General features: G+C 68.3%; 36 protein-coding genes. 25 read left to right on the top strand and 11 right to left on the bottom strand.

What is annotated here, in order from left to right:
• Positions 1 to 286: 286 nt before the first annotated feature.
• Both E1288_RS37595 and mdo read right to left on the bottom strand, forming a co-directional pair.
• Positions 287 to 1468 (bottom strand): AAA family ATPase, encoded by a 1182-nt coding sequence (locus E1288_RS37595; RefSeq protein WP_235884088.1) that lies wholly within the window; start codon positions 1466 to 1468, stop codon positions 287 to 289.
• 53 nt (positions 1469 to 1521) lie between these two features.
• Entirely contained in the window at positions 1522 to 2814 is a 1293-nt protein-coding gene (gene mdo, locus E1288_RS37590; protein WP_132493451.1) for an NDMA-dependent methanol dehydrogenase, read from the bottom strand.
• 544 nt (positions 2815 to 3358) lie between these two features.
• Here mdo and mftA point away from each other — a divergent pair.
• From mftA to E1288_RS37520, 14 genes are all read left to right on the top strand, one after another.
• Positions 3359 to 3466 (top strand): mycofactocin precursor MftA, encoded by a 108-nt coding sequence (gene mftA / locus E1288_RS37585; protein ID WP_093278581.1) that lies wholly within the window; start codon positions 3359 to 3361, stop codon positions 3464 to 3466.
• Positions 3456 to 3782: a mycofactocin biosynthesis chaperone MftB gene (gene mftB / locus E1288_RS37580; RefSeq protein WP_165968466.1), complete on the top strand. Its 327-nt coding sequence runs from the start codon at positions 3456 to 3458 to the stop codon at positions 3780 to 3782. Before mftA ends, mftB begins: the two co-directional genes overlap by 11 nt.
• 14 nt (positions 3783 to 3796) lie before the next feature.
• Positions 3797 to 4990: a mycofactocin radical SAM maturase gene (gene mftC, locus E1288_RS37575; RefSeq protein WP_093278573.1), complete on the top strand. Its 1194-nt coding sequence runs from the start codon at positions 3797 to 3799 to the stop codon at positions 4988 to 4990.
• Complete coding sequence (locus E1288_RS37570) at positions 4987 to 6951, top strand: mycofactocin system FadH/OYE family oxidoreductase 1 (protein WP_132493449.1); 1965 nt, start codon at positions 4987 to 4989, stop codon at positions 6949 to 6951. The genes mftC and E1288_RS37570 overlap by 4 nt, the downstream gene beginning before the upstream one ends.
• Positions 6948 to 8912: a mycofactocin system FadH/OYE family oxidoreductase 2 gene (locus E1288_RS37565; protein ID WP_132493448.1), complete on the top strand. Its 1965-nt coding sequence runs from the start codon at positions 6948 to 6950 to the stop codon at positions 8910 to 8912. Before E1288_RS37570 ends, E1288_RS37565 begins: the two co-directional genes overlap by 4 nt.
• Positions 8909 to 9862, top strand: a complete 954-nt coding sequence (locus E1288_RS37560; protein WP_132493447.1) for a mycofactocin-associated electron transfer flavoprotein alpha subunit — start codon at positions 8909 to 8911, stop codon at positions 9860 to 9862. Before E1288_RS37565 ends, E1288_RS37560 begins: the two co-directional genes overlap by 4 nt.
• Entirely contained in the window at positions 9852 to 11165 is a 1314-nt protein-coding gene (locus tag E1288_RS37555) for an FAD-dependent oxidoreductase (RefSeq protein WP_132493446.1), read from the top strand. The genes E1288_RS37560 and E1288_RS37555 overlap by 11 nt, the downstream gene beginning before the upstream one ends.
• A gap of 12 nt (positions 11166 to 11177) precedes the next feature.
• Complete coding sequence (locus E1288_RS37550; RefSeq protein ID WP_132493445.1) at positions 11178 to 11480, top strand: ferredoxin family protein; 303 nt, start codon at positions 11178 to 11180, stop codon at positions 11478 to 11480.
• A gap of 107 nt (positions 11481 to 11587) precedes the next feature.
• The gene (locus E1288_RS37545) at positions 11588 to 12487 is read left to right on the top strand and encodes a mycofactocin-associated electron transfer flavoprotein beta subunit (RefSeq protein WP_132493444.1); all 900 of its coding nucleotides are present in this window, start codon (positions 11588 to 11590) and stop codon (positions 12485 to 12487) included.
• Entirely contained in the window at positions 12484 to 13212 is a 729-nt protein-coding gene (mftE, locus tag E1288_RS37540; RefSeq protein ID WP_132493443.1) for a mycofactocin biosynthesis peptidyl-dipeptidase MftE, read from the top strand. The genes E1288_RS37545 and mftE overlap by 4 nt, the downstream gene beginning before the upstream one ends.
• On the top strand, positions 13209 to 13988 hold the full coding sequence (locus tag E1288_RS37535) for a mycofactocin-coupled SDR family oxidoreductase (protein WP_132493442.1): 780 nt from the start codon (positions 13209 to 13211) through the stop codon (positions 13986 to 13988). The genes mftE and E1288_RS37535 overlap by 4 nt, the downstream gene beginning before the upstream one ends.
• A complete protein-coding gene (mftF, locus tag E1288_RS37530) occupies positions 13985 to 15451 on the top strand; it encodes a mycofactocin biosynthesis glycosyltransferase MftF (protein WP_132493441.1) in 1467 nt (488 codons plus the stop codon). Before E1288_RS37535 ends, mftF begins: the two co-directional genes overlap by 4 nt.
• A gap of 82 nt (positions 15452 to 15533) precedes the next feature.
• Positions 15534 to 16808, top strand: coding sequence for an ATP-binding protein (locus E1288_RS37525; protein WP_132493440.1), 1275 nt, complete (start codon positions 15534 to 15536; stop codon positions 16806 to 16808).
• Positions 16809 to 17281: 473 nt separating this feature from the next.
• Positions 17282 to 18820: a discoidin domain-containing protein gene (locus tag E1288_RS37520; protein WP_132493439.1), complete on the top strand. Its 1539-nt coding sequence runs from the start codon at positions 17282 to 17284 to the stop codon at positions 18818 to 18820.
• Between the two features lie 170 nt (positions 18821 to 18990).
• Here E1288_RS37520 and E1288_RS37515 read toward each other — a convergent pair whose 3' ends face one another.
• Both E1288_RS37515 and E1288_RS37510 read right to left on the bottom strand, forming a co-directional pair.
• Positions 18991 to 20154 carry a sensor histidine kinase gene (locus tag E1288_RS37515; RefSeq protein WP_132493438.1) on the bottom strand — a complete coding sequence of 388 codons (1164 nt, stop codon included), beginning with the start codon at positions 20152 to 20154 and terminating at the stop codon, positions 18991 to 18993.
• Complete coding sequence (locus tag E1288_RS37510; protein WP_132493437.1) at positions 20151 to 20807, bottom strand: response regulator transcription factor; 657 nt, start codon at positions 20805 to 20807, stop codon at positions 20151 to 20153. Before E1288_RS37510 ends, E1288_RS37515 begins: the two co-directional genes overlap by 4 nt.
• Positions 20808 to 20996: 189 nt before the next feature.
• Between E1288_RS37510 and E1288_RS47475 the strand changes: the two genes are divergently transcribed.
• The 7 genes from E1288_RS47475 (at position 20997) to E1288_RS37475 (ending at position 30229) form a co-directional block, all read left to right on the top strand.
• Positions 20997 to 21395 (top strand): hypothetical protein, encoded by a 399-nt coding sequence (locus E1288_RS47475; protein ID WP_165968470.1) that lies wholly within the window; start codon positions 20997 to 20999, stop codon positions 21393 to 21395.
• A 761-nt stretch (positions 21396 to 22156) separates the two neighbouring features.
• On the top strand, positions 22157 to 23224 hold the full coding sequence (locus E1288_RS37500) for a LacI family DNA-binding transcriptional regulator (protein ID WP_132493435.1): 1068 nt from the start codon (positions 22157 to 22159) through the stop codon (positions 23222 to 23224).
• Between the two features lie 49 nt (positions 23225 to 23273).
• Positions 23274 to 24902, top strand: coding sequence for an FAD-dependent oxidoreductase (locus tag E1288_RS37495; protein ID WP_132493434.1), 1629 nt, complete (start codon positions 23274 to 23276; stop codon positions 24900 to 24902).
• An 88-nt stretch (positions 24903 to 24990) separates the two neighbouring features.
• A complete protein-coding gene (locus tag E1288_RS37490; protein ID WP_132493433.1) occupies positions 24991 to 27120 on the top strand; it encodes a hydantoinase/oxoprolinase family protein in 2130 nt (709 codons plus the stop codon).
• Positions 27121 to 27262: 142 nt separating this feature from the next.
• Positions 27263 to 27919, top strand: a complete 657-nt coding sequence (locus E1288_RS37485) for a hypothetical protein (protein WP_235884087.1) — start codon at positions 27263 to 27265, stop codon at positions 27917 to 27919.
• 30 nt (positions 27920 to 27949) lie between these two features.
• Positions 27950 to 29218, top strand: coding sequence for a TRAP transporter large permease subunit (locus tag E1288_RS37480; protein ID WP_235884086.1), 1269 nt, complete (start codon positions 27950 to 27952; stop codon positions 29216 to 29218).
• Between the two features lie 27 nt (positions 29219 to 29245).
• Positions 29246 to 30229 carry a twin-arginine translocation signal domain-containing protein gene (locus tag E1288_RS37475; protein WP_132493431.1) on the top strand — a complete coding sequence of 328 codons (984 nt, stop codon included), beginning with the start codon at positions 29246 to 29248 and terminating at the stop codon, positions 30227 to 30229.
• Positions 30230 to 30304: 75 nt separating this feature from the next.
• Here E1288_RS37475 and E1288_RS37470 read toward each other — a convergent pair whose 3' ends face one another.
• The 3 genes from E1288_RS37470 to E1288_RS37460 all read right to left on the bottom strand — a co-directional run bounded on the left by E1288_RS37470 (position 30305) and on the right by E1288_RS37460 (position 33689).
• Complete coding sequence (locus tag E1288_RS37470; protein ID WP_132493430.1) at positions 30305 to 31033, bottom strand: alpha/beta hydrolase; 729 nt, start codon at positions 31031 to 31033, stop codon at positions 30305 to 30307.
• 475 nt (positions 31034 to 31508) lie between these two features.
• Positions 31509 to 32033, bottom strand: a complete 525-nt coding sequence (locus tag E1288_RS37465; protein ID WP_132493429.1) for a DUF4232 domain-containing protein — start codon at positions 32031 to 32033, stop codon at positions 31509 to 31511.
• A 234-nt stretch (positions 32034 to 32267) separates the two neighbouring features.
• Positions 32268 to 33689 (bottom strand): MFS transporter, encoded by a 1422-nt coding sequence (locus E1288_RS37460; RefSeq protein WP_132493428.1) that lies wholly within the window; start codon positions 33687 to 33689, stop codon positions 32268 to 32270.
• 311 nt (positions 33690 to 34000) lie between these two features.
• Between E1288_RS37460 and E1288_RS37455 the strand changes: the two genes are divergently transcribed.
• From E1288_RS37455 to E1288_RS37445, 3 genes are all read left to right on the top strand, one after another.
• Positions 34001 to 35134 carry a glycosyltransferase family 4 protein gene (locus E1288_RS37455; RefSeq protein ID WP_165968469.1) on the top strand — a complete coding sequence of 378 codons (1134 nt, stop codon included), beginning with the start codon at positions 34001 to 34003 and terminating at the stop codon, positions 35132 to 35134.
• Positions 35135 to 35217: 83 nt separating this feature from the next.
• Complete coding sequence (locus tag E1288_RS37450; RefSeq protein WP_235884085.1) at positions 35218 to 36243, top strand: NAD-dependent epimerase/dehydratase family protein; 1026 nt, start codon at positions 35218 to 35220, stop codon at positions 36241 to 36243.
• Entirely contained in the window at positions 36240 to 37568 is a 1329-nt protein-coding gene (locus E1288_RS37445; RefSeq protein ID WP_132493426.1) for a D-arabinono-1,4-lactone oxidase, read from the top strand. Before E1288_RS37450 ends, E1288_RS37445 begins: the two co-directional genes overlap by 4 nt.
• Positions 37569 to 37665: 97 nt before the next feature.
• Here the strand turns inward: E1288_RS37445 and E1288_RS37440 are convergent, their stop codons facing one another.
• On the bottom strand, positions 37666 to 38373 hold the full coding sequence (locus E1288_RS37440; RefSeq protein WP_165968468.1) for a DUF4232 domain-containing protein: 708 nt from the start codon (positions 38371 to 38373) through the stop codon (positions 37666 to 37668).
• Between the two features lie 410 nt (positions 38374 to 38783).
• Positions 38784 to 39620 (bottom strand): LysR family transcriptional regulator, encoded by an 837-nt coding sequence (locus tag E1288_RS37435; protein ID WP_132493424.1) that lies wholly within the window; start codon positions 39618 to 39620, stop codon positions 38784 to 38786.
• A 95-nt stretch (positions 39621 to 39715) separates the two neighbouring features.
• Here E1288_RS37435 and E1288_RS37430 point away from each other — a divergent pair, with 95 nt between their 5' ends.
• The gene (locus E1288_RS37430) at positions 39716 to 40441 is read left to right on the top strand and encodes an SDR family NAD(P)-dependent oxidoreductase (protein WP_132493423.1); all 726 of its coding nucleotides are present in this window, start codon (positions 39716 to 39718) and stop codon (positions 40439 to 40441) included.
• A 173-nt stretch (positions 40442 to 40614) separates the two neighbouring features.
• Here the strand turns inward: E1288_RS37430 and E1288_RS37425 are convergent, their stop codons facing one another.
• Both E1288_RS37425 and E1288_RS37415 read right to left on the bottom strand, forming a co-directional pair.
• Positions 40615 to 40842, bottom strand: a complete 228-nt coding sequence (locus E1288_RS37425) for a hypothetical protein (protein WP_132493422.1) — start codon at positions 40840 to 40842, stop codon at positions 40615 to 40617.
• Between the two features lie 541 nt (positions 40843 to 41383).
• A partial coding sequence (locus tag E1288_RS37415; RefSeq protein ID WP_207954769.1) for an IS4 family transposase occupies positions 41384 to 42343 on the bottom strand: 960 nt, incomplete at its 5' end.

The raw sequence follows: 42343 nt of genomic DNA, 5'->3' as shown, positions 1-42343 counted from the left end.
CAGCGCTGTTCAAGCGCAAGATTCGTCAAGTCTCCGGCAAGCCTGACGTGATAGTCGTACTCACGTGGCGAATGCATGGTCGGAAACTCCGTCGGGATATGAGGCGTATGACGAGGTCGGAGAATTCACAACGTTGTCCCAGGAATACCGCACCACTTCCTCCTCGATTACGGGTTTCTCGTAACGACTCGAAGGCTTCTCTCCGGAATCTCGATTACCCACGCGGGGACGCTGCCGCACACCCAAAACCGGAAACACCGCCACTTGACTTCGCCCCATAGGCTGCTCAGAAGGGAAGCTTGCGCGCGTCGGACGAACGGTTCGCACCGGAGCGCTGCAACGGGCCGCTGGTCCTCGCGCCGTAGTAGCCGTCGTCGTGCCTGCCCGGCTGGTCCATGGCGGCCCGGACCCGCTTGCCTTCGTCGTACTGGTCCACCTCCGCGCCGTCGTGCCCATGCCCATGCCCGTGGCCGTGCCCGTGGCCGTGGCCGTGGCCGTGGCCATGACCGTGGCCGTGCAGGTGCTCGGGCACATCGCGATTCGGGTCCCGCAGCTGGGGAATCAGTTCCCGCGCACGGTCGAGATCCCGCTCGTACTTGAGAACGACGTTCGCCGTGTCCGCCAGCAGGGCGGGCCTCAGTTCGTCGACGCCGAGCACGGCCAGCGTGCGCGCCCAGTCGATCGTCTCCGAGATGCTGGGGGCCTTCCGCAGCGGCAGTCCGCGGATGTCGCGCACGATCTCGGCGAGTTGGGCGGCCAGGGCGTCGGGCAGCCCGGTGTTCTTGGAGCGGATGATCTCCAGCTCCCGCTGGACATCCGGGTAGTCCAGGAAGAGGTGCAGGCACCTGCGTTTGAGTGCCGCCGACAGATCGCGGGTGTTGTTGGACGTCAGCACGACGTACGGGGGCGTCGCGGCGCGGTAGGTGCCGATCTCGGGCACCGAGACCTGGTACTCGCCGAGGCATTCCAGCAGAACGGCTTCGAGCGCCTCGTCTGCCCGGTCGACCTCGTCGATGAGCAGCACGGCGGGCTGCTCGCCGCGCACCGCGTCCAGCAGCGGCCGGCTGGCCAGGAACCGCTCGGAGAAGAAGGCGCTGTCCTGGTCGCCGATCGCGTCGACCGCGGTGTGCAGGTCGGGAGCCTCGGCGACGAGCTCACCGATCTTGTCCCGCAGCATCTGGGTGTAGAGCAGCTGCTTCCCGTAGTCCCATTCGTAGAGGGCCTTGGTCTCGTCCTGCCCCTCGTAGCACTGGAGCCGGAGCAGCCGCCTGCCGGTCGCGGTCGCCAGCGCCTTGGCCAGTTCGGTCTTGCCGACGCCGGCGGGTCCTTCGAGCAGCAGTGGTTTCTCCAGCCGGGTGCTGAGGAAAACGGTGGTCGCCAGGCGCTGGTCGGCGAGGTAGCCGCCCTCGGCGAACCGGTCCAGGACCTCCTGCACCGACTCGAACGGGGCTTCGGTGGTGTCGTGCACGGTTCCTCCGATTCTGGGTGGGGCGGCGGGCCCGCCCGCCACCCCACGCCGGGTCAGCTGAGCAGGTCGTCCAGGTCGCCGGTCATGCAGTGCTCGACGACCGGGCGGACCGTGTCGAACGTGCATTCCTTGGCGTTGCCCGGAGTGCAGGCGTCACCGAGCACGTGCCGGGTGATGGCGTCGACGTCTTCGGCGTCGCCCTTGATCTCCTTGCGTCGCTCGTAGTACTTCGTCGGCCCCTCGCCGAGCCGGTTCTTGGAGTAGGTGTCCTTCTTGACGTCGACGAAGCGCTCCGCGATGCCGACGTCGCGCAGCAGCCGGATCGCCGCAGCCAGCGCCGCGTCCGCGGCCTGCACATCGGTCATCCCATGGGTGTCGATGCCCATGGCCCTGGCGATGTCGGCGAAGCGTTTGTAGGCGACCGGCATGTTGAAGGCCCACACGCGGGGCAGCGCGATCGCGTTGTTGAGCCCGTGGTGGGTGTCGTAGAACGCGCTCACGGCGTGCGAGATCGAGTGGATGATCCCGAGACCACCGGAGTTGAACGCCTGCGCGGCGATGTACTGCGCGTACATCATGCCCTCGCGCCCGGCCAGGTCCTGGCCGTTCCACGTCGCCTCGCGCAGGTGCTGCGCGGTGAGCTTGATCGCGTGCAGCGCGTTGCCCAGCGATGGCTGGAAGTTCAGCCGCGAGACGTAGGGCTCCGAGGCGTGCGCGAGGACGTCGAAACCGCACTGCGCCGTGTAGTCGACGGGGCAGTCGTAGTACAGCACTGGATCGTCGATGGCGAGGCTCGTGACCGAGGCGTCGTCGAAGGCGACGTACTTGTGCGGGTTCTCCGGGTCGGTGGTGGTGTCGGTGATGACGTAGGCCCAGGATGTCTCCGAGCCGGTGCCCGCGGTCGTGGACACCGCGATGTGCGGCGGGTTGTTCGGGTTCTCCGACTTGTTGAAGCCCTCGAAGTCGTTGACGTTGCGGCCGTCGTGGGCCACTGACACCCGGGCTCCCTTGCAGGCGTCGTGCGAGGAACCGCCGCCGATGGAGATGAAGCTGTCGCAGCGGTTCTCCTGGTACAGCGTCACCGAGTCCATGACGTTGTAGTCCTTGGGGTTGGACTCGACCTGGTCGTAGAGCACCGGCTCCAGGCCGTGGTACTTCAGCGACTCGACGATGTTGTGCACGATGTCGGTGCCGCGCAGGCCGGAGGTCATCACCAGCGGCTTGGTGAAGCCGAGCTTGATCGCCTCCGGGCCGATCATCTCGTGCGCCCCGGGGCCCATCAGGGCCCGCGGGAACGGGTGGAACTCCTTGAGCGGGAACGGCTTGAGCAGCTCCTCGACCTTCATGCGGCGTCTCCTCTCCAGCTGACTTCCGCTCGTGACGTGGGTCACGGCGCGGATTGGTGGGGACGCTAGGGCGTCGCGCCGGCCGGCGGGTAGGCGCAGGACTGCAAACCCCCGATGTGGACACCCAAGACCGGCCGTCCAAGCAGTGCGGCACCTGTCCGATCGGACAGGTGCGGGTCAGGACAGGCGTTCGACGAAGTCGGTGGCCGCGTTACCACCTCCGTCGGATCGCCGGTGCTACCACCGCGTCGCATTGCTCGGTGAAGTCCTCACATCCCGCACGACGCCCGCTGGCCGTTAGCGCCGCGGTTCCGGGTGGTCCAGCCAATCTGGTGTACCCGGGCCGCCGAGGCTCCGCCAGCTTCTCTCTCCGCCCGGCGCCTGCCTGGTGCACCGAGCACAGCACCACCGTCCCGGAGTCCAGTCCGCACCTGTCCGACCGGACGGGTCGGGAAGGACCGTCAGCACGGCGAACCCGCTGGGAACCGGGGGCTAGCTTCGGTTCGACCACGGCGAGAGCGCCTGGCAGAGAGGGGAAGTCGCCATGTCCGACCAGACCGCCGAGCTGCCCGAGCACGACCTCGACTCCGATGAGGTCGAGGAACTCCTCGTCGAAGAGGTGTCGATCGACGGGATGTGCGGTGTCTACTGAGCGCCGCGTCTCCGGGGGCCGATCACTGCCCCCGGAGACGCGGGACCACCCCGCCTTCGAACCGGATGGCCCCTACGCGCTGAGCCCGAACGTGGCGCTACGCCCGGAGCCCTTCGGCGCGCTGGCCTACCACTTCGGCAACCGCCGGTTGTCGTTCCTCAAGACGCCGCTGCTGGTGACCGTGGTCCAAGGCCTGCACAAGCACCGGTCCGCGCGGGCGGCACTGTCCGCCCACGGCGTCGCCCGGCACGAGGAGCGCGGATACCTCAGCGCGCTCGCGTCGCTGGCCCGCGCGGACATGATCGTCCGCGCCTGACCCGGGAGTTGCCCATGCCCACTGCCGCAGTCCCACCACTGGTCGAACAGTTCAAGCACGGACTCGACTCGCCGATCTGCCTGACCTGGGAGTGGACCTACGCCTGCAACCTGTCCTGCGCGCACTGCTTGTCGTCATCGGGGCGCCGCGACCCCGACGAGCTGAGCACCGACGAGATCAAGCGCGTCATCGACGAGTTGGAGCGGATGCAGGTCTTCTACGTCAACGTCGGCGGCGGCGAACCGACCGTGCGCCCGGACTTCTGGGAACTGGTCGACTACGCCGTTGCCCACCACGTCGGGATCAAGTTCTCCACCAACGGTTTCCGGATCACCCCCGAGCGCGCGAGGCAGCTCGCCGCGACCGACTACGTCGACGTGCAGATCTCACTGGACGGCGCCACCGCCGAGGTCAACGACGCGGTGCGCGGGCCAGGGTCCTACGACACCGCGATGCGGGCGATGCAGAACCTCGCCGCAGCCGGAATGCGCGGCTTCAAGATCTCCGTGGTGATGACGCGGCAGAACGTCGACCAACTCGACGAGTTCGAGCGGATCGCCGACTTCTTCGACGCGCAGCTGCGGATCACCAGGCTGCGGCCGTCCGGGCGCGGGGCCGACGTGTGGGACGAACTGCACCCGACCGCCGAGCAGCAGATGCAGATCTACCGGTGGCTGCTCGACCACGGCGAGCGGGTGCTGACCGGGGACTCGTTCTTCCACCTCAACGCGCTGGGTTCGGATCCCCTGCCGGGCCTGAACCTGTGCGGAGCGGGCCGGGTGGTCTGCCTGATCGACCCGGTCGGCGACGTCTACGCCTGCCCTTTCGCCATCCACGACGCTTTCCTCGCCGGCAACATCCGCGAGGCCGGGTTCGGCGCGGTGTGGCGCGATTCCGCGTTGTTCCAGGATTTGCGCCGGCCGCAAACGGGCGGCGCGTGCACGTCATGTGCCGCGTACGACGCCTGCCAGGGCGGGTGCATGGCGGCGAAGTTCTTCACCGGGTTGCCGCTGGACGGCCCGGATCCGGAGTGCGTCAAGGGTCACGGCGAGGCCGCGCTGGCGGCGGTCGAGCCGGGCGCCTCACCGCGGCCGGCGCAGGACCACTCCCGGCCCAGCGCGCGTCAGCAGCAGGTCATGCTCGGGCTGCCGTCGGCCCGCCGACCCGACCGTGCCTGCGATACGAGCCCGCTGGCGGGGTTGACATGAGCCGGTCGCTGGTCATGCCCGTCGAACTGGGCCGCCATCGGGCACCGAGCCGGGTCCTGTTCGGGCCGCACGAGACCAACCTCGGTCGCAAGCGGGCGATCTCGGACCGGCACGCGGCTTACTACGAGCGGCGTGCGCGCGGCGGCGCCGGTGTGATCGTCACCGAGATCGCCAGCGTGCACCCGTCCGACTGGCCTTACGAGCGCGCGCCGCTGGCCGCCGAGTGCGCCGAGGGGTGGGCGCGGGTGGCGCAATCCTGCCACCCGCACGGCTCCCTGGTCCTCGCCGGGCTCGGGCACGCGGGTCTGCAGGGGTCGTCGGCGTTCTCCCAGGCGCCGCTGTGGGCCCCTTCCCGGTTCCCCGACCCGGCCAGCCGTGAGATGCCGATGGAGGTTGAAGAGCGCGAGATCGAAGCCCTCGTGGCCGGTTTCGGCGATGCCGCGGCGCTCGGGGTGCGCAGCGGCCTGGACGGGGTGGAGGTCAACGCCGGGCAGCATTCGCTGCTGCGGCAGTTCCACTCGGGCCTGACCAACCACCGGACCGACCGCTACGGCGAGGACGGGCTGCTGCTGACCGAAGAGGTGCTGCGCGCCGTTCGGGAACGGATCGGTGACGCGCTGCTCGGTCTCCGGTTGAGCTGCGACGAGCTGGCGCCCTGGGCGGGGGTGACACCCGAGATCGCCGCCGAGCAGGCGACGCGGTTGGCGCCGCTGGTGGATTACCTCGTCGTGGTGCGTGGATCTGTGTTCTCGGCGTCGGCGACCCGGCCCGACGGGCACACCGAACCGGGGTTCAACGTCGAACTTTGCCGCCAAGTCCGGCCGCACGGCACGCCAACGGTGCTGCAAGGCTCCATTGTGGATCCGGATCGCGCCCAGCGGGCCCTCGATGACGGTGTGGCCGACCTGGTCGAGATGACGCGCGCGCAGATCGCCGATCCCGATCTGGTGCGCAAGGTTCGTGCGGGGGTGCCCGAGCGGGTGCGCCCGTGCGTGCTGTGCAACCAGGCGTGCATGGTGCGGGACAACCGGAATCCGGTGATCTCCTCGGTAGTCGAACCGGGGAGCGGGCACGAACACGTCGACCTTCCACCGCCGGGCACCGATCCGGCGCCCAAGCGCGTGCTCGTCGTCGGCGGTGGGCCCGCCGGGATGGAGGCGGCGCGGATTCTGGCCGAGCGCGGCCACGCCGTGGAGTTGGCCGAGCGCCAGCAGCGCCTGGGCGGCGCCGCAAGGCTGGCGGCGATGCTTCCCGGCAGGCACCGGTTCACCGACGCGATCCGGTGGTGGGAAGGGGAACTCGACCGGCTCGGCATCGCGGTCCGCCTTGGCGCTGAGGTGGACCAGGCGCACCTCTGGAGTGCGCAGGCAGAGGGCATCGAGGTGGTGCTGACCACCGGATCGGTGCCAGGGCCGAGGAACTACGACATCCGGCCGGGCACCACCGTGCTCGACGCAGCCGATGCGCTGCTCCGCATCGACGACCTCCCGGCCGGACCAGTGCTGGTCTTGGACCCGATCGGCGACGCGGTAGGGGTGGGGCTGGCCGAGCTGCTCGCCGAACGCGGCCGGACGACCTCCCTGGTCACCCAGGACCAGGTTGCGGGCACGAAGCTGGCGATCACCGGGGACCTGGCCGACGCGAACGCGCGTCTCCAGCGCGTCGGCGTCCACCGGGAACTGCGCAGCCTGCTGCGGGAGGTCGGCGATGGTCGCGCCGTGCTGGAGGACTGCTGGACCGCCGAGCGGCGCACCGTCGAGTGCGCCGTGATGATCCATTGTGGACATAGATTGCCAGAGGAGTCGCTGTACCGGCAGGGCATGCCCCGGGCCGGCGACTGCGTTGCGCCGCGCACTGTCCTCGAAGCGGTGCTGGAAGGCCGTCGGACAGCCGTGCGCGTCGGCAGCATGCCCGTCATCACCGAAGCCGGACCGCCGGCGCCCGCGAGGAGCGGCCCATGAGTGGTCAAGGACGCTACCGTTACCTGTTCTCGCCGCTGCGGATCGGTCCTGTGGTCGCGCGCAACCGCGTCGTGTTCTCAGCGCACCTGACCAACTACGCCGAAGATGGGCATCCGACTGAGCAGCACGCTGCCTACTACGCGGCGCGGGCGGCGGGCGGCGCCGGGCTGGTGATCACCGAGGAGCACTCGACCCACCCGACGGACTGGCCGTACGAGAAGCTCATCCACGGTTTCCACCGGTCGGTCATCCCCGGCTACCGACGCATCACCGAGGCCGTGCACGCGCACGGGACGCCGATCTTCGCGCAAATCAACCACAACGGCGGTCAAGCCTCGTCGATGTACTCACGCCTGCCGGTGTGGGCACCGTCGGCGGTACCCGACCCGATGTTCCGCGAGGTGCCCAAGGCGCTGGAGAAGCACGAGATCAACGAGGTCGTCGCCGGGTACGGCACGGTCGCCGCGCACTGCGCTGAAGGCGGCTTCGACGGCGTCGAGCTCCAGTGCTCGCACTCGTCGATCGTGCGCGGATTCCTGTCCCCGGCGACGAACAAGCGCACCGACGCCTACGGCGGCAGCCTGCCCAACCGAATGAGGCTGCTGCGCGAGATCATCCACGCGGTACGCGAGTCGATCGGCCCCGACCGGGCACTGGGGGTGCGCATCTGCGGGGACGAGCTGATCGAGGGCGGCACGACCATCGACGAAGCGGTGGAGATCGCCGCCGCAGTCGAGGCGACCGGGAAGGTCGACTACATCAACACCTCGATCGGCGTCGCCACCTCGACGCTGTACATGATCGAGGCATCGATGCACGTCCCGCCGGGATACGCGCTGTTCATCCCGAACGCGCTGCGCCGCAGGGTGAACCTGCCGGTGGTGGGCGTCGGGCGGTTCAAGGACCCGCAGCAGGCCGAGCGGGCGCTGGAGGAAGGTCACTGCGACCTCGTCGGCGTGGTGCGCGGGCAGATCGCTGACCCCGACTTCGCGGCCAAGGCGCGGGCCGGAGCGGCCACCGACATCCGCACCTGCCTGTCGTGCAACCAGGAGTGCGTGGGGCGGATGGGGTTGAACCGGTGGCTCGGCTGCATCGAGAACCCCCGTGCTGGCAAGGAATCGACCGCGTTGCCGACTCCGGCCGTCCGCGGCAGACGGGTGCTGGTGGTCGGCGGCGGTCCCGCCGGCCTGCAGGCCGCGGCCGTCGCCGCGCGGCGCGGACACCGGGTCACGGTGCTGGAGGAACAACCGCGCACCGGAGGCCAGGTATCGGTCGCGGCGAGCGTGCCGAGCCGGGCGGAATTCCTCGATGTGGTGCGGAACCTCGCTGCCGAGTGCGAGCGGCATGGGGTCGAGATCCGCACCGGGGTGCGCGCCGACGCGACGCTGATCCGGGCTGAGAGTCCCGACGTGGTCGTGCTGGCCACCGGTGCCCGTCCGCAGGCTCCGCACTGGGCTGGTGGTTGCGAACGGGTGGTGGACGTCCGCGACGTGCTGGAAGGACGGGCCGAACCCGATGGCGACGTGGTCGTCGTCGACGACCTCGGCTTCCACCAGTCGACCTCCACCGCGGAGCTGCTGGCCGAGCGCGGCTGTGCGGTCGAGCTGGTCACCGCGGGCATGGTCGTCGGGCAAGACCTGGGCATCACCCTTGACATGGAGTCGTTCAACGTCCGCGCCCACCGGCATGGGATCGCCCAGTCCACCGACCTGGTGGTGATGGGCTGCGATCGGCAGGACGACGGGGGCGTTGTCCTGCAACTGCTGCACCACCCGACCGGCCAGATGCGCGAGCGCCGGTGCGACTGGGTCGTCTGCGCGACGCATCAGGCGCCGAACGACCAGCTGTGGCACGAACTCCGCGGCAGCCCGTTCGACGTGCACCGCGTCGGCGACTGCATCGCCCCCCGCCGAGCGCACGCCGCCGTGGTGGAGGGCCATCGAGTGGGGGTGACGCTGTGAGCCAGCACAAGATCGCCGCGATCGTCGTGCGCGACGGCACGCTGCCGCTCGGGGCAGACGAAGCAGTGGCAGAAGCCGGAGGTACGGCCCTGGTGGTCGGCAGCGGCGCACGCGCAGCCGCCGAAGGGCTCAGCGCGGACCGCGTCGTGATCGCCGAGAGCAGCCCGGCCGAGATGGGCGGCCTCGCCGCGAGCATCGCGCCGGAGCTGGACGACCACCGGATCGTGGTGCTGCCGGCATCACCTGACGGCCGCGACCTTGCCCCGCGGCTGGCGGTGGAGCTGGACCGGCCGCTGCTGGCTTGGGCGACCCGATGCGGCGACGACGAAGTGGAACTGGCGCGCTTGGACGATCGCGTCGCACTGCGCGTCGCGGTGGACCGGCCCGTGGTCGTCACGCTCGCGCCGAATGCGCGGAGCGCCGAAGCGCGACGGCAGCGTCCGCGCATCGAGCCGCGTGTCGTGCCGGAGCGGGTCCGGCACGACGCGCGGCTGGTCGAAACTCTCCCGCCCGATCCGTCCACGATGGATCTCGGTGAGGCGCCGCGGATCTTCGCCGGAGGTGCGGGATTGGTGCCACCTGGGGAGTCCGGAACCGAGGCGATGCGGCTGCTGGGCGAGGTGGCCCGAGTCCTGGGCGCCTCGGTCGGGGCGACCAGGGTCGTCACCGACGCGGGCTGGCTGGACTACTCCCGCCAGATCGGCACCACCGGGGTCGTCGTCGACCCGCGGCTCTACGTTGCGTTCGGAATTTCCGGGGCCACGCAGCACACCGGCGGGCTCGGCGACCCCGACTGCGTCGTGAGCATCAACACCGATCCGTCGTGCCCGATGACCGCCATGGCCGATCTGGGCATCGTCGCCGACGCGCCCGAGGTGCTGCGGGAACTGGCCCGCAGGCTCGGGGTGGCGGAGCAGTCGTTCGCGGGAGGGAGGCACCGTGCCGGTTGACGAGACGCAGTTCGACGCGGTGGTGGTGGGTGCGGGACCGGCTGGCTCCGCCGCGGCGCTGGAACTGGCCCGCGCGGGCCGCCGGGTTGCGCTGCTGGAACGCGGTCCGTTCCCCGGATCGAAGAACGTCTACGGCGGTGTGGTCTACGGCCGCATCCTCGACGAGGTCGCCGAGCAGTGGTGGAGCGAGGTGCCGGTGCAGCGGTGGGTCACCCGCCGCAGCACGATGATGCTCACCCCGACGCAGTCGATATCGGTGGACTTCCGCAGCCAGGACTGGAGCGGGCCGCCGCACAACGGCATGACCACCTACCGCGCGGACTTCGATTCCTGGCTCGCGGGCAAGGCGGTGGGGGCGGGCGCCGAGCTGATCACCTCCACGGTGGCGACCGAACTGCTCCGCGAGGACACCGGGCGGATCGTCGGTGTCCGCACCGACCGGCCCGACGGTGATCTGTGTGCGCCGGTGGTGATCGCCTGCGATGGCGTGAACTCGTTCCTGGCCAAGAGCGCCGGCCTGCTGCCGGCGGCCGACGCCGAGCACCACACGCTCGGTGTGAAGGAGACCCTCGCGCTGCCGCGCGGTGTCCTCGAAGACCGGTTCGGCCTTGGCCCGGACGACGGACTGGACATCGAGATGGTCGGCTGCACCGGCCCGATCGCTGGCGGCGGTTTCCTCTACACCAACAAGGAAACCGTCAGCATCGGGCTCGTGCTTGCGCTGTCCGACCTGGCGAGGTCCGGCCGCAGGCCTGAGGAACTGCTCGCCGAGCTCAAAGCGCACCCATCGATAGCGCCGATGCTGCGGGGCAGTGAGCTGAAGGAGTACTCCGCGCACCTGATCCCCGAAGGTGGCTACGACCACATGCCCAGGCTGGCCACCGACGGGCTGCTGCTCGCCGGGGACGCGGCCGGGATGTGCCTGGCGGCGGGCATCTGGCTGGAGGGCGTCAACTTCGCGATCGGCTCCGGCCTGGTCGCCGGTCGAACGGCCGCACGTGCGCTCGATCGAGGGGACGTGACGGCGGCGGGGCTGGCGCAGTACCGCCAGCGGTTGGCCGACACCTTCGTCCTGGCCGACCACCGGCGCCTCCGGCGGGCGCCGGGGTTCGTGCTCTCGCCACGTGTTCAGCACGAATATCCGGGCTTGGTCTGCGACTTCCTGCAACATCTGTTCACAGTGGACAACCCGGAACCGAAGCCCCGGCTGGGTGCATTGCTGCGCAGGACCGCGCGGCGACGGGGGATCAAGCTCACCGACCTCGCCCGCGACGCGCTGGCGGGTATGCGGGCCTTTCGATGAAGGGAGTGACCGATGACGGGTATCGACCGCTACCCGCCGACGTCGTTCGAAGAGCGGATGTACGGCGTGGAGTTCCGGGTTTCCGAGCGGGCGCACATCACCGTCGACTCCGAGGTGTGCCGATCGTGCACGACGAAGGCGTGCGTGCACTCGTGCCCGGCCAAGCTGTTCGTGCCGACCGGCGACGGCGGAATCCTGTTCAACTACGAGCAGTGCTTCGAGTGCGGGACCTGCTACATGGTCTGCAATGAGTCGGGCGCGATCACCTGGACCTATCCCGACGGCGGTGACGGCGTCGTGTTCCGCAACGGCTGAGCGCATGCCTTCGAACTCCGCTCGCGGCGGCGAAACCTCGCGCGGCGGAAAGCGGCTTGGTCCGTTGGAAGAGTTTCTGTCGAAGACCAGCTCCGAGGAGCGACCTGATGGACATGGTTGGATCCGGCGGTCCGGTGATCGTCGCCGCGCTGAAGTGGTCTTGGCTGCGGGCGTCGGTCGACCCGCTCACCGGCTCGGTTCAGGTCGGGGTGCACGACACCGGAGTGTCGGCCGCCGACGAGGCCGCGCTGGAACACGCCTTGCGCCTGGCGGGCCGGTGGTCCGGCCGCGTCGTGGCGGTCACCTGCGGGCCACCAGAAGCCGACGCGGCGCTGCGAGCGGCACTGGCCGCCGGAGCAGCCGAGGCGCTGCGCGTCGACGCCGCGGCTCCGGATGCCTCGGCGCTGGTCGGCAACGGGCGGCAGGTGGCCAGGTCCCTGGCGGCGGCCGTGCGCCGGCGGTACGGCGTGCCTGCCCTCACGTTGTGCGGTGACCGCTCGGTCGATCGTGGAACCGGGACAGTGCCGGGGTTCCTGGCGGCGGAGTTCGGGGCGGCTCAGGCCCTGGGCGTGGTGCGCCTGGAACCCGGCGAGGTGGGCGACCTGCTGGTGCACCGCCGTCTCGACCACGGTCGGCGGGAGGTGCTGCAGGTGAACTGCCCAGCCGTGGTTTCAGTGGAAGCCGCGGGAGTCCGCTTGCGACGGGCGTCGCTGCCGGCGGTGCTGTCGTCTCGATCCGGGGAAATCGCCGTGGTGAAGGAGTCGAGCGCCGCAACGGCGTCGCCGAGGGTGCTGGCGCAAGGTCCGCGCCGCCCGCGCACGCACGCGATCGAACCACCGGCCGGGAACCGGCCGCAGGAGCGGCTCGTCGAACTCACCGGCGCGTTCCAGGCGAGCACCTCCGCGCGCGTCGTGGGCCCGCTTCCCGCGTCAGAGGCCGTGGACGAACTGCTCGGCTACCTCCGCGAGCGCGGCTACCTGTCGGAGAGCGACGGGAGCCGGCCATGAGCCTCTTGCTCGCAGAGCAGTCGTGGCCGGACCTCAAGGGCCGCCGCCCGCTCGTCGTCGTTCCGCTCGGCTCGTGCGAGCAGCACGGGTTGCACCTCCCGGTGGACACCGACAGCTCCATCGCAACCGCGGTGGCGTGGCAGGCGGTGCGCGAACTCGGCGCGGACACCGACGTCCTGCTGGCCCCGACCCAGCCCTACACCGCAAGCGGTGAGCACGAGGGTTTCCCCGGCACCGTCTCGATCGGGTGCGAAGCAGTGCACCTGCTCCTGGTCGAACTCGGCCGCTCACTCTCGCGGTGGTGCGGGCGGATGCTGATCGTCAACGGGCACGGCGGCAACAATGCGACGCTGGCCGAGGCCGTCGCGCAACTGCGTCGCGAGCGGCGCGACGTCGCCTGGTGGCCGTGCGCGGTCGGACGTGGAGACGCCCACGCGGGGCGGACCGAAACGTCGATGCTCATGGCGCTTCGGCCGCTCGCCGTACGGGGCGACCGCGCTCGCGCCGGACGCACCGAGCCGGTCGAGGAGCTCATGGGCGAACTGGTGCGGACATCGGTTCGCGCCGTCAGCTCCAACGGCGTGCTGGGGGATCCCAGTGGGGCGTCGGCGGCCGAGGGCGAGAATCTGCTCAACGAGATGTCCACCCGGCTCAGCGCCGCCGTGCGGTCCTGGACCGTGCGGCGAGGACGCCTCGTCCGGGCACCGGCGGGGGTCATGTCATGACCGGCCGTCCGACCGCCGTGGTCACCGGCGCTGCACGTGGGATCGGCGCCGCCGTTGTGCGTCGGCTCAGCGACGACGGGTGGAACGTGTTCGCGGTCGATCTCTGCGAGGACGATCCGGCCGTGCCGTATCCGCTGGGTACCGCCGATCAGCTCCGGAGCCTGGAGAGCGGGACCGTGACGGCCGTGCTGGGCGACGTCCGCGAGCAGGGCGTCCTCGACGCCGCCGTGGAGCAAGCACTCCACCGGCACGGACGCCTGGACGCGGCGGTAGGCGCCGCAGCCGTGGTCCTGGGCGGCCAACCGCTGTGGGAGACCACCGACCAGCAGTGGAATGCGCTGTTTGCCACTGACGTGGTCGGCTTGCTGAACCTGGCCAGAGCCGCAGTTCCCGCGATGTTGGGCGCACCGGAGCCGCGTCGTGGCCGGTTCGTCGCGCTCGCCTCCGCTGCGGCGCACACCGGCTTGTGGCGCCTGGGAGCGTATTGCGCGGCCAAACACGCGGTCCTGGGACTGGTGCGAGGGCTGGCGGCCGATCTGCAGGGAACCGGGATCGGCGCGGTGGCGGTTTCCCCCGGATCTACTCGCACGGACATGCTTCGTGCCACCGCGGCCCTGTACGGACTGTCCAATATGGACGATCTTGCTAGGCATCAACTCGTCAACCGGTTGCTGGAACCGGAGGAGGTTGCGGCGGCGGTGGCGTGGGCATGTTCGCCGGAGGCGAGCGCGATCAACGGAACCGTTCTGCACGCCGACGGGGGGTTCATGGGATGAGCACCGCGCTGCCAACGGGCTTCGCCGTCGAGTTGGACAAGGCGACCAGGATCTCGCGAGACGGGACGCTGGTGTTCGGGGGAAGCCCCGCCCGCCTGCTGCGGCTGAACCGCCGCGCGGCGGACCTGCTCGGGGGCGGGGCGTTCACCGTCCGGGACACCACCTCGGCCCGCCTCGCCCGCGTACTGCTCGACGCGGGTGTGGTCCATCCCCGCCCCGCGCGCACACAACCGCGATCGGTCGCCATCGTGATCCCCGTGCGAGATCGGGTGGACATGCTGGCCAGGGTGTTGCGCGCGGTGCGGACCGACCCGGCGACCGCCGATGTGCCGGTGGTGGTCGTCGACGATGGGTCCCGCGATGGCGAGGCGGTCCGGGCGGTGGCGAGCGAGCACGACGCCGAGGTCGTCCGGCACGAGACCAGCCGTGGACCGGCGGCGGCTCGCAACGCGGGCCTGCGCGCGACGGCGCAGGAATTCGTAACCTTCTGCGACTCCGACACCGTCCCGTTGTCTGGTTGGCTACCGCCGCTGCTCGCGCAGTTCGACGATCCCTGCGTCGGCCTCGTCGCGCCGAGGATCGTTGCCCTACCGGAAGAGCGGGAGACCCGCATCGGCGCATTCGAACGGACCTGCTCTCCCCTGGACCTGGGAGCCGCTGAAGCTCCTGTGATTCCGATGTCCAAAGTGGCGTACGTGCCGAGTGCGGCAATCGTCCTGCGGCGTTCGGCAGCTCCCGGTGGTTTCGCCGAAGAACTCCGGGTCGCCGAGGACGTCGACCTGTGCATGCGCCTGCACCGCGCGGGGTGGCGGCTCCGGTACGTGCCCGCCGCGCAAGTGGCCCACGACCACCGAACCGGCCTGGTGCGGTGGGTTGCTCGGCGCGCCTTCTACGGCTCGGGTGCGGCGTTGCTGGCTCGGAGGCATCCGGGCCAGGTGCCACCGATGCACGTGACGGGCTGGTCCCTGCTGGCCGTCGGACTGCTGCTGACCCGCAGGCCTGCCGCCGTCGCCGCTGCCCTGGGGCTGTCCACCGTGGCCGGAGTGCGCCTGGCCCGGCGGATGCCCGACGCCGACACCCCAGTGCGAGCGGCAGGCCTGCTGACCCTGGCGGGGTTGTTCTCCACCGCGGTCCAGCTGCTGCGTGCCGGTGTCCGACATCACTGGCCTCTCGCGCTCGCGTTGGCGATCAGCAGTCGGCGGGCACGGCGATTGCTGATCCTGGGGTCTACTGTGGACGCACTGGTGGAGCGCAGCCGGAGGGGTTCGCGAGTGGACCCGGTCACCTTCGTCGCCTTGCGCAGGCTCGACGATCTCGCCTACGGGGCCGGAGTCTGGTGGGGTGCGGTGAGGCAGCGCACGCCCGCGCCGCTGGTCCCGAAGATCGCAGGATTCCGGTGTGGACGCTTTCGGCATCGATTCCGAGAACGATCCGAGTGTGGGCTGGCTCATTGCGGGCCCTAGGTGCGGCGGTTAGTTTCCCCGCAATACCCCAGCTCGCAGGCGATTTTTCCTGCTGTGCGAAGCGAAATCCGGGAGGTGTGCCATGCCATCGTGGCGGGTGCGCGATTTTCACGACGACGATCTGGACCAGGCGATCCACATCTGGGACCAGAGCAGGGAGGGTGGAGAGCCGGTGTTCTCCGCTGCCGAGGTGGTCTCGATCGCGCGGGCCGGTCATCCGGCGATGGTCGCAGTGGTGGAGCAGGACGTCGTGGGCATGGCAGCGGCGAAGGTGGAGGGCGAGCGGGCCTGGTTGGCGCTGTTCGCCCTCGACGCCCGGTGGCGCAACCGCGGCATCGGCAGCGCGCTGCTGACCGAGCTGGAGAAGAAGCTGCGCGGGCAGGGGGTGCACCGCATCGCGAGCCTGGTCCCCGAGGGGGCCGCGGGGTTTCGGGCGATGGTCAACTCCGGCTACCGGCCGCGCACCGACCTGACCTACTTCGAGAAGGTCGAGGACCTCGACCCGGCCGACTTCGACGTGCTCGAGGAGCTCGGCGGCAGGCTGCTGCCGCCTGGGCAGTGGGACGCGCTGGCGGGCATGCAGCGTGAAAAGGACGTCATCGAACGACGGGTCGTGTTGCCGATCTCGCATTCCGCGCAGGCCGAACGCCACGGCGTGCTGCCTCCGAAGGCGATCGTGCTGTTCGGGCCGCCGGGAACCGGCAAGACCAGCTTCGCCAAGGCGGTCGCCTCCCGCCTGAACTGGCCGTTCGTGGAGCTGTTCCCGTCGCGCCTGGCCGCGTCGTCCCCGGACGGGTTGGCGGCCTCGCTGCGGGCGGTGTTCGCCGAGCTGGAGGAACTGGACGACCTGGTGCTGTTCATCGATGAGGTCGAGGAGATCGCCGGGATCCGCTCGACGCCCGCGGCCGGCCCTGCGCACGGGGTGACCAACGAACTGCTCAAGCTGATCCCCGGCTTCCGCGAACACGACCACCGCCTGCTGGTCTGCGCCACGAACTCGGTGAGCTCCCTGGACTCGGCGTTCCTGCGGCCGGGCCGGTTCGACTACATCATCCCGGTAGGCCCGCCGGACCCGCCCGCCAGGCGGGCGATCTGGTCGCGCTACCTCGGCCCGGCGCGCGACAACGTGGACCTGGACCTGCTGGTGGAGCGCTCCGATCTGTTCACCCCGGCCGACATCGAGTTCGCCGCGCGCCAAGGCGCCCAGGCGGCCTTCGAGCGCGACGTGCTGCACGACGACGGCGGGCTGGCTACGACGAAGGACTACCTGCGGGCGATCTCCGACACCCGGCCGACGCTGACTGCCGAAGCCATCACCGAGTTCGAGCAGGACATCGAGGCCTACACCAGGTTGTGATCGACATACTTTCCCGCAGAGTCCCCGGACGCGGGGGCGGGACCGTCGTTTCCGGGGAGGGCTCGATGCCGCAGCGACGTACAGGGTTCGTCCGGGGCGGTCGGCGGCGACCGTCGACCACCAGGGCCGCGAGGCTGCACCCGTAGCCGAGCCGATCGAACCGATCCCAAGCGCCGCGGGCGGCTGCCTGACTGGCCTTCTCCTCCGGGCGACCACCCGAACCGAATCGCCAACAACCACAGCCAACACCACCGATCCCACCGGCACGGTCAGCGGCTGAACTCTGGTTTTTTCCGGCCGCGCATAGCGGGGGCGCCACATCGCTGCCCCTTTGGGCGTCCGCTGAGGTATGTCGAGGCAGTTGTCCTTGGATGCGGCGAGCCGGGAGTGGCGAGGCGGCTACCGTCGTCTCGTCGTGTGTCGCCAGCATCCGTCTTTGGTGCTGTGGTTGGCGAGGAGGCTTTGTGCGGCCGGTGTCGGATGACGCGTCTGTGTTCACCTTTCGTATGCGGCAGCGCGCGTGGGACCGCGCGGAGTGGCTGCCGCGATCACGGCTGCTGGTGCACGTGGCCGGCGGGGGGATCGCGGTGCTGGAGCAGCTGTCCTGGGGTACGGAGGACGGTGCGCAGTCCGCAGTCGGCTTCTCTCCGGATATGGCGTGGTGTTACGGCCATCGCCGCACCGCCGACGGTGATGTGGTGGAGATGCGGGGCGAACTCGACGGCCAGCGAGACTACTCGGAGGGCGCTGACGGTGCTCGTGGGTACGAGTTCGACACGGAGGTCGAGGACGCTGGTGGTGGGCATCCGGCGGGACGGCTACGGTTGCTGATCGACGACGATGGCGAGGCGCCCCTGCGGTGGGTGGCCTGGCGTGACCGGTTAGGAAACGCCTATTCGGTCGCCTTGCGTTCGGAAAGTCCTTCCGGTAAAGCGGATGTCACCGACCTGGTGGCCGTCGTGTGGACCAGTGCCGAGCACCCCGACGCGGGTGAGGTCGCCGCGAACCTCGCAGAAGGATCGACCAGCAAATGGTTCGCACCAAACAACCGTGCGTCCCTTGAATTCCAGCTGCCCCAGCCGGTCGCGGTTGATCGGTACGTTCTCACCTCCGCCGATGACGCCCCTGATCGTGACCCGGCGGCATGGACACTGTTCGGCTCAACCGACGGGAACCTGTGGCGGACCCTCGACACCCGCACCGGCCAGTCGTTCGCCGACCGGCACCAGTCCAGGACGTACCGGATCCCCGAGCCAGGATCCTATGACCACTACCGCCTCGACATCACCGACAACAACGGCTCCCCGGACCTGCAACTCGAAGCCGTCCGGTTCTTCGCCGACGGCAGCGGTTTCGTCGGCTACCGCCAAGGCGCAGGCCACACCCCCATCGCCTACCGGGGCACCCGCATAGTGCGGGAGTCGACGGATGTGCCGACCGCGCCGTTGCCCGGAAAGTTGCCCGACAGGTGCATGCGCCGACTGGAGGAGTTCCACCCGCTTCCTGCTGAGGCGGAGTTGGTGTCGCCTTCGGGCACCCGCCTCCCACGCGCGGTTCCGCCCGCCGCCCTCGAGATACTGCTCAACGCCGCTTCCACCCCGATCGTGCGCACAGACTTCTCTGACGACCAAGCCTGGGAGACCGCCTGGCGCGACATCACCACGCCCCGCGAGTACCACGGTGGCGACGTCGTCCTCGACGTCACACTGGTCGACCGGCCCGAGTTCGAAGGCTGGACAGGCGAAGAACTCGCCACACTGCTGCCACACACCCCTCAGGTGCGGGTCTTGGTTGCCGACGCGGTCACACTCGCCTCCCCAGAGCACCCCGTGCTCGTCATGGAGGTCGCACGCGAACAACCACGGTTCTTTCGCGCCACCCCGAATGCCCTGGTAGACGTCGAAATCCAACTCTCGATCGACAACATGGGCTGGGAAGACTTCAGCGACTCCGTCGACCCCGACGGTGTATTCCGGGACTTCTACCACGGACCAGATTCCCCCGTTACCTAATGGGTATTGAACGGTCCGCGGCGACAGTTGCTCGGAACGCACCCTCACGATCGCCATCGTGCACACTACCCATCGCAGCCCTTGGATCGATCTTCTTTCTGTGGTGAGAAGAATGTTCAATCAAGGGCTGCGTTCGTGATCAACTGGGTCCGGTCCATCGCGCAGATGTGTCATGCAGCCGGCAAGCAAACCCGGACCACGAGCCCGCCCTCGTCACGTGGCCGAGCAGTGACGGAACCGCCATGTGCTTCGGCGATCGCTCGCACTACCGAGAGGCCGAGGCCGCTGCCCGGGGGTGGGTCTGCCCTGTTGAAGCACAACCGCCTGAACGGTTCGAACAACTGGCCGGCCTTGGTGGTGTCGATGTGGTTGCCGCCGTTCGCGATTTCTAGGCCGGATTCGGTCTTCGTGCCGATGGTGCGTACTGATACCCAGCCGCAGGGTTCATTGTGGACGAAAGCGTTGTCGATGAGGTTGCGGATCAGTTGCTCGAGCAGGGCGGCGTCACCACGGACCTTGGCCACGTCGAGTTCCGAGGTGGGCTTGATCTGTTCGTCGTTACGGGCGATTCGCTCGTGCAGGATGTCGTCGGTGAGGTCGGCCAGGTTGACGGTGTCTTTCCTCTCGACGGTTTCAGCGTTCTGGGCCAACGCGAACAGGCCGGTGAGTACGCGCTGTTGATGGTCCAGGCTGGCGAGGAGTTTGCGGCCCAATTCCTTGGTCCCGGTTGCGGCGTCAGGTCGGGTCATCGCCACCTCGGTGACCGCTCGCTGTGCCGCTACGGGGGTTTTCAGCTCGTGAGCGGCGTTCGCGAGGAATCTGCGCTGGCTGGCGAACGAGCGTTCCAGCCGCGCCAGCATGTGGTCGAAGGCATCGGCGAGTTCCTTGATCTCGTCGTTGGGCCCGGACAGCCGGATGCGGGTGCTCAACTCCTGATCGGCGGCCCGCTGAGCTGCGCTCGTGATGGACCGGATCGGGCGCAGCGCACGCCGGGCCGTCAACCACCCGAGGACAGCGGCCAACGCCATGACGACCACCAGGGCGACGACACCGCTTTCGAGTACGGACGAATAGGTCACGGTGCCTGCAACGTCGACGAGTTCCGGGTGTCCTGGGTCGACGAGTTCCGGGTCTCCTGGGTCAGCCGGCGTCACCGGAAGCTCAGGGGCGACATCCGATGGCGACGAGGCAGGAACCGGGGGTTCGCTCGCGGTACCCACCGGGATTGCCGGCTGTGTCATCAGCAGGATCAGGCCGAGCAGTATCGCGCCCGTGACCGCTGTCAGCATCACGTACGCGAGGGTCAGCTTGACCCGCAGCGGCCAGCGTTTCACGGGATCCGGTACCCAACACCGGAAACGGTCTCGACAGGTGACGGGTCGCCCAGCTTGCGCCGCAGTGTTGCCATGGTTACGCGCACGACGTTGGTAAAGGGATCGATGTTCTCGTCCCATGCCGTTTCCAACAGTTTCTCGGCCGAAACGACCGCACCATCCGCACGTAGCAACTCTTCGAGGACGGCGAATTCCTTTTTGGTCAAGGAAACCGGGTGATCGTGACGCGTGACCCGGTGCCTTGCCGGGTCCAAGGCGATGCCTGCGCGTTGCAGTATCGGCGGTACAGCCGGCCTGCTTCGCCGTCCCAGCGAGCGCACCCTGGCGACGAGTTCGGTGAAGGCGAACGGTTTGGGCAGATAGTCATCCGCACCCAGTTCGAGTCCGGCGACTCGGTCGGCGACCTCGGACGCGGCGGTGAGCAGCAGGATCCGGGTCTCGCGACGCTCCACGATGAGCGATCGGCACACTTCGTCGCCGTGCACCAGCGGTAGTCCGCGGTCGAGTACAACTACGTCATAGTCGGTGCTGACGCATCGATCAAGCGCGGCGGCACCGTCATAGACGACGTCCACGGCGAGCCCGCTATCCCGCAAACCCTCACCCACCGCGTCTGCCATCATTTTCTCGTCCTCGGCCACCAGTACGCGCATAGCGCTTCTATATCCCACCGCGCGCGCCCTCGGCGAGCGAAAAGTACATACGGGCAACACGGTCTGCACTTTCCGCTCTAAAGAAAAGATAAGGCGCTTCCTGACGCTCCACTGACACCAGATCGGACACGCTGGTGCTCGTTCCGATGGACATTCGGAATAAACCGCAACACATTCGGAGATTTTCAGATGAAGGCTATTCGAATCGCGCAGTCGCTCACGCTGGCCGGCCTGGCCGTTGCCGGTCTCGTCACCACGTCCGCAGCCGCTCTCGCCGGAGGCGCTACTGAGCGCCCCGCGCCGACCCTGCCCATCACCTGCACGCCGGACGGCGTGCCGGCGCCGACCGTGCCGACCCTGTCCACCTCTGGTGTCCCCGCCGGTGAGCCGGGTGTTCCGGCGTATCCCGTCGACTGCGTGCCCGCCGGAGACCCAGGCGTTCCGCCTGTCGACTGCACGCCGGACGGCGTGCCGGCACCGACGCTGCCCACTGCCGGCATCCCCGCCGGTGAGCCGGGCGTTCCGGCGTATCCCGTCGACTGCGTGCCCGCCGGAGAGCCGGGCGTTCCGCCCCTGCCGGCGGCATGACACGCGGATAGGTCGGTTGTTGCCGGGCGACCCCGACCGCCCGGCAACAACTCATCCGGCTCATCGCGGCAAGCTGATCCGACCCGGTCCGTGGGTAACCCCGCAGCGGCATCGCCGACCTGGCCCCTTCGCCACCGTGGTGCACCAGGTAGCTCGCCCATGCGCCAGAGCACGTCTTCCCAGACGTCGTCGTCGCTGTCGGTGCGCACCAGCAGGATCCCGGGCACACGGGACTCACCGTCGCCGAGGGGCAGCGGAAGCGGGGGACGCATCGGCAGGCACCTCATCGAATCGGGGACGAATCACCGTAGTCCCAATGCCACGAACCTTGCTGCACCAACTCGAGATTCCGAATAGCTCGCCCCTATGGGCAACGGTCAGTGCCCTCGTATACCTATGCCATCCGTATCGGCCACGCGTCCGCACGCTGAATCCGCAGTGCACAGAACACGCCGGGGTGTGACTGTGGTGGAACTCAAGGCCGTGCCTTGCAACCTGATCAGCCCCAACGCCGATCGCTTGCGGCGGTTGAGGATGTCCCGCGTCCGCGGGTCCGCGCACGTCCAGCTCCAGCTGCTTAGCCCGCGACCACCTGACCGCGTCGGACCGCCGCCCACCGGAATTCCCGAAATTAGCTGGATATTAGCCGTCGACAGCTCTTGACGGTGCCGGAAACTTGGCGCAATGTGCTCGCTAATCCGCATTCACAGCCAGATCGTTCGACGCAGTCAACGGCTAATGCGTATTACTCAGGAGCAACCATGGCGGAAAAGGCATCCACACCAGGGCGCAGGGGAAGGCCGAGGCAAGCGGAGGTCGCCCGACTGGCCGGGGTGTCGCAGACGACGGTGTCGTTGGTGCTCGGCGGCAACAAGCAGGGCATCGCGCTGCACAAGGACACCCGGGCGCGGGTGCTCGCCGCCGCCCGCGAACTCGGTTACGTGCCCGACCCGGCAGCCCGGCGGATGGCCAGGGCTCGTAACAACCTGCTCGGCGTCTTCAGCTTCACCGCGACCTTCCCGGTCGACGTCGAGCACTCGTACTACCCGATCTTGGTCGGCGTCGAGCGGGAGGCAGTAGCCCGCGGCTACGACCTGGTGCTGTTCACCGGCTCCAGCTCGGGAGCCGCGCAAGCCGTCGCGCCCGGCGTGCTGCAACGGGTGCGGATGGCCGACGGTTGCCTGTTTCTCGGTCGGCACATCCCGGAAGGCGAACTGCGCCGCTTGGTGGAGGACGACTACCCGGCCGTGCACATCGGACGCCGTGACGAGCTCGAGGGCCTGGCTTGGGTGGGTGTCGACTACGTCAGCGCCAGCGCCGAGGTCGTGCGCCACCTGGCCGGTCTCGGGCACCGGCGGATCGTGCTGGTCCGCGAGGCCGATGACGCTCCAGCCTCCGCCGATCGCGAGCGCGGATTCCGCATGGCGCTCGCCGAGCTGGGCGGTTCGGCCGGCGCGGTCGTGCGCACCGCCCGGCCCGGTGCCGACATCACGCCGACCTGGGCGCGAGCCCGGATTGCCGAGGGAGTCACCGCGTTCGTCGCCGAGGAGACCGACACGGGCGCCGCGTGGCGGCAATTGCTCGCGGCCGTCGAGGGCGCCGGGCTCGACGTGCCGGGCGAGGTCTCCCTGGCACTGCTCGGTTCTCCTCCGGCCGACCTCGCCGGACGACCGCAGCCCACCGGCTTCGACGTTCCCCGCGCCGAGCTCGGATCGGCCGCGGTTCGGATGGCCACCGCGCTGCTGGCCGGCGAGGAGGCCGCCGAGCCCCGGGTGGCCTGCGCCTTCCGCCCGGGTCGCACGGCCGGCCGGGCGACCGTGCGGCCTTGAGCCGCAACCACATCCGACACATCACACGTGCCCGAGGAGGCAGCACTACATGCCCACTCCCATCGCTACCCCTGCGGAGACCGAAGTCCTGATCGTGGGCGGCGGACTCGGCGGTGTGGCTGCCGCCCTGGCCGCCTGCCGGGCAGGGCGGACTGCCGTTCTGACGGAGGAGACCGACTGGGTCGGTGGCCAGCTCACCGCCCAGGCCGTGCCGCCCGACGAACACCCGTGGGTCGAGCAGTTCGGCGTCACCGCCTCCTACCGGGCGCTGCGCGAGGGCATCCGCGCCCACTACCGCCAGTGGTACCCGCTGCGGGCGCAGGCCAGAGACCTGGTGCGCCTCAACCCCGGCGCCGGGCGGGTCAGCAAGCTCTGCCACGAGCCGCGTGTCGCGCTCGCCGTGATCGAGGCGATGCTCGCGCCGCACCGCGCCGCCGGGCGGCTGACCGTGCTCACCGAGCACCGGCCCGTCGCCGCCGAGACCGAAGGCGATGTGGTCCGGGCAGTCACCGTCGAGGACGTCCGTGACGGCACCCGCCAGACCATCGCGGCACCGTACATCATCGACGCCACCGAGACCGGCGATCTGCTGGAGCTGGCCGGTGTCGAGCACGCGATCGGCGCCGAGGCGCGCAGCGAACACGACGAGCCGCACGCCCCCGAGATCGCCGATCCCCTCAACCAGCAGGGCATCACCATCTGCTTCGCGCTCTCGCATTATGACGGCGAGGACCACACGATCGACCGGCCCGCCAACTACGAATTCTGGCGCTCCTACCGGCCGGACTTCTGGCCCGGTCCGCTGATCGGCTTCCTCGCCCCGGACCCGCGCACCCTCGAAGCCGTGCCGCGCACGTTCCAGCCGAACCCGGACGATGATCCGCTCGACGTCGACGCCGACCAGAGCGCGGACGCGGGCGACAAGGAGCTCTGGGCATTCCGGCGTATCCTCGCCCGCAACTTGCACCGGCCCGGGGCCTTCGACTCCGACATCACCCTGGTCAACTGGCCGCTCAACGACTACTGGCTCAAGCCGCTGCTCGGGGCCGGCGAGGAGACCGCCCGGCAGGCGCTCGCCGACGCCCGGCAGTTGTCCCTTTCCGTCCTGTACTGGTTGCAGACCGAGGCGCCGCGTCCAGACGGGGGAACGGGTTTCCCCGGCCTGAAGCTCCGGCCCGACGTCACCGGCACCGCAGACGGTCTGGCCAAGGCCGCCTACATCCGCGAATCCCGCCGGATCAAGGCCGTCACCACCGTTACCGAGCGCGACGTCGCCATCGAGCTGGTCGGCCCCTACGGCGGCACCCGCCACGCCGACTCCGTCGGTATCGGTGGCTACCGCATCGACCTGCACCCGTCCACCGGCGGCGACAACTACATCGACATCGGGTCGGTGCCGTTCGAGATTCCGCTGGGTGCGTTGCTGCCGCGCCGCATCCGCAATTTGTTGCCTGCTGGCAAGAACATCGGCACCACCCACATCACCAACGGCTGCTACCGCCTGCACCCCGTGGAGTGGAACGTCGGCGAGGTCGCGGGCGCGCTCGCCGCGCATTGCCTGGACGAGGGCGTGCGGCCGCACCAGGTGCAGGAGGAGGAGAAGAGGTTCGAGGAGTTCGCCCGCGTGCTCGACAGGGCAGGTGTCCAGCGTCACTGGCCCGACGTCCGCGGCTACTGAAAAGACCGGTCGGGACAGTTCTTTCCGCCCGGAAGCACCCCACCCGCGTCATTCGCTCGACCTGCGTACGACACAAGGAGGTGTCCCTATGACCCGGCACCGCATTCGCGTCGGCATCGATGTGGGTGGAACCTTCACCGACGCCGTGGCGGTCGACTCGGCCACGCTGGCGCTCGTCGCCCAGGTCAAGGTCCCCACCACCCACCACCATCCCGACGGCGTCGCGCACGGCATCGTGGCGGCGCTGAATCGGCTGCTCGAAGACGTCGGCTGCGTCCCCCAGGACGTCGCTTTTCTCGCGCACGGCACCACTCAGGCGACTAACGCCCTGCTCGAGGGCGATGTGGCCCCGGTCGGGCTGCTCGGCATCGGCACCGGCCCGGGCGCGGTCTCCACCAAGCGCCTCGCCGCCCTCGGAAACCTCGAACTCACCCCGGGTAAACGGCTGCCGTTGCACTACGCGCACGTCCGGGATCCCGACGATCCCTCGGGGGTCCGCGCCGCCGTCGAGCAGGTCACCGCCGCCGGAGCCGAAGTGCTGGTCGCCAGCGAGCCGTTCAGCGTCGACCTGCCCGACGGCGAACAGGCGGTGCTGGCGGTCGCGGGCTCCTACGGGCTGCCCATGACCGCCGCGAACGAGATCACGTCGCTGTACGGGCTGCGCAAGCGCACCCGCACCGCTGTGGTCAACGCGGCCATCCTGCCGAAGATGCTGGCCACCGCGGACCTGGTCGACTCGAGCATCGCCGCGTCCGGTATGACCGCTCCGCTGATGGTGATGCGTTGCGATGGCGGGGTGATGTCGCTGGAGGAGATGCGGCGGCGTCCGCTGCTGACCGTGCTGTCGGGCCCCGCCGCCGGAGTGGCCGGTGCTCTGATGCGGGAGCGGGTCAGCGATGGCGTGTTCCTGGAAACGGGTGGCACCTCCACCGACATCAGCGTCATCCGCCGCGGCAAAGTCGCGGTCCGGCACGCCACCATCCTGGGCAAATCCTCGTACCTGTCCGCATTGGACGTCCGCACCGTCGGTGTCGGCGGCGGCTCGATGGTGCGGCTCGCCGGTGGCGGGGTGCGCGCGGTCGGGCCGCGCAGCGCCCACATCGCCGGGTTGCCGTACGCCTGCTATGCGACTCCAGAGGATTTGCGGGACGCGAAGCTCGTCGCCATCAGCCCGTTGGACGGCGACCCGGGCGACTACGTGGTCCTCGAAGCCGCGGGCGGCCGCTTCGCCATCACCATGACCTGCGCGGCCAACGCGCTGGGCCGGGTCCCAGAAGGCGACTTCGCCGCGTGCGAACCGGAGGTGGCTCACACTGCGTTGGCACCGCTTGCCGAGGCACTGGACACCGACGTGGCGGGTGCCGCGATGCGGGTCTTGGATGCGGGGGTAAAGCAGGTTCAAACCGTCGTGGACGCGGTGGTCCGCGACTACCGCCTCGACCGCGACACCGCCGTCCTCGTCGGTGGGGGAGGGGGCGCGGCCGCCGTCACCCCGCACCTGGCTGCCAGCACCGGGCTGACCGGCCGGATCGCCAAGCACAACGAAGTGATCAGCCCGGTCGGTGTGGCTCTCGCGCTGGTTCGGGAGCAGATCGAACGGATCATCCCCGGCGCCACCCAGGAACACATCCTCGGCGTGCGCAACGAAGCCGAAGCGGCCGTCGTCGCGCAGGGGGCCGCACCCGGCGCGGTCGAAGTGGAAGTGACCGTCGACCCGCAGACCAGCACCGTGCGGGCCATCGCCACCGGCGCCACCGAACTGCGCACTCAGGACCGCGCCCGCCGCGCCGACGACAGCGAACTCCTCTCCGTCGCCGCGGCCAGCCTCAAGACTGATCCGCAGAAGGTCGAGGTGCTTGCCGCCACCGACGCCCACACTGTCTACGGAACCTTGCAACGTCGCCGCTTCCGCAAACCGCACCACCCAGTGCGCGTCCTCGACGCCGACGGCGTCGTGCGCCTGCACGCCGCCAACGCCCGTGTTGCCACGACTACCGTGGGGCAGGCGCCGGAGCTGCTGGCGGAGCTGATCCGCGAGACCACGACCTACGGGGATGGCGGTGTCCGAGCGCCGTCGCTGCGTCTGCTGCTCGGCTCGCGGATCGCCGATCTTTCCGGCGTGCTCGAGGCGGGGCCGCTGCTGGCCCTGGCCCGCAGCGAGCTGCGCTCGCGCACGGCTGACGAGCCGGTGGTGGCGGTGCTGGAGGTACGCTCATGACCGCACAGTTCCGCCTCTCCGCGATTTGCAGTGGTGGTTGCGTTCGGCCCGAATCTCGCGTTTCGGGGTTTCTTATGGCTGGTTTGCGTCACGGTCCCCTGGGGTGCGGTTGATGAGGGCTGAGGTTGAGAGAAGGTGTCTCATGGCTGGTCCGCGAACCGCGTTCCGCCGCTCGCGCTTGGCCGATCTGTCCGCCGCACGCCGGGATTCGCTGGCCGCGGAGTGCGAGCGGCTGGCAGCGCTCACCGACGCCGAACTCGCCGCCCGGCTGCTGGCCGGCACTCCCACCCACGAGGCACGCGACTCGGCAATGCTGGCCCGCTGGGCGGAGGTGTCCACCGGGTTCGGTGCCGAACTCGCCCGCTCCGGCGCCGGGCTCGACGACCCACCGAGGGTGATCGAGCGCGACGGCGGGCTGGACCGTCGGCTGATGGCCCGCTACCGGTCCCGGCCAGTGTCCACTGTGGAGCTTTACGTCGACGCGCTCGCCCTCGGCGAGGAACTGGTCGTGTTCCTCGGTTGGCAGGCGTGGTTTCCGCCCGGCTCGTTGCGCGCGACCGCGCTGGCCCACGAAGAGGCGCACGCGCGCCTGCACGACACTGCAGTCCGCCGAGCGCTTCGCCACCGCCTGGGGCACATCTCCCTGCGCCTCGGCCGCTTCCGCATCCTCGGCCACGTCGCGGGCGCCGATGAGGTCGCCGCGCACGGGTACGCCGGCGCCGCCGTCGGCCTGGGCCGGACCCCGATCCTGCTCACCGCCGCGCTGACCGGCGCGGTCCTGGCCCTCGGAGAGGACTGAGGCCCAATGGGAGTCGTCATCCTTGTGCTCATGCTTGCCGGCGTCGGGCTGATGCTCGCCCGCAAGCTGCCCACCGCTTTCGCCCTCGTCCTGCTCGGGGTGGCCATCGCGATCGCGGCGGGCGCCCCGTTCACCGGCGAGGGCAGCATCATCGACACCGTGCTCCAGAAGGGCTCGGTGGCGCTGGCCTCCACCATGCTCGCCGTGCTGATCGGCTCGTGGCTGGGCAAGCTCATGGAGGAAACCGGCATCGCCGCGACCCTCGTCCGCAAGATCGTCGAGTTCGGCGGCGACCACCCGACCATCGTCGCGCTCGGAGTGCTGGCCGTCTCCGCACTCGTCGGTACGGTCACCGGCTCGGCTCCCGCCGCGATGATGGCGGGCATCGTCGGCATCCCCGCGATGATCGCCGTAGGGGTGCCCAAGACGACCGCGGCCGGGACCATCCTCATGGGGATCGCCGTCGGCGTGCCGTTCGAGCTGCCAGTCTGGCAGTTCTTCTCCACCGCCCTGGAACTGCCGATCGACACCGTGCGCAGCTTCATGGTCAAGCTGTTCCCCTTCGCCCTGCTATTCGCAGTTCTGTTCGTGCTTGTGGAGACCCGGCGCAAGGGGGTGGAGCACTCCTGGTCGCTGACCTCGGGCGTGGCCCGGCCGGAGCGCCGTGGGCGCGGGCGCGCCCGCCGCATGGGCGACGCGCCCTGGTACGCGCTACTCGCCCCCGCCATCCCGCTGGTCCTGGCGCTCGGCTTCGACCTCGCGATCATCCCGTCGATGCTCGCCGGTGTGCTCTACGCGCTGGTGACGACGACGAGACCGGCCGAGATGAACCAGCGGATGCTGCGCACGCTCTACGCCGCCTTCGAGGTCGCTGCTCCACCCATCGTGCTGTTCGTCGCCATCGGCATCCTGCTTGCGGCGGTCAAGCTGCCCGGCGCGATCGAGGCGCTCAACCCGCTGGTCGGGGCCGTCGCCCCGGGGCACCCGGTCGTCTTCGTGCTGGTCTTCACACTGCTGGTGCCGCTGTGCCTGTACCGGGGGCCGCTCAACGTCTTCGGCCTCGGCGCCGGGATCGCGGGTGTGCTGATCGCGGCGGGCATCTACCCGGCGGTCGCCGTGCTGGGCATGACCGCCTCGTACAATCAGGTTTTCGGCGTTTCCGACCCGACGAGCACCCAAACGGTGTGGGCGGCGCAGTACTCCGGCGTCAGCCCGCAGCGCGTGATGCTGCGCACCCTGCCCTACGTGTGGTGCGTCGCGCTCGGCGGCTTGTGCGTCACTGCCGCCACCTACCTCTAACCCACCGTCCGAAATGGAGTCTCCTTCATGGAACTGGACCGTCGTAGTTTCCTGCGCACCGCGACGGCGGGCGGCGCCCTATTCGCAGTTGGCGGCGCCCTGCCCGCATCCGCCGCCCCCGGTGGCTTCCCCGACTACCGCTACGTGCGTACCCTTCTCAAGCCGGAGCAGCTCAAGTACAACCCCACCGGCGAAATCATCTTCCCCTGCGTCCGCGGCGTCTACGACCGGCTGAGCAACCGGATCGGCCGCTACTACCTCTATTACGCCCCACACGACGCGCCTGGTGGCATCTGCCTGGCCTATGGGGATTCGCTGGAGGGCCCGTTCACCGAGTACCCGCACAACCCGATCGTCGCCAACGAGTGGCAGCCGCACTACAGCGTCAAGCACGTCTCGTCCCCGCACGTGCTGTGGCACCGCGAGGCCCGGGAGATGTGGCTGTACTTCCACGGCGACAACAACACGACTCGCCTCGCACGATCGAAAGACGGCATCCACTTCACCTACGACAAAGCCGTGCTGACCACCTCGATGATGCCTGCGGGCACCACCGAGACCTCCTACGCCAGGGTCTTCCGCCACCACCTGCCCTCCCGGGGTGCCCGCTACGTGATGGTCTTCATGCGCAACACCACCGCCAACCACCGCGACATCTGCTGGGGCTGGTCGCCCGAGGGTCGCAACTGGACCTTCGACCACGAGCCGCTGATCGACCACGCCAAGGTCGGCGCGATCAACGTCGGCGGCCCGCACTTGCTGCACAAGAACGGCAGCACGTACGTCGTCTACAACAGCGACAAGGAGAGTGGCGGCAACATCCTCATCACGGAGGTCGGCAACGACTTCTCCCGGCGCGACCACCTCGGTGTCTTCTACGACTCGCGTTCCACCGCGCCGGAAAACGGCCGCGCGGCCGCGCCGGCCTTCGGGACAGACAGGGGAGTGCCGTACATGATCTACGAGGCCGGGGAGCGGTTGTCCGGCGTTATCGCCATGGCCCGCGGTTGACTGCAGCCCGCATGGCGGGCAACGTCGCTTGACGACAGGTTTCGTCAAGCGAAGTTGCCGGTCAGGTTCCGCTTCTTACTGGGCAGCCTGGCCGAGAAGCCACGACACTGTCACGTCGATGACTTCGCTCCCCATGTTCCGGAAGCCATGTCCGCCGCCTTGAACGCGGTGCCAGTCCGTGCGCAGCCGCCGGCCTGCCACTTCATGGGCCACCTCGTAGGAGACGTGCTCATCCGCATCGCCGTGCACGACGAGCGCCGGTATGTCGCTCGCGAGAAAGGCAGCTCGCGGGTCGAGCTCCGCGAACTCTTCGAAGAGCCGCGCGCCCAGTTCGAACCGTCCCTCGATGTCGAGGAAACCCTGCTGCTGCAGGGAGGTCAAGTCGCCGTAGAGCTGCCGCCCGCGCGGCAGCTCCGGTTGCAGGAAAGTCCGACGTAGATCGAGCACCGGCTGCCACAGCACCACCGAGTCGATGGGCAATTCGCCCAAAGAGAGCGTGGTGCTCACCGCGCCGAAGCTCGACGCCACCACCGACACCGGGTGCCCCGCCGACTCCACGGCCGCCTGCAAATCCAACCGCTCTCCCGCGATCGTCATGTCGCGTGGCCTGCCCTCGCTGCGGCCGTGCCCACGGAAAGAGAACCGCAGCACCGAGAACCCCGCAGTCGCAAGCCGATCCGCCAGAATCGGGAACAGTCCTTGCTCTCCGAGGTCGGCGGTGATTCCGTGTGCCAGTACCACAGCATCCGCACCGCCCTGATGCCACACAGCCTCAAGGCGGACACCGTCGGACGTGGTGATCACAGGTGAACCTCGGTCCGGATTGGACCGGCCGCCGCAACCACCCTCGTGCAGGCAAGGGTGGAGAGGTCTACTGTGGTCGCGATCCGGGCGGTGCCGGCCTGTCGTACGCTGAGCCCCGCTGCCACTGCAGTACCTCCCTGTCGAAAACGCGGATCAGGCACCGAGACTGAATGACACATGCCACGTGGATCAAGCCCCTGGTCGATTTTTGTCCAACAGGACTAATAAGTATTAGCGACTTGACAAAAGCGGTGGCAACGATGGCTCGCTGATGCGGTTCCTGCTGCCTGGCGCAGCACAGTCCTGTCTGGACTGTCCCTATCGTCAATCTTCCGCGCCACGCTGCGAAACGCTGCCGGCACACAACATGAACCGCTAGTAAAAAGCCGCCGCCCGGATGGGCCGTGGCATTGCGAAGGCCCGCACCTCTAGCGGTGCGGGCCTTCGGCTCAGGCATCGGTGCTTGGGGTGACGCTCAGTCCGCTGCGCTCTGGGTGATCGGGGTGGCGTACGGCGCGGAACCCTTGATCGGCTCACCGGCCGGCCACGCGGCGACCTCGCGGGCGCCCTGACCGTTCGGAACACCGGGGAGTTCGAATTCGACCGAGGCGGGAATCACCGGGTTGGGGGGATTCGCGGTCCGCTGCGAGATCCGCGAGATCCCGAACATGGACCCGTCCACGATGACCGGTTCCCCCGGGCTGTCGTCCGACCCCACCACGACCCCCGGGACCGGGCCCGATTCGCTGTACAAGCCCACCTTGAGGGGAGGCCCCTGCAGCGTGCACTTGGTGGTCGGGTTCGCTGCGGTGTACTTGATGAGGAACGCTTCGAACTCACCGGGTTCGGCGAGGTCCTTGGTCACCGTGACGTTGATGTCGTCGCTGGTGCACGGGGCGTCGCTGGGGTTGGCGACCGCCGAACCAGCGGTCAGCGCGGAAAGGCCGGCGGCACTTGCGACGGCGGTCGTGGCGATGATGCGGCGGAACTTGGCGGTCATGATCTGCCTCCTGTTCGATCGTCTTCTCACAACGCAGGACGTTCACCGGCCGCTCGGGATGCTCGCGGGTGCGATTGGTCACCGAAAAGCAACCTCGGCCGATCTGCGACGTCGTTCGTCCAGTGCGCTGGTCACGCACACAGCCGGGCGGGAAAACAAGGGGAGTACGACTTGTTCGCGTCGGCCGAAGCGGTAGGGGTTCCCGATTTTGCCTAAAATTGGGGAATCCCTGCGTCAGCCGACACCTGCAGGGCGCGGCGGACGGATTGTGCGCACGGCGTTGCCGGCATGCGGGTGGAGGCGTAACGCCCCGGCGGTGGCGATCAGCGCGGTCAGCCCGAGCAGGGTGAAGGCCACGGTGTAGGCGGCTCCGCCGCGGGCACCGAACACCCACTCACCCAAGGGCTCGCCGAGCCGCAGGGCCACCGTGGCCACCGCGATAGCCAGCCCGGTAGACAGCTGCTGCGTGGTGGCGGCCAGCGTGTTGGCATCGCGCATCTGCTCGGGCGGGACATCGCTGAGCCCGATCGTGGCGTAAGCGGTCAGCCCTACCGAGCGGGCGACCCCGGACAGCAGGGCCAGCCCGGCGAGCATCGGCCACGGGGTGGACGAGGTGGTGAAACCGAGACCGGTCATGCACAGAGCGAGGGTGATCGTGGCGGCGAGCAGCACCGGCCGGAAGCCGAAGCGGTTGAGCAGCGGAGTGGTCGCCGGTTTGATCGCCAGATTACCGACGAAGATGAACAGCACCAATGCGCCCGAGCTGGTCGCGCTGTAGCCGAACACCTCCTGGCACATCAGCGAAAACAAGAACGGTGCGGCTCCGACCACGATCCAGAACAGGAACCCGCTGGACTGGGAGAGCCGGAAGGTCGGCACGCGCAGCGTGTGCAGGGTGACCAACGGGCTCGGGGTGCGCAGCAGGTGCCAGCCGGCAACGGCGAGCACGGCGAGGCACAGCGCGGTCAGAGTGGCGGTCACCGGCCAGCCCGCGTCGGTGTCCGAAATCAGGTGCGCCGCATAAGTGATCCCGCCGAGCCCGCCGCAGGTGAGCAGCAGGCCGAGCCAGTCCAGCGGCCTCCGGGCGGTGCCGCTGTCGGCTTCCCCGATCAGCTTCCAGGCCACGGCAAAGGCGAACACACCTAGTGGCACGTTGATCAGGAACAGCCACTGCCAGGACGCATACGTGGTGATCAGTGCGCCGGCCAGCGGTGCGACGACCGGTGCCAGCAGACCGGGCCACACGATGTAAGCCATCACCCGCAACAGGTCCGATTTATCCGTCCTGGACAGCACCACCATTCGCCCGACCGGCACCATCATCGCGCCGCCGACGCCCTGCACCACCCGCATGGCCACCAGCACCGGAAGGCTGCCGCTCGCCGCGCAACCGAGCGAGGCCAGAGTGAAGATCGCTATGGCGGCCAGGAATACCGGCCGGACACCCAATCTGCTGGTCAGCCAGGCGCTCAGCGGGATCAGCACGGAGAGGGTGAGCAGATAGGCCGTCATCACCAGGCCGACTGCGGTCGGTGGGACACCGAGCGACTCGCCGATGCTCGGGGCGGCCGTGGTGACGATCGTGCCGTCCAGGTTCTCCATGAAGAAGCAGCCGGCAACCAGGAATGCGGTATTCCGGTGGCGGGCGTCGATCATGGCTGTCCGAGTCCTCAGGCGTGCATTTCCATGGGATGGCGAACGCGCACCGCGCCTCGATCCGCTCACGAGCCTCGGTGCTGACCGTGACATCACACCGTCCGGCCCTGTCAGGGAGACAGACAACACGGCGCGAGTCGGGCGCGACAGAGATCCGGTGGAAAAGGGCAGAGAATAGTGCACTTTTTCCCTGGTTCGCTGGGCTCGATGCGCTGCTCCCGAGTAGGAAGTGAGGACGCCGACCGCAGCGCTCTTGGGCCGCACGGCATCCGGAGGTCATCATCGCCAGTCAACGCGCCACACGCATAGTTGTGCACGATTACCTGGGACATCCCTTCCAAGCCGAACTCAGCCGCGAACTGGCCCGGCGAGGACATTGTGTCCGCCACGTGTACTGCTCGACGATCACAGTCGGACAAGGGAAGTTGCGGGTCGGCGAAACGGACTCCGATCGCCTGTCGATCATCGGCATGCCTCGGCAAGGACACCGCGGTTCGGGGCCCGGCACGTACGGGCAGGACGTCGGCGGACTCATCAGGGACTTCGCGCCCCACGTGGTGATTTCGGGGAATAGCCCGGTCCCGGTTCAGCGGCACATCCAGCAAACCTGCGCTGAGCGGGGAATCCGGTTCGTGTACTGGTTGCAGGATGTCTACTCCGCGCGTGCACCCAGCGGCGAGGCCGGCCACCACGACGAGTGGGAACGCACTGCACGGTGCGAGAAAGCCACTTTGCTGAGCAGCGATGCGGTTGTCGCCATCGCAGAGCCGTTCGCGGTTTTCGTTCGCCAGTGCGGGGTGCCGTCGGAGAACATCACGGTGATCGAGAACTGGGCGCCGCTTGCAGAAATGGAATGCGACAGCGACGACTGGGCACCGGCGAGGTCCGACCGCAGCTCCGGAAAGCACATCTTCCTCTACTCCGGCACGCTGGACGATCGCCACGGCGCAGACCTGCTTGTGCGGCTGGCGAAGGCCTGCGACGCCCGGAACAGCGGCGTCTTGTACGTCGTCAGCGAGGGAACTGGCCGCCTTGCCTTGGAAAGGGCGCGCCAGCTGGGAATACGTCGGCTGCAGTTGTACGACTTCCAGCCCTACGACCGGGTCCCGTCCATGTTCGCAGCAGCTGACGTGCTGCTCGCTGGGCTCAGCACAGAAGCGGGTCAGATGTCGGTTCCCTCGAAGGTGCTGGCCTACCTTTGCGCCGGGCGCCCGGTGCTCGCTGCCATCCCTTCGACGAATCGTGCCGCGCAGCTGCTGGAGGAAACCGGAGCGGGGCTCGTAGTCAACCCAGATGACCCGGATGAGTACGTGGCGGCAGCGTTCGCCCTGCTCGCTGACTCCGCACGTCGTCAGCGCATGGGTGAGGCGGGACAGCAGTACGCCCGCCGCGCTTTTGCGATCGAACCTATAGCCACCCGCTTCGAGGAGGTTCTCGTGCCCTGACGGCCCAGCGAAACTCGCCAGGCAGGCCTGCGGATGGCCGGTCGAACTGTCGAAGCAGTCGCCCTTGTCCAGATCGATTACACATGTTCATCCTGACCAGGGAGTTGGTTGCCATGAGTGACCACAGGAGTTCAGCCCTCGTAGCTGGCGGGGGAGGTTTCATCGGCGGGCACTTGGCCGCTCGGCTGCTGCGCGAGGGCTACCGCGTACGAGTGGTCGACTGCAAACCGGTTGACGAGTGGTTCCAGGTGCATCCCGACGCGGAAAACGTCGTGGCCGACCTATCGCTTCTCGACGCAGCACGTGCGGCGGTCGACGGGATGGACGAGGTTTACAACCTAGCCGCCGACATGGGCGGCATAGGTTTCATCGAAGGCAACAAGACGCGCTGCATGTTGTCTGTGCTGATCAACACGCACCTGCTCATGGCCAGCCGCGATGCCGGCGTGGACCGATTCTTCTTCTCCTCCTCCGCCTGCGTCTACGCCGCTGCCCACCAGGTCGCCCCGGATCTCGAACCATTGCGGGAAGAGATGGCTTATCCGGCGATGCCCGAAGACGGTTACGGGTGGGAGAAGCTCTTCGACGAGCGCATGTGCCGACACTTCGCTGAGGACTTCGGCCTGCGCACCCGGGTAGCCCGCTTCCACAACATCTACGGCCCGCACGGAACGTGGGACGGCGGACGCGAGAAAGCCCCGGCCGCGATCTGCCGGAAAGTTGCCGCTGCGGTCATCAACAACGACGACAAGATCGAGATCTGGGGCGACGGGGAGCAGTCCAGGAGTTTCACCTACATAGACGACTGCGTCGAGGGCATTCGCCGCATCATGCGCAGCGACTGCGACCAGCCGCTCAACCTGGGTAGCGACGAGCTTGTCACCATCAACGAACTCGTCGATCTGGTCCAGGAAATCGCTAGCAGCTCACTGAAACGGCGCTACAACCTTTCCGCTGCCCAAGGTGTGCGGGGACGAAACAGCGACAACACGCTGATCCGCGAACAGCTCGGCTGGGCACCATCCGTCTCGCTGCGGGAGGGAATGTCCGAGACTTACAGTTGGATTTACAAGCAGGTCGGCTACGCCTCGCACAGGTTCCTGCCATGACTGGCATCGCAGAGCGCTCCGACGCCCGATCGATGTGGACAAACTGGGCTGGGTCCGCCCGATGCACCCCGGCCCGTCGCGTCAGTCCGCGTAGTGAGGACGAGTTGGCCCAGTACGTGCGAGACGCATGTGCCACCGGTCAGCCGCTGCGCCTCGCCGGATCCGGGCACTCCTTCGCGCCGCTGGTCAGCACGGATAGCACCCTCGTTGATCTGCACGAGTACGCCGATGTCATCGCGGTGGACCCCGTCGGCATGACGGTCACGGTCCAAGCCGGCACACCGCTCTGGCGCATCAACGCCGAGTTGGACCGGTACGGACTCGCGCTCGAGAACATGGGGACCATCAACGTTCAAACCGCGGCCGGCCTGGTCTCGACGGGGACTCACGGTTCGGGCACCCGGTATGGCTGCCTGTCGAGTCAGATCGCGAGTATGCGGCTCATCACAGGACACGGGGAACTCGTGGAGTGCTCGGCGACGTCCGAACCAGACGTGTTCTCGGCCGCTCGTCTGGGCTTGGGCGCACTGGGGGTTATCTCCACGATCACATTTCGTTGCGTACCGGCATTTTCGCTCGGCCTTGAGGAGAGAACGGAGCCATTCGCCCGGCTGATCGGGCGCCTGCCCGAACTCATCGCGAACGTTGATCACCCAATCTTCTTCTGGCCGATGTGGAGCGACTCGGTACACATCCGGGCCATGTCGCGCACGACGGCGCCGCGCAGGCCCCCGTCACGGTGGCAGGCCTGGCGAGATCACTATCTGGCGGGCCATGTCGGGCTGCATGGCGTGCTCCGGACCCACCGGCGCAATGCCGCGCTCGTGCCATTTGCTTCCAAAGTCCTGACGCGCCGACCGCTTCGGTCGTTCGTCGACGTGAGCCATCGGGTTTTCACGTTTCCACAACGCGTCCGGGTGGTGGCGATGGAGTACGCCGTGCCACTCGAGGCGTTAGGGCAGGCGTTGCAAGAATTGCGTCGAGCACTACCGTCGGCCGGCGAGGTGGTTTCGCTGCCCCTGGAGATACGGGTAGCGCCCGGAAATGACATCCCACTCAGTCCGGCTTACGGGCGCCCAACCGGTTACGTCAACTTGGCGACCGATGCGCACAGCCCGCACGACAAGATATTTCATTGCGCCGAAAGGGTTCTCGGCGACTTTGATGGTCGCCCGCACTGGGCGAAGCTGCATTCCCACACCGCGCGCAGCCTCGCACCCCGCTATCCACGCTGGCATGACGTACAACGGATCCGCCAATCTCTTGATCCGGAAGGAATCCTGATCAACCCCTACTTGGAGCAGGTCCTCACTGGCACGGCTTGAGCGCACAACCGCGGGCTGACCCCGCGGGTGATGCGGTGCGGGGGCACCCGTGACCAAGTATCCCGGTCATGGGTGCCCCTCACCGGCGTTTACCGGATCAGAAGACGGTGACGCCTTGGGTGGTGGGCTGCAGGGTGCCGGCCTTCATCGACTTGAGCGGGAACTCGGCGTAGAGACCGCCGTTCTCGGTGCTGGTGCCGTCGGTGCCGACGATGTTGGCGTTCACCGGGCCGTCGACGCCCGGCACGCTGACGCTGAAACCGGTGGCGACCACGGTGTTCGGGTCCGCCTTGTCGCCGCGCTCGACGAGTACGCCGGCGAACGCGGTCTCGCCCGGGTTGAGCGTGACCTCCGTCGGGCCGCCCGGGATCTCGACCTTCTGAACGGGCACTTCGGTGTGCGCCTTGCCGGACATGTCGACGGGCGCGATGTCCGCCCAGCCGTTGACGTGGCAGTCCTGCTTCGACTTGTTCGTGACGGCCATCAGCAGGACTCCGGGGCGGTTCGGCTGGACGGTCAGGTCGACCGCGAAGTCCGATGCCGCGCACTCGGTGATGGACTGGTGGCCGCTGCCCGCCCCGCTGGACTCGCGGGCCGTCTCGCCCGTCGCCTTGCTGACCGATTCGTCGGCCGGCTGGGGGTTCGAATCGCCGGGAGCGATCCCGGCGGCCGTTGCCGGCGTGTTCACGGCCCCCAGCGTAGGTGCGGCGGGGGCTGACGCTGGCTGACCGCATCCGGCGAGCAGCAGCGCCCCGCTGAACAGTCCGGCGATCGCACCCAGCATCTGGGTCCGGTTGAGCATCATTCTTGATCCTTTCGTGCCGCGCATTGAGCGCGTTGTGGTCTTCGTTCCTGAAGACGTGCGCCTCCCGGTGCGGTTGCCCATTGCACCAAAGTTGTTTCGAGGCGCGCCGCCGACTAGACATTTCGTTCCTCCGATCTTGCCCTTTAGGGCAATAGGGGGTTCGGCGAGAGATCACGGTCTGCTACACCCACGCACACGTCGACTTACCCGGCGCACGGTCCGCGCATCCTTCACGAGCTCGGTTCGCGAATCCCAACCCAGGGTTGGAGTTCCGCAACCAAAACCGTGCGCCAACCTTAGGCAGAACAAAAATCGTATGGATAGCAAGGATTATCGGTATGCCGCCGGGCGATTGCGGTGCCACAACAGGAACTCCGCGAACGGAGGGGCGGGGCTGCGGGAGCGAAGGCTCAGAGGCGTGTGGCTACGCGGACTAGATCGGCGAGTGCTCGGGAGCGGCTGTGTGGCGGCCAGGCGATGACTGTCGTCACGGTCGGCGCGTCTAGAACCGGCACGGCGGCCAGGCCTTCGAGCAGGTTGGCGCGGCAGGATTCGGGCATGACCACGGTGGTGCGGCCGAGCGCGATCAGCTGGAAGAGCTGCGTTTGGTTGCGTACTTCCGCGCCGGGGCCCTCGGGATAGGCGCCGCCGGGGCCGGGCCAGCGGGCAAGCGGGAGGTCCGGCAGTGAACTGACATCCGCCGTCCGGACGTGGGATCTGCCAGCGAGCGGATGCGAGGTGGGAAGAATGGCGACCTGTCCCTCGGTGTTCAGAATTTCGGTGTCGAGTCCGGTCGTCGAGTCGAAGGGTTGATGCAACAGCGCTACGTCGGCCTGGCCGTCATGCAGCGTTTGCTGGGGCTGGGATTCGCAGAGCAGCAGGTCGACGGCGACGGCACCCGGTTCGGCGGCGTACGCGTCGAGTAACTTTGCCAGCAGTTCGCCGGAGGCGCCGGCCTTGGTGGCCAGGACGAGCGAGGGCTGACTCGTCGCGGCACGCTGGGTGCGCCGCTCGGCTGCGGCCAGCGCGCCGAGGATCGCCCGGCCTTCGGCCAGCAGCACTGATCCGGCTTCGGTGAGCGAGACTTTGCGGCTGGTGCGTTCCAGCAACGCGACTCCGAGCCGTCGCTCAAGCTGAGTGATCGTCCGCGACAGCGGCGGCTGGGCGATGCCCAGGCGCTGGGCGGCCCGGCCGAAGTGCAACTCCTCGGCGACCGCAACGAAGTACCGCAACTCCCGCGTCTCCACCCGTTCAGGCTACCGCCCGATCCATATCAGCTGGGTATCGTTGCGTGACTCAGACGGTGTTGGTTCCCCGCCAGTGCCCGGCCACGATCAAAGGCATGAGCGAACAGACGATTGCGCTGGTCACCGGCGCGAACAAGGGAATCGGATACGAGATCGCGGCCGGGCTCGGCGCGCTGGGCTGGAGCGTCGGAATCGGGGCACGGGACGAGCAGCGCCGGGAGAATGCCGTGGCGAAGCTCCGTGCGGCCGGCGTCGACGCGTTCGGTGTGCTTCTCGACGTGACCGACGACGCGAGCGTTTCGGCCGCCGCTGCACTGATCGAGGAGCGCGCTGGGCGGCTCGACGTGCTGGTCAACAACGCCGGCATCGCTGGGGCATGGCCGGAGGAGCCCTCGACCGTCACGCCGGAGAGTATGCGGGCGGTGGTGGAGACCAACGTGATCGGCGTCGTCCGGGTCATCAACGCGATGCTGCCGCTCCTGCGCCGCTCCGAGCGCCCGCGGATCGTGAACCAGTCCAGCCACGTCGCTTCCCTGACCTTGCAGACCACGCCGGGCGTCGACCTCGGCGGGGTCAGCGGGGCCTATTCACCGTCGAAGACGTTCCTCAACGCGGTCACCATCCAGTACGCCAAGGAGCTGAGCGGCACCAACATCAAAATCAACAACGCCTGCCCCGGCTACGTCGCGACCGATCTCAACGGCTTCCACGGAACCAGCACGCCCGCAGAAGGCGCCAAGATCGCCATTCGGCTCGCCACGCTGCCGGACGACGGCCCGACCGGAGGGCTGTTCGACGACACCGGGAATGTGCCCTGGTGAGACGCCCCACGAAGTCTCTGGGCTGTCGAAGACCTCGTATGGGTGTCGCGCAGCGGGACGCGAACGAATGCGGCATCCCGTTGCGTTCCCCGCGGGATTCCTTCAGAACCCTGGAAACCGCAGCGAAACGGGGGCGCGTCCACAACGGACGCGCCCCCGCACCACGCACCGGATCAGTACTTCGGCTGCACCCACAGCAGGTGCTGGCCGTTGTGCAGGTTCTCGCAGCGCCAGCCGACCCAGCGGCCCTGCGGGAAGCCCGCGTTGCCCGCGTTGGCGCAGGCGTGGTACGACGGGTAGACCCCGGCCGGGACGAACGTGGCTGCGGACGCCACACCCTGGGTGGCGGCGGCGACCCCCAGGGTGAGCAGGGCGGCCGCGGCCAGCTTTCGAATCATCATCGAGCTCCATTCGCATCGAGACGGAGGTGACGTCGAAAAGGGGAGATTCGACGCAGTGCCGGTGAGCCTAAGCAGCGGCATCAGTCGTGACCAGGTCATCCGAGGCGATGGGGCGTGCGCGACCCGTGAATGTTGCCCAAAGGCGCAAGTTGAATATTTTTGGATGTGGGCGTGCCAGTTGAGCTCGCACGTGGTGACCCGGATTTTTCGCGGTGAGCAACGTATTGGGTGCTGACCAGCACTGATTCTTGTGCGATCACTCGTCAACTAAGACGTCGAGACGCTCACCTCTTACGGTCTAGGCCCAATGCCGGTCGTTTAAGTGATCTTGGCTGGTCGAGGTCGGTGTCCGGTCTTGCTGGGTGCGGTGATGACGGCCGCTGAGGGGGATGGCCTGCTGTCCTGGCGCTGCTGGCGGTGGCGTGCCCGTTTGACCGGGAAATTGCTCATCTTCCTCTTGATCACGCGTGGATAGCTCCGGTTCCGGCGCTCCGGATTGATCTCATCGCAGACCTCGGCCAGCAGTAGACGATAGTGATCATCACTTGCTGTGAGGGGGAAAAGACTCCGGTTTCCACACGCGGGACCGGATGACACGCACCGTGTTCTTATGCGAAATCCGATCCGGATCCAGCTTCGCATGATCAGCAGCATCCACCTGGACACACATCGTGGCGTAGTGCACCGCCAGATGCGCCCAGAATTCCTGCCGCACCCCATCCGGCGACTTCGACCGAAAGATCTTCTCGTTGCCCAGCTGAACGCTCTTGATCTGCTTGAGGAACCCCTCGATATCCCAGCGCTCATGGTAAAGAACCGCGAGCTCCTTCGCGGGAGCCCGAACCGGGTCCATGATCGTGGTCGCCAGTCGATACAACTCACCTGACCACGGCAGCCGATATTCGATCACCCGCAACCGAAACGACGCCCGACCGGACTTCCTGGGCGGGATCACCTCCGCGATGTAGGACCCATCGGCCAGCATCTCCACCGGCTGCAGAATGAGGTTCGACGCCACCCGCCACAGCAGGTCAGAACCGGTGTCCACCGCCTTGATCCACCGATGGAACGAATAAATATGCCGATCGGCCAGCACCAGCATGCCCGGCCTCAGCGAGCCGAACATCTCCTCGATCAACATCGTTTCCGCGGCGGCGTAGCCATCCATCCGGGCGTCAAAGACCGCGTGCGTGCCCAATTCGATCAGGCACGCCGCCTGAATCTGCGGATACGCGGTCTTGCCCTCGCCACGGCCCGAACCCGGGCGACCGAACTCCCGCTCGTTGTCCTCGGTATCGGGCACGGTGAATGTGGTTCCGTCCACCGCCGTCAATAACCAGTCCTGATACCACGCGCCGCGCGTGTCCGGTCGCGCGCAGGGCGTCATCACCGCGCGCGCCACCGTTTCCATCGGACCCGATCCCAACCGGCGGCGAGCGGCCCCGATCGACCCGGTCGTGGGCACCCGATAACCCCGCCCGCCCCGCCCGCACACCCACAC

Origin of the sequence: Saccharopolyspora elongata (assembly GCF_004348985.1) — a bacterium.
GTDB classification, from domain to species: domain Bacteria; phylum Actinomycetota; class Actinomycetes; order Mycobacteriales; family Pseudonocardiaceae; genus Saccharopolyspora; species Saccharopolyspora elongata.
This window is presented reverse-complemented; position numbering and strand designations above follow the sequence as displayed.

Coding starts and splice junctions, on each gene's coding strand:
- mdo (WP_132493451.1), bottom strand. CDS start 2,814: ATGAAGGTCGAGGAGCTGCTCAAGCCGTTCCCGCTCAAGGAGTTCCAC.
- mftA (WP_093278581.1), top strand. CDS start 3,359: ATGTCCGACCAGACCGCCGAGCTGCCCGAGCACGACCTCGACTCCGAT.
- mftC (WP_093278573.1), top strand. CDS start 3,797: ATGCCCACTGCCGCAGTCCCACCACTGGTCGAACAGTTCAAGCACGGA.
- E1288_RS37570 (WP_132493449.1), top strand. CDS start 4,987: ATGAGCCGGTCGCTGGTCATGCCCGTCGAACTGGGCCGCCATCGGGCA.
- E1288_RS37565 (WP_132493448.1), top strand. CDS start 6,948: ATGAGTGGTCAAGGACGCTACCGTTACCTGTTCTCGCCGCTGCGGATC.
- E1288_RS37550 (WP_132493445.1), top strand. CDS start 11,178: ATGACGGGTATCGACCGCTACCCGCCGACGTCGTTCGAAGAGCGGATG.
- E1288_RS37545 (WP_132493444.1), top strand. CDS start 11,588: ATGGACATGGTTGGATCCGGCGGTCCGGTGATCGTCGCCGCGCTGAAG.
- mftE (WP_132493443.1), top strand. CDS start 12,484: ATGAGCCTCTTGCTCGCAGAGCAGTCGTGGCCGGACCTCAAGGGCCGC.
- E1288_RS37535 (WP_132493442.1), top strand. CDS start 13,209: ATGACCGGCCGTCCGACCGCCGTGGTCACCGGCGCTGCACGTGGGATC.
- mftF (WP_132493441.1), top strand. CDS start 13,985: ATGAGCACCGCGCTGCCAACGGGCTTCGCCGTCGAGTTGGACAAGGCG.
- E1288_RS37525 (WP_132493440.1), top strand. CDS start 15,534: ATGCCATCGTGGCGGGTGCGCGATTTTCACGACGACGATCTGGACCAG.
- E1288_RS37510 (WP_132493437.1), bottom strand. CDS start 20,807: ATGCGCGTACTGGTGGCCGAGGACGAGAAAATGATGGCAGACGCGGTG.
- E1288_RS47475 (WP_165968470.1), top strand. CDS start 20,997: ATGAAGGCTATTCGAATCGCGCAGTCGCTCACGCTGGCCGGCCTGGCC.
- E1288_RS37500 (WP_132493435.1), top strand. CDS start 22,157: ATGGCGGAAAAGGCATCCACACCAGGGCGCAGGGGAAGGCCGAGGCAA.
- E1288_RS37495 (WP_132493434.1), top strand. CDS start 23,274: ATGCCCACTCCCATCGCTACCCCTGCGGAGACCGAAGTCCTGATCGTG.
- E1288_RS37490 (WP_132493433.1), top strand. CDS start 24,991: ATGACCCGGCACCGCATTCGCGTCGGCATCGATGTGGGTGGAACCTTC.
- E1288_RS37485 (WP_235884087.1), top strand. CDS start 27,263: ATGGCTGGTCCGCGAACCGCGTTCCGCCGCTCGCGCTTGGCCGATCTG.
- E1288_RS37480 (WP_235884086.1), top strand. CDS start 27,950: ATGCTTGCCGGCGTCGGGCTGATGCTCGCCCGCAAGCTGCCCACCGCT.
- E1288_RS37475 (WP_132493431.1), top strand. CDS start 29,246: ATGGAACTGGACCGTCGTAGTTTCCTGCGCACCGCGACGGCGGGCGGC.
- E1288_RS37465 (WP_132493429.1), bottom strand. CDS start 32,033: ATGACCGCCAAGTTCCGCCGCATCATCGCCACGACCGCCGTCGCAAGT.
- E1288_RS37460 (WP_132493428.1), bottom strand. CDS start 33,689: ATGATCGACGCCCGCCACCGGAATACCGCATTCCTGGTTGCCGGCTGC.
- E1288_RS37450 (WP_235884085.1), top strand. CDS start 35,218: ATGTTCATCCTGACCAGGGAGTTGGTTGCCATGAGTGACCACAGGAGT.
- E1288_RS37445 (WP_132493426.1), top strand. CDS start 36,240: ATGACTGGCATCGCAGAGCGCTCCGACGCCCGATCGATGTGGACAAAC.
- E1288_RS37440 (WP_165968468.1), bottom strand. CDS start 38,373: ATGATGCTCAACCGGACCCAGATGCTGGGTGCGATCGCCGGACTGTTC.
- E1288_RS37430 (WP_132493423.1), top strand. CDS start 39,716: ATGAGCGAACAGACGATTGCGCTGGTCACCGGCGCGAACAAGGGAATC.
- E1288_RS37425 (WP_132493422.1), bottom strand. CDS start 40,842: ATGATGATTCGAAAGCTGGCCGCGGCCGCCCTGCTCACCCTGGGGGTC.